The organism is Streptomyces sp. NPDC050703, assembly GCF_040654435.1.
Taxonomy (GTDB): domain Bacteria; phylum Actinomycetota; class Actinomycetes; order Streptomycetales; family Streptomycetaceae; genus Streptomyces.
This window is the reverse complement of the sequence record NZ_JBFAHX010000027.1, coordinates 1-57,217: the sequence shown is the minus strand read 5'-3', so window position 1 is coordinate 57,217 and position 57,217 is coordinate 1. Positions and strand designations below refer to the sequence as shown.

Annotated in this window: 45 protein-coding genes and 3 pseudogenes (1 of these 48 cut by a window edge); 25 read left to right on the top strand and 23 right to left on the bottom strand. The window is 73.5% G+C overall.

The window, feature by feature from the left end; translation table 11 throughout:
• A protein-coding gene (locus AB0I16_RS23730) for a DUF4232 domain-containing protein (protein WP_363251510.1) crosses the window boundary here: on the top strand, window positions 1-251 show its end. The gene continues 442 nt to the left of window position 1, outside the view; the window shows 251 of its 693 coding nt (coding positions 443-693); its start codon lies beyond the left edge, outside the window; it ends in the stop codon at window positions 249-251.
• On the opposite strand, the gene AB0I16_RS23725 is transcribed toward AB0I16_RS23730, so the two are convergent.
• Entirely contained in the window at window positions 217-1,281 is a 1,065-nt protein-coding gene (locus tag AB0I16_RS23725) for a biotin/lipoate A/B protein ligase family protein (protein WP_363251509.1), read from the bottom strand. The two genes, AB0I16_RS23730 and AB0I16_RS23725, sit on opposite strands and share 35 nt — an antisense overlap.
• A 127-nt stretch (window positions 1,282-1,408) precedes the next feature.
• Here AB0I16_RS23725 and AB0I16_RS23720 point away from each other — a divergent pair, with 127 nt between their 5' ends.
• Both AB0I16_RS23720 and AB0I16_RS23715 read left to right on the top strand, forming a co-directional pair.
• Window positions 1,409-2,974, top strand: coding sequence for an SDR family oxidoreductase (locus tag AB0I16_RS23720; protein WP_363251508.1), 1,566 nt, complete (start codon window positions 1,409-1,411; stop codon window positions 2,972-2,974).
• A complete protein-coding gene (locus AB0I16_RS23715) occupies window positions 2,971-4,347 on the top strand; it encodes a deoxyribodipyrimidine photo-lyase (RefSeq protein WP_363251507.1) in 1,377 nt (458 codons plus the stop codon). The genes AB0I16_RS23720 and AB0I16_RS23715 overlap by 4 nt, the downstream gene beginning before the upstream one ends.
• A gap of 28 nt (window positions 4,348-4,375) precedes the next feature.
• Here AB0I16_RS23715 and AB0I16_RS23710 read toward each other — a convergent pair whose 3' ends face one another.
• Both AB0I16_RS23710 and AB0I16_RS23705 read right to left on the bottom strand, forming a co-directional pair.
• Window positions 4,376-5,605: a globin domain-containing protein gene (locus AB0I16_RS23710; protein ID WP_363251505.1), complete on the bottom strand. Its 1,230-nt coding sequence runs from the start codon at window positions 5,603-5,605 to the stop codon at window positions 4,376-4,378.
• A 38-nt stretch (window positions 5,606-5,643) separates the two neighbouring features.
• On the bottom strand, window positions 5,644-6,111 hold the full coding sequence (locus AB0I16_RS23705) for a cyclic nucleotide-binding domain-containing protein (protein ID WP_363251504.1): 468 nt from the start codon (window positions 6,109-6,111) through the stop codon (window positions 5,644-5,646).
• Between the two features lie 276 nt (window positions 6,112-6,387).
• Here AB0I16_RS23705 and AB0I16_RS23700 point away from each other — a divergent pair, with 276 nt between their 5' ends.
• Window positions 6,388-7,068 carry a response regulator transcription factor gene (locus AB0I16_RS23700; protein ID WP_363251502.1) on the top strand — a complete coding sequence of 227 codons (681 nt, stop codon included), beginning with the start codon at window positions 6,388-6,390 and terminating at the stop codon, window positions 7,066-7,068.
• Here AB0I16_RS23700 and narI read toward each other — a convergent pair.
• The 4 genes from narI to AB0I16_RS23680 are packed head-to-tail and all read right to left on the bottom strand — an operon-like array spanning window position 7,034 to window position 13,815.
• Complete coding sequence (gene narI / locus AB0I16_RS23695) at window positions 7,034-7,804, bottom strand: respiratory nitrate reductase subunit gamma (protein ID WP_363251501.1); 771 nt, start codon at window positions 7,802-7,804, stop codon at window positions 7,034-7,036. The genes AB0I16_RS23700 and narI overlap by 35 nt on opposite strands.
• Window positions 7,801-8,592 (bottom strand): nitrate reductase molybdenum cofactor assembly chaperone, encoded by a 792-nt coding sequence (gene narJ / locus AB0I16_RS23690; protein ID WP_363251500.1) that lies wholly within the window; start codon window positions 8,590-8,592, stop codon window positions 7,801-7,803. Before narJ ends, narI begins: the two co-directional genes overlap by 4 nt.
• A complete protein-coding gene (gene narH / locus AB0I16_RS23685; RefSeq protein ID WP_363251499.1) occupies window positions 8,589-10,115 on the bottom strand; it encodes a nitrate reductase subunit beta in 1,527 nt (508 codons plus the stop codon). Before narH ends, narJ begins: the two co-directional genes overlap by 4 nt.
• Before the next feature lies 1 nt (window position 10,116).
• The gene (locus AB0I16_RS23680) at window positions 10,117-13,815 is read right to left on the bottom strand and encodes a nitrate reductase subunit alpha (RefSeq protein ID WP_363251498.1); all 3,699 of its coding nucleotides are present in this window, start codon (window positions 13,813-13,815) and stop codon (window positions 10,117-10,119) included.
• Window positions 13,816-14,010: 195 nt separating this feature from the next.
• On the opposite strand from AB0I16_RS23680, the gene AB0I16_RS23675 reads away from it, so the two are divergent.
• On the top strand, window positions 14,011-14,976 hold the full coding sequence (locus AB0I16_RS23675) for a nitroreductase family protein (protein ID WP_363251497.1): 966 nt from the start codon (window positions 14,011-14,013) through the stop codon (window positions 14,974-14,976).
• Here the strand turns inward: AB0I16_RS23675 and AB0I16_RS23670 are convergent.
• Window positions 14,966-15,373 (bottom strand): annotated as a pseudogene (locus AB0I16_RS23670) (pyridoxamine 5'-phosphate oxidase family protein); the annotation flags it as partial. The gene AB0I16_RS23675 and the pseudogene AB0I16_RS23670 overlap by 11 nt on opposite strands.
• A 298-nt stretch (window positions 15,374-15,671) precedes the next feature.
• Between AB0I16_RS23670 and AB0I16_RS23665 the strand changes: the two are divergent.
• Complete coding sequence (locus AB0I16_RS23665; RefSeq protein ID WP_363251566.1) at window positions 15,672-16,817, top strand: MFS transporter; 1,146 nt, start codon at window positions 15,672-15,674, stop codon at window positions 16,815-16,817.
• A 1-nt stretch (window position 16,818) separates the two neighbouring features.
• On the opposite strand, the gene AB0I16_RS23660 is transcribed toward AB0I16_RS23665, so the two are convergent.
• Complete coding sequence (locus tag AB0I16_RS23660; protein ID WP_363251565.1) at window positions 16,819-18,507, bottom strand: GAF domain-containing sensor histidine kinase; 1,689 nt, start codon at window positions 18,505-18,507, stop codon at window positions 16,819-16,821.
• A gap of 233 nt (window positions 18,508-18,740) precedes the next feature.
• Between AB0I16_RS23660 and AB0I16_RS23655 the strand changes: the two genes are divergently transcribed.
• From AB0I16_RS23655 to AB0I16_RS23630, 6 genes are all read left to right on the top strand, one after another.
• Complete coding sequence (locus tag AB0I16_RS23655) at window positions 18,741-20,567, top strand: gamma-glutamyltransferase (RefSeq protein ID WP_363251495.1); 1,827 nt, start codon at window positions 18,741-18,743, stop codon at window positions 20,565-20,567.
• Window positions 20,568-20,682: 115 nt separating this feature from the next.
• Window positions 20,683-21,510, top strand: coding sequence for an inositol monophosphatase family protein (locus AB0I16_RS23650; RefSeq protein ID WP_363251494.1), 828 nt, complete (start codon window positions 20,683-20,685; stop codon window positions 21,508-21,510).
• A gap of 65 nt (window positions 21,511-21,575) precedes the next feature.
• On the top strand, window positions 21,576-22,994 hold the full coding sequence (locus tag AB0I16_RS23645) for an NAD(P)/FAD-dependent oxidoreductase (protein ID WP_363251493.1): 1,419 nt from the start codon (window positions 21,576-21,578) through the stop codon (window positions 22,992-22,994).
• Window positions 22,991-23,554 (top strand): O-acetyl-ADP-ribose deacetylase, encoded by a 564-nt coding sequence (locus AB0I16_RS23640; RefSeq protein WP_363251492.1) that lies wholly within the window; start codon window positions 22,991-22,993, stop codon window positions 23,552-23,554. The genes AB0I16_RS23645 and AB0I16_RS23640 overlap by 4 nt, the downstream gene beginning before the upstream one ends.
• 78 nt (window positions 23,555-23,632) lie before the next feature.
• Window positions 23,633-25,126, top strand: coding sequence for an AlkA N-terminal domain-containing protein (locus tag AB0I16_RS23635; protein ID WP_363251491.1), 1,494 nt, complete (start codon window positions 23,633-23,635; stop codon window positions 25,124-25,126).
• 14 nt (window positions 25,127-25,140) lie between these two features.
• A complete protein-coding gene (locus AB0I16_RS23630) occupies window positions 25,141-25,647 on the top strand; it encodes a methylated-DNA--[protein]-cysteine S-methyltransferase (RefSeq protein WP_363251490.1) in 507 nt (168 codons plus the stop codon).
• An 18-nt stretch (window positions 25,648-25,665) separates the two neighbouring features.
• On the opposite strand, the gene AB0I16_RS23625 is transcribed toward AB0I16_RS23630, so the two are convergent.
• Window positions 25,666-26,166 carry an NUDIX hydrolase gene (locus AB0I16_RS23625; protein WP_363251489.1) on the bottom strand — a complete coding sequence of 167 codons (501 nt, stop codon included), beginning with the start codon at window positions 26,164-26,166 and terminating at the stop codon, window positions 25,666-25,668.
• 263 nt (window positions 26,167-26,429) lie between these two features.
• Between AB0I16_RS23625 and AB0I16_RS23620 the strand changes: the two genes are divergently transcribed.
• Complete coding sequence (locus AB0I16_RS23620) at window positions 26,430-27,551, top strand: glycerate kinase (RefSeq protein ID WP_363251564.1); 1,122 nt, start codon at window positions 26,430-26,432, stop codon at window positions 27,549-27,551.
• A gap of 87 nt (window positions 27,552-27,638) precedes the next feature.
• Here the strand turns inward: AB0I16_RS23620 and AB0I16_RS23615 are convergent, their stop codons facing one another.
• Entirely contained in the window at window positions 27,639-28,853 is a 1,215-nt protein-coding gene (locus AB0I16_RS23615; protein ID WP_363251488.1) for a helix-turn-helix domain-containing protein, read from the bottom strand.
• A gap of 350 nt (window positions 28,854-29,203) precedes the next feature.
• Between AB0I16_RS23615 and AB0I16_RS23610 the strand changes: the two genes are divergently transcribed.
• From AB0I16_RS23610 to AB0I16_RS23590, 5 genes are read left to right on the top strand one after another with little or no spacing between them, the layout of a single operon-like run.
• Complete coding sequence (locus AB0I16_RS23610) at window positions 29,204-29,986, top strand: ABC transporter ATP-binding protein (RefSeq protein WP_363251563.1); 783 nt, start codon at window positions 29,204-29,206, stop codon at window positions 29,984-29,986.
• Window positions 29,983-30,810: an ABC transporter ATP-binding protein gene (locus tag AB0I16_RS23605; protein WP_363251487.1), complete on the top strand. Its 828-nt coding sequence runs from the start codon at window positions 29,983-29,985 to the stop codon at window positions 30,808-30,810. Before AB0I16_RS23610 ends, AB0I16_RS23605 begins: the two co-directional genes overlap by 4 nt.
• Complete coding sequence (locus AB0I16_RS23600; RefSeq protein WP_363251486.1) at window positions 30,807-31,697, top strand: branched-chain amino acid ABC transporter permease; 891 nt, start codon at window positions 30,807-30,809, stop codon at window positions 31,695-31,697. The genes AB0I16_RS23605 and AB0I16_RS23600 overlap by 4 nt, the downstream gene beginning before the upstream one ends.
• A gap of 37 nt (window positions 31,698-31,734) precedes the next feature.
• Window positions 31,735-32,796, top strand: coding sequence for a branched-chain amino acid ABC transporter permease (locus AB0I16_RS23595; protein ID WP_363251562.1), 1,062 nt, complete (start codon window positions 31,735-31,737; stop codon window positions 32,794-32,796).
• Complete coding sequence (locus tag AB0I16_RS23590; RefSeq protein ID WP_363251485.1) at window positions 32,793-34,055, top strand: ABC transporter substrate-binding protein; 1,263 nt, start codon at window positions 32,793-32,795, stop codon at window positions 34,053-34,055. Before AB0I16_RS23595 ends, AB0I16_RS23590 begins: the two co-directional genes overlap by 4 nt.
• A gap of 110 nt (window positions 34,056-34,165) precedes the next feature.
• On the opposite strand, the gene pssA is transcribed toward AB0I16_RS23590, so the two are convergent.
• The 9 genes from pssA to AB0I16_RS23545 form a co-directional block, all read right to left on the bottom strand.
• A complete protein-coding gene (gene pssA, locus AB0I16_RS23585) occupies window positions 34,166-35,020 on the bottom strand; it encodes a CDP-diacylglycerol--serine O-phosphatidyltransferase (protein ID WP_363251484.1) in 855 nt (284 codons plus the stop codon).
• On the bottom strand, window positions 35,007-35,663 hold the full coding sequence (locus tag AB0I16_RS23580; protein ID WP_363251483.1) for a phosphatidylserine decarboxylase: 657 nt from the start codon (window positions 35,661-35,663) through the stop codon (window positions 35,007-35,009). The genes pssA and AB0I16_RS23580 overlap by 14 nt, the downstream gene beginning before the upstream one ends.
• Window positions 35,664-35,833: 170 nt before the next feature.
• Window positions 35,834-37,048, bottom strand: coding sequence for an acyl-CoA dehydrogenase family protein (locus AB0I16_RS23575; RefSeq protein WP_363251482.1), 1,215 nt, complete (start codon window positions 37,046-37,048; stop codon window positions 35,834-35,836).
• Between the two features lie 2 nt (window positions 37,049-37,050).
• A complete protein-coding gene (locus tag AB0I16_RS23570; protein WP_363251481.1) occupies window positions 37,051-37,566 on the bottom strand; it encodes a MaoC family dehydratase in 516 nt (171 codons plus the stop codon).
• A gap of 4 nt (window positions 37,567-37,570) precedes the next feature.
• Window positions 37,571-38,530, bottom strand: coding sequence for a CoA ester lyase (locus tag AB0I16_RS23565; RefSeq protein ID WP_363251480.1), 960 nt, complete (start codon window positions 38,528-38,530; stop codon window positions 37,571-37,573).
• Window positions 38,527-40,554: a protein meaA gene (locus AB0I16_RS23560; protein WP_363251479.1), complete on the bottom strand. Its 2,028-nt coding sequence runs from the start codon at window positions 40,552-40,554 to the stop codon at window positions 38,527-38,529. Before AB0I16_RS23560 ends, AB0I16_RS23565 begins: the two co-directional genes overlap by 4 nt.
• Before the next feature lie 22 nt (window positions 40,555-40,576).
• Window positions 40,577-41,914, bottom strand: a complete 1,338-nt coding sequence (gene ccrA / locus AB0I16_RS23555) for a crotonyl-CoA carboxylase/reductase (RefSeq protein WP_363251477.1) — start codon at window positions 41,912-41,914, stop codon at window positions 40,577-40,579.
• 409 nt (window positions 41,915-42,323) lie between these two features.
• Window positions 42,324-43,130, bottom strand: a complete 807-nt coding sequence (locus AB0I16_RS23550; protein ID WP_363251476.1) for a TetR family transcriptional regulator — start codon at window positions 43,128-43,130, stop codon at window positions 42,324-42,326.
• Window positions 43,131-43,242: 112 nt separating this feature from the next.
• A complete protein-coding gene (locus AB0I16_RS23545; protein WP_363251475.1) occupies window positions 43,243-45,024 on the bottom strand; it encodes a 3-hydroxybutyryl-CoA dehydrogenase in 1,782 nt (593 codons plus the stop codon).
• 355 nt (window positions 45,025-45,379) lie between these two features.
• On the opposite strand from AB0I16_RS23545, the gene AB0I16_RS23540 reads away from it, so the two are divergent.
• Window positions 45,380-45,961: an adenylosuccinate lyase gene (locus AB0I16_RS23540; RefSeq protein ID WP_363251474.1), complete on the top strand. Its 582-nt coding sequence runs from the start codon at window positions 45,380-45,382 to the stop codon at window positions 45,959-45,961.
• Window positions 45,962-45,967: 6 nt separating this feature from the next.
• On the opposite strand, the gene AB0I16_RS23535 is transcribed toward AB0I16_RS23540, so the two are convergent.
• Complete coding sequence (locus AB0I16_RS23535; protein WP_363251473.1) at window positions 45,968-47,572, bottom strand: alpha/beta hydrolase; 1,605 nt, start codon at window positions 47,570-47,572, stop codon at window positions 45,968-45,970.
• A 134-nt stretch (window positions 47,573-47,706) separates the two neighbouring features.
• Window positions 47,707-48,738, bottom strand: a complete 1,032-nt coding sequence (locus AB0I16_RS23530; RefSeq protein ID WP_363251472.1) for an Rv2578c family radical SAM protein — start codon at window positions 48,736-48,738, stop codon at window positions 47,707-47,709.
• Window positions 48,739-48,975: 237 nt separating this feature from the next.
• Here AB0I16_RS23530 and AB0I16_RS23525 point away from each other — a divergent pair, with 237 nt between their 5' ends.
• From AB0I16_RS23525 to AB0I16_RS23500, 6 genes and pseudogenes are all read left to right on the top strand, one after another.
• Entirely contained in the window at window positions 48,976-49,524 is a 549-nt protein-coding gene (locus AB0I16_RS23525; RefSeq protein ID WP_363251471.1) for a GNAT family N-acetyltransferase, read from the top strand.
• 98 nt (window positions 49,525-49,622) lie between these two features.
• Window positions 49,623-50,870, top strand: coding sequence for an SLC13 family permease (locus AB0I16_RS23520; RefSeq protein ID WP_363251470.1), 1,248 nt, complete (start codon window positions 49,623-49,625; stop codon window positions 50,868-50,870).
• Window positions 50,871-50,964: 94 nt separating this feature from the next.
• On the top strand, window positions 50,965-51,420 hold the full coding sequence (locus AB0I16_RS23515; RefSeq protein WP_363251469.1) for an SRPBCC family protein: 456 nt from the start codon (window positions 50,965-50,967) through the stop codon (window positions 51,418-51,420).
• A gap of 281 nt (window positions 51,421-51,701) precedes the next feature.
• Window positions 51,702-54,077, top strand: a complete 2,376-nt coding sequence (locus AB0I16_RS23510) for an MFS transporter (protein ID WP_363251561.1) — start codon at window positions 51,702-51,704, stop codon at window positions 54,075-54,077.
• Window positions 54,078-54,280: 203 nt separating this feature from the next.
• Window positions 54,281-56,722, top strand: coding sequence for a SpoIIE family protein phosphatase (locus AB0I16_RS23505; protein WP_363251468.1), 2,442 nt, complete (start codon window positions 54,281-54,283; stop codon window positions 56,720-56,722).
• A gap of 95 nt (window positions 56,723-56,817) precedes the next feature.
• Window positions 56,818-57,072 (top strand): annotated as a pseudogene (locus tag AB0I16_RS23500) (methyltransferase domain-containing protein); the annotation flags it as partial.
• A gap of 45 nt (window positions 57,073-57,117) precedes the next feature.
• On the opposite strand, the pseudogene AB0I16_RS23495 reads toward AB0I16_RS23500, so the two are convergent.
• Window positions 57,118-57,217, bottom strand: a pseudogene (locus AB0I16_RS23495) (IS481 family transposase); the annotation flags it as partial.

The window sequence follows — 57,217 nt, the reverse complement described above, 5'->3', positions numbered from 1 at the left end:
AGTCGGCGTACACCTCGCTCGTCTGGCGGTACTCGGCCGTCGACGCCGCCACCCGCGAGGGAAGCGGCGTCTACGTGGACATCGGCCCCACCGAGGGCGCCGCGCGCCAGACCGTCGAACCCGACGGCGGCCTCGACATCGGCGAGACGGGCATGCTCGGCACCACGGCGTGGCAGCGGAGCCCGCGGGACGACGCGCCCGCCGCCTCCCGCCCCGCTACGGAACGCGCGCCGTCCACTCCGGGTTCGTGAACTTCGTCCTGACCAGTTCCGCCGCGCGGGCGCGCTCGGCGTCCGTCACCCCGCCTGCGGTCAGACCGTAGCGGCCGCGGAAGGAACCGATCATGCGGTCGATCACCGCCTCGCGGGGCAGGCCCGTCTGGCGGCGCAGCGGGTCGACGCGCTTCTTGGCGCTCCTCGTGCCCTTGTCCGACATCTTCTCCTTGCCGATGCGGAGCACCTCCAGCATCTTGTCGGCGTCGATGTCGTAGGACATCGTCACGTGGTGCAGGACCGCGCCCGTGCCCCCCTCGGGAGCCACCACCCGCTTCTGCGCCGCCCCCGCGATCTTCCCCGCGTCCGTCGCGATGTCGTTGAGCGGCTGGTACCACGCCTTGATGCCCATGTCCGCGAGGGCGCCGAGCACCCAGTCGTCGAGGTAGGCGTAACTGTCCTGGAAGGACAGCCCCTGCACGAGCGCGTCCGGCACGGAGAGGGAGTACGTGATGGTGTTGCCGGGCTCCACGAACATCGCCCCGCCACCGGAGACGCGCCGCACGACGTCGACGCCGTGCCGGGCCGCACCGTCGGGGTCCACCTCGTTGGAGAGCGACTGGAAGCTGCCGATGATCACCGAGGGCGACGCCCACTCCCACACCCGCAGCGTCGGCGGGCGCCGGCCCGCCGCGACCTCCTGGGTCAGGACCTCGTCGAGGGCCATGTGCAGGGCGGGCGACTGCGGCCCCTCGTGGACGAGCTGCCAGTCGTAGTCCGTCCAGTTCGTGGCCTGCGCCAGGGCGCGGCGCACCGCGACGCCGAGCCCCTCCGACGTGAGGCCGTACATCACCGTGCCCTCCGGCAGGGCCGCGTCGACGCGGGCCGCGAGACCCGCGGCGTCCGTGTCGGCGGGGGCGCCGTCGAGCGCGCCGTTGATCGCCTCCAGCGCCTCGTCCGGCTCAAGGAAGAAATCGCCGGCCACGCGCACGTGCCGCAGCACGCCGTCCGCCACGTCCAGGTCCACCACGACGAGCTTGCCGCCGGGAACCTTGTACTCACCGTGCACCGTGCTGCCTCCATGCCCCGCTGTTCCGTGATCGCCCTCCACGCTAACCGAGTGCCGGAACGTCCGATCCGGCGGAAGATGGGGCGAGGCGGCAGGGACCACCACGGGCGAGCACGCGGAGCAGCCGATGGACGGGCAGGCGGAGACGGGCGGCGAGCGGGGACGGCACGTCCTCGTGACCGGGGCGACCGGCTACATCGGCGGGCGCCTCGTGCCGGAACTGCTCGACGCCGGGTACCGCGTGCGCTGCCTGGCCCGCTCCCCGGTGAAGCTGCGCGACCACCCCTGGGCCTCCCGGGTGGAGGTCGTACGGGGCGACGTCACCGACGCCCGGTCGCTCGCCGCGGCCCTGCGGGGCATCGACGTCGCGTACTACCTGGTGCACGCGCTCACCACGGGCCCCGGCTTCGAGGACACCGACCGCACGGCGGCGCGGACCTTCACCGGGCAGGCGGCCCTCGCGGGCGTCGGCCGCGTGGTCTACCTCGGCGGCCTCGTCCCCACCGGCGTACCGCCGGCCCAGCTCTCGCCGCACCTGCGCTCACGGGCCGAGGTGGGCGACATCTTCCTGGCCGCGGAGGTCCCCGCCACCGTGCTGCGCGCGGCCGTCATCATCGGCTCGGGCTCCGCCTCCTTCGAGATGCTCCGCCACCTCACCGAGCGGCTGCCGGTCATGGTCACGCCGAGCTGGATCGGCACCCGCATCCAGCCCATCGCCGTCCGCGACGTCCTGCGCTACCTCGTCGGCAGCGCGGGCATGCCGCCCGAGGTGAACCGCGCGTTCGACATCGGCGGCCCCGACGTCGTCACATACGAGGAGATGATGCGGCGCTACGCTCGCGTGGCCGGGCTCCCGCACCGGTTCATCCTGCGCGTGCCCATGCTGTCCCCCGGGCTCTCCAGCCTCTGGATCGGCCTCGTCACCCCCGTGCCCCGCGCGCTGGCCCGCCCCCTCGCCGAGTCGCTGCGCCACGAGGTGGTCTGCGACGAGCACGACATCGCGCGCCACGTCCCCGACCCGCCCGGCACACCGATCGCCCTCGACGAGGCGCTCGCCCTCGCGCTGCGCCGCGTCAAGGAGGCGCAGGTCGCCACCCGCTGGTCGTCGGCGGCGCTGCCCGGCGCGCCCAGCGACCCGCTGCCCACCGACCCCGACTGGGCGGGCGGCAGCCTCTACACCGACCGGCGCCAGATCACCGTCGACGCCTCGCCGGAAGAGCTGTGGCGCATCATCGAGGGCGTCGGCGGCGACAACGGCTGGTACTCCTTCCCGCTCGCCTGGGCGGTCCGCGGCTGGCTGGACCGCGCGGTCGGCGGCGTGGGGCTGCGCAGGGGCCGCCGCGACGCCGCCCGGCTGCGGGTCGGCGACTCGCTGGACTTCTGGCGGGTGGAGGAGATCGAGCCGGGCCGGATGCTGCGGCTGCGGGCGGAGATGCGGCTGCCCGGACTCGCCTGGCTGGAGATGCACGCCGACCGGGACCCCGCGGGCCGCGTCCGCTACCGCCAGCAGGCGTTCTTCCACCCGCGCGGACTGCTCGGCCACGCCTACTGGTGGAGCGTCTCGCCCTTCCACGCCGTCGTCTTCGGCGGCATGGCGAGGAACATCGCGCGCGCCGCATCCCAGGAGGCCAGGACGGGGGAAGCAGCGGGAGACAAGGCGGTACGGACCACGCGTGACGGAGCAGCACCATGAAGACCTCGGTCGTCCTCTTCACCTCCGACCTGCGGGTCCACGACCATCCGCCGCTGCGCGCCGCCGTGACCCGCGCGGACGCCGTGGTGCCGCTCTTCGTCCGGGACCGGGCCATCGAGGACACCGGAACCACCGGGCCGAACCGCGAGGCGTTCCTCGCCGACTGCCTGGCCGACCTGGACCGGCGGCTGCGCGACCGGGGCGGCCGGCTCGTCGTCCGCGGCGGTGACGTCGTCGACGAGGTGCGCGCGGTGATGGCGGAGACGGGCGCCACGGAACTCCACCTGTCCGGCGGCGTCAGCGGATACGCCCACGCCCGCGAGCGGCGGCTGCGGGAGGCCCTGGAACGCGACGGCGGGCAGGTGCTCGTCCACGACGGGGTGGTCACGGTGCTCCCGCCGGGCGCGGTGACCCCGGCGGGCCGCGACCACTTCGCCGTCTTCACCCCGTACCACCGCCAGTGGTGCGCCCAGCGGCCCCGGGACGTCCTCGGGCCGCCGCGGGGCGTCCGCGTCCCCGGCCACGTCGGCTCGGAGCCGGTGCCCGGCCGTGACGGCGTCGACGGCGTCTCGCCGGGGCTCGCGCGGGGCGGCGAGAGCGTGGGCCGGGCGCGGTGGAAGGCATGGCTGCGGGACGGCATCGACGCGTACGGGGAGGGCGGCCAGGACGATCTGGCGGGCGACGCCACGTCGCGGCTCTCGCCGCATCTGCACTTCGGCACGGTCTCCGCGACCGAACTCCTCCGCGACGCCCGCCGCCGGGAGGGCGCGGGCGCCGAGGACTTCGTCAGGCAGCTCTGCTGGCGCGACTTCCACCACCAGGTGCTCGCGGCCAGGCCGGGGGCCGCGTCCCACGACTACCGTCCGCGCGAGGACCGCTGGCGCACCGAGCGGTCGGCGGGCGGGGACATCCGCGCGTGGCAGGAGGGCCGCACGGGCTATCCGGTCGTCGACGCCGCCATGCGGCAACTGCTCCACGAGGGCTGGATGCACAACCGCGGCAGGCTGCTGACCGGGAGCTTCCTGACCAAGACGCTCTACGTCGACTGGCGCGTGGGGGCCCGGCACTTCCGGCGGTACCTGGTCGACGGCGACCTGGCCGACAACCAGCTCAACTGGCAGTGGATCGCGGGCACCGGCACCGACAGCAGGCCCAACAGGGTGCTCAACCCCGTGCGCCAGGGCAGGCGCTACGACCCGAGCGGCGACTACGTACGGCGCTGGGTGCCCGAGCTGCGGGGGCTCGCGGGCGGCGCGGTGCACGAGCCGTGGAGGCTGCCGGCGGCCCAGCGGGCCCGCTACGACTACCCGGAGCCGGTCGTCGGCCTCGCGGAGGGGCTCGCGCGGTTCCGGCGGGCGCGGGGGATCGGGTGACGGGGTGCGCGCGCCCGCCGGGCCGGGGTCATGACACAGGCTCTCGGTCCGCCGTGCCGGGCAGCCACAGGTCGGGGCCGAAGACCTCGTAGCGGATGCGCCGGGCCGGGATGCCGGCGCGCAGCAGCTGTCCGCGCACCTCGCGCATGAACGGCAGCGGGCCGCACAGGAAGACCGAGGCGTCCTCGGGGAGTGCGACCCCGGCGAGGTCCATCAGCCCGCTGCGGGCGCCCGGTTCCTCCGCGCCGGGCCGCTCGTACCAGAACTCGGCGCGGGCGTCGGGCAGCCGCCCGACCAGCTCACGGGTCTCGGCGCGCAGGGCGTGCGCGGCGGGGGAGCGGTCGGCGTGCAGCACCAGTACCGGGCGCGGGGAGCCGATGGCGGCGAGGTGGGCCAGGATGCCGGTCATGGGGGCGCAGCCGATGCCCGCGGACACGAGCAGGACCGGTGCGGTGGAGTCGTCCCGCTCGTCGAGGAAGACGTCGCCGAAGGGCGCGGACAGGGTCAGCTCGTCGCCTTCGCGGACCTGCCGGTGCAGCAGGGCGGAGACCTCGCCGTCCGGCGCGCCGGCCGTGCCCGCGACCCGCTTCACGGTGATGCGCCGCAGGTCGCCGCCGGGGTCGCGGGACAGGCTGTACTGCCGCAGCTGGCGCACGCCGTCGGCCATGCGCACGCGCACGCTCACGTACTGTCCCGCCCTGGCCCGCGGCGCGGGCAGGCCGTCGGCGGGGCGGAGCAGGAAGGACACCGTGTCGGGGGTCTCGGTGCGGCGCCCGACGACGGTCCACTGCCGCCACACCTCGCCGGGCTCCACGGCCGCGTCCCGGTAGAGGCGGGCCTCCCTGCTGATCAGCGCGCCGGCCATCAGCCAGTACACCTCGTCCCAGGCGGCCGCCACCTCCGGGGTCACCGCGTCGCCGAGCACCTCGGCGATCGCGCCGAACAGGTACTTGTGGACGATCGTGTACTGGTCGTCGGTGACCCCGACGGCGGCGTGCTTGTGCGCGATCCGGTCCAGGAGCGTGTCCGGGCGGGTGCCGGGGTCGTCGAGCAGCGCCGACGCGAACCCGGCGATGGAGCCGGCGAGGGCGCGGCGCTGGGCACCGCTGGCCTGGTTGCCGCGGTTGAACATCCCGTCGAGCAGCTCCGGCCTGTCGCGGAACATCGTGCCGTAGAAGCGCGTCGTGATCTCGTCGAGTGCTCCGGCGACGGCGGGCAGCGTGGCACGGACCACGGCGGCGGACTCTGCGGACAGCATGGGGCCTCCAGGCGGGGCGGCAGAAGTGGGGGCAGCGGTCACAGGAGGCTGCCGCTGCCGTAGGGGGCGTACAGGTCGAGGAGCCGGGTGCGGGACGAGCGCAGGCGGTGGACGAGGACGTCGCCCACCCACAGGGCGATGCCCAGGCCGAACGCGGGGTCGTCCCGGCACAGCGAGCGGACGGCGGTGGCGTCGAACTCGTGGGCGCGCACCGGGGTCGTCGCCTCGGCCCCCAGGTGCCAGGCGTGCGGGGAGAACAGCCAGGACCAACCGATGAGTTCGTTGTGCCGGAGGGTCTCGATGACCGCGGCGCGGCGGCCCGGCACGTGCAGGTCGAGGTGGACGGTGCCGGTGCGGATGATCCAGAAGCGGTCGGCCCGGCCGCCCTCCTCGAAGAGCCGGGCGCCCTGGGGGATCGACACCTCCCGGGCGAAGTGCATCAGCCGCTGCCGGTGCTCGGCCGGCAGTGCCTGGAGCATGCTGGGCGTCATGGTGGAAGCGGTCATGGTGTGCCTCCGGTAGGGAGCTGTCGGCCTGTCGCTCCCCAGGTTCTTGCAGCGCCCCGCCCCCGCCCATGGGCCGGTCGGCCTTCCGGCCGGGCCACTCGGTACCGGGCGTCGCACCCCCGGGTGCGGCCCGGACGGGAGACCCGAGGGCGGAGTAGGGCCGACCGGCCCTGGCCGTCCGGCCGGGGAACACGGAAAATTCGCGGTGGACAGGACCGGTCGCGCCCGCGGGGCGCCCGGTGCGGCATTCGTAGGGCGTGGAACGAGGAGTATCCGATGGCGGACGGCGAGCGGCCAGGACCCGAGGACCCGATCCGGGTCTTCCTGCTGGACGACCACGAGGTGGTGCGGCGCGGGGTGCGCGACCTGCTGGACGACGAGCCGGACATCACGGTGGTCGGTGAGGCGGGCACCGTCGGGCAGGCCCTCGTCCGCGTGCCCGCGCTGCGTCCGCGGGTGGCGGTGCTCGACGTGCGGCTGCCCGACGGCGACGGGGTGACCGTGTGCCGGGAGCTGCGCTCGCGCATGCCGGAGCTGTCCTGCCTGATGCTGACCTCGTTCGACGACGAGGAGGCACTGCTCGACTCGATCATGGCGGGCGCCTCCGGGTACGTGCTCAAGCAGATCCAGGGCTCCGACCTGGTGTCGGCCGTGCGCACGGTCGCCGCGGGCCAGTCCCTCCTCGACCCCAGCGCCACCGCCCGGCTGATGGCCCGCCTGCGGCAGGCCGAGGAGCCGGAGCCCGAACCCGACGCCCTGCCGGGCCTGACCGAGCGGGAGCGGGAGATCCTGGCCCTCATCGGCGAAGGACTGACCAACCGTCAGATCGGGCAGCGGCTCTACCTCGCCGAGAAGACGGTGAAGAACCACATCTCGCGGCTGCTGGCCAAGCTCGGCGTGGAGCGCCGCATCCAGGCCGCCGTCATCGCGACCCGGGCCCAGGACCGGCTGACGTAGGAAGACGCCGGCCGGCCGGTACGGTACGCCGCCGGTAGACCAGGTAGGGGCGGACGAGATAGCCGACAGGGGCGCTCCACACGTGGACGAGGCGGGTGAACGGCCAGGCGGCGAAGAGGAGGCAGGCGCTCACGGCGTGCAGCCGGAACAGCAGCGGGGCGCCGGAGACGGCCTCGGGCCGCGGCTGGAGGGCGAACAGGCCGCGGAACCACACGGAGACGGTGGAGCGGTAGTCGTAGCCCGGGCCGAAGACGTTGTGCGCGGCGGTGGCGGCGATGCCGAGCAGGACGGTGGCGGCGAGCAGGGGGAAGAGCAGTTTGTCGCTGCGGTCGGTGGCGAGCCGGATCGACCGGGTCAGCAGCCTGCGGGCGCACAGCATGCCGAGCCCCGCGACCATGGCGGCACCCGCCACCGAGCCCGCCCACACGGCCGTGGTGTGGTAGGCGTGCTCGCCGATGCCGGCGGCCTCCGTCCACGAGCCGGGGACGGCGAGGCCCACCACGTGCCCGGCGATCACCATGAAGGCGCCGACGTGGAACAGCGGGCCGCCGAAGCGCAGCCAGCGGTGTTCCAGGAGCTGGCTGGTGCGGGAGGTCCAGCCGAACTGGTCCTGCCGGTAGCGCCAGACGTGCCCGACCACGGACACGGCGAGGCAGACGTAGGGGACGGCGACCCACAGCAGCAGGTCCGCGCCGCTCGTGGACGCGGCGGCCAGGGGGGCGGGTACGGCGTTCATCGGGGGCCTTCCGTACGGCTGGTCGGAGCGGGTGGCACACAGGCAGGCGCGGCGGGCGCCGGGGGCACGAAGGCGCTCGGCGGCGCGAACCCGCCGCCCCCGTACGTCCCGTAGGGGTCGAGGCCGACCTCCTCGTCCGGCGGGCCCTCGGCGACGAGCCGGGCCACCTCCGCGCGGTCGGCCTCGGAGGGCGGCGGCAGCAGGGTGAGCAGCGCGGCCAGGACGTGCCGGTACGGGGACCCGTCGTCGGTCAGCGCCCGGTGGATCAGCGCGATCCCGCGCCGGTGCCGCCGCAGGGGCGCCTCGCCGCGCCCCGGGCCCGCGAGGGCGGCGAACTCCAGGACGACCGGGAGATGGTCGGGCAGCTCACCGCCGTCCGTGTCCCAGCCCGCGGCCCGGTACCGCCGGCTCAGGGTGAGCAGGGCCATGCCCCGGCGGCGGGTGTCGCCGTGCAGGTAGTAGGTGAGGTGGAGACCGCTCCTGCGGCGCAGGTCGAACATCTCGACGTAGTGCCGCTCCAGCGCCTCGGCGTCCTGTGCGGCGAACCACGCGGTGAACCGGGCCAGGCGCTCCGCCGCGGGGGTGGCCGGGAGGGCCTCCACCGCGGCCGTCAACTCCGCCCGGCCCGCGCACAGTGCCTTGTCGGGGTACTGCAGGAACAGTGAGACGAGGCGCAGCGTCAGGGCCCGGTCCGCCGTCTCCTCGGGCGTGTGCCGGGCCGGGCGGCGTACGGCCGCGCGGACACGGGCGCGGACGAGGGCGGGAATGGTGGCGGGCAGCGGGCTCATGGACGGCCTCCGGCAGGGGTGTCGCGGCGCAGGACGGGGATGCCGAGCAGGGTCGTGCGCGGTCCGGGGGCGCCGGAGGACCCGACCGGGCAGCCGCCCTCCATGGCGGTCGGCGCCGCGGCGTCCTCCTTGTGCGCGGCGGGCACGACGTACCGGTCGGCGTACTTGGCGACGGCGAGCAGCCGGTGCAGGTCCCGCGCCTCCCGGGGGGTCAGGCCGACGGCCCCGAGCACGGATTCGTCGCCCTCCCCGCCGAGGGCGCGCCCGCGCATGTACGAGCGCAGCGCGGTGAGCTTCATCAGCACACCGGCGACGGCGCTTGCGTCCCCGGCGGTGAACAGCTCCGCCAGGTACTCCAGCGGGATGCGCAGCCGGGTGACGGCGGCGAAGACGTGGTCGGGGTCGTCCTGGTCGCCGCCCGCCGCGTCGACGGCGTCCAGGACGGGGGAGAGCGGCGGCACGTACCAGACCATCGGCAGGGTGCGGTACTCCGGGTGCAGCGGCAGCGCCACCTTGTGGCGCGCGACCAGGTCGTACACGGGGGAGCGGCGGGCGGCGTCCAGCCAGTCGTCGGGGATGCCCGACGCGCGGGCCGCCGCGCGCACCGCCGGGTCGCGCGGGTCGAGGAACACCCCGCGCTGGGCGTCCAGGAGGTCCTTGTCGTCCGGGGTGGCGGCGGCCTCGCCCACCCGGTCGGCGTCGTACAGGAGCAGACCGAGGTAGCGCAGCCGGCCCACGCAGGTCTCCGAGCAGACGGTGGGCTGCCCCGCCTCGACGCGCGGGAAGCAGAACGTGCACTTCTCGGCCTTGCCGGTGGCGTGGTTGACGTACACCTTCTTGTACGGGCACGCCGTGACGCACATCCGCCAGCCCCGGCAGCGGCCCTGGTCGACCAGGACGATGCCGTCCTCGACGCGCTTGTACATCGCGCCGGACGGGCAGGCGGACACGCAGGCCGGGTTGAGGCAGTGCTCGCACAGGCGGGGCAGGTGGAAGAGGAAGGTCTGCTCGAACTCGAACCTGACCTTCTCCGCCCAGGCCCCGGAGAGGTTCGGGTCGCCGCCCGCGTTCTCGGGGGCGCCTCCCAGGCCGTCCTCCCAGTTGGCGCCCCAGGTGATGGCCGTCGGCTTCCCGGTCAGGACGGAGCGGGGGCGGGCGACGGGCATGTCGTCCCCCGCCGGGGCGCCGGCCAGGTTGTCGTAGTCGTAGGTGACCGGTTCGTAGTAGTCCTCGATGGCGGGCAGGTCGGGGTTGGAGAAGAGCGAGAGCAGCCGCCTGACCCGGCCGCCGGAGCGCAGGACGAGACGTCCGCGCTCGTCGAGCGTCCAGCCGCCCTTCCACTGCTCCTGGTCCTCGTAGCGGCGGGGGTAGCCGACGCCGGGCTTGGTCTCGACGTTGTTGAACCAGGCGTACTCGACGCCGGTGCGGTTGGTCCACGTCTGCTTGCAGGTGACCGAGCAGGTGTGGCAGCCGATGCACTTGTCGAGGTTCATCACCATCGCCACTTGGGCCATCACGCGCATGTCAGTACTCCACATCCTGCGAGCGGCGGCGGATGACGGTGGTCTCGTCACGCTGGTTGCCGGTCGGGCCGTAGTAGTTGAAGGCGTAGGTGAACTGGGCGTAGCCGCCCGCGAGGTGGGTGGGTTTGAGCAGCAGGCGGGTCAGGGAGTTGTGGATGCCGCCGCGCTTCCCGCTGATCTCGGTCCTCGGCACGTTCACGTTGCGGTCCTGCGCGTGGTGCATGTACACCGTGCCCTCGGGCATCCGGTGGCTGACCACGGCCCGCGCGGCGACGACGCCGTTGCGGTTGTACGCCTCGACCCACTCGTTGTCGGCGACGCCGATCTTCCCGGCGTCCGCGGGGGACATCCAGATGGTGGGGCCGCCGCGGGACAGGTCGAGCATGTACTTGTTGTCCTGGTAGTTGGAGTGGATGGACCACTTCGAGTGCGGAGTCAGATAGCGGACGGTGACCTCGGCGCGCCCCTCGTCGCGCAGGTGCTCGTCGCCGTGGTGCCGGAGCGCGTTCAACGGCGGCCGGTAGACGGGGAGCTGCTCGCCGAGTTCGGTCATCCAGTCGTGCTGGACGAAGAAGTGCTGGCGGCCCGTGAGGGTGTGCCAGGGCTTCTTGTGCTCGGTGTTGATGACGAAGGGCGAGTAGCGGCGCCCGCCCGTCTCCGAGCCCGACCACTCGTAGGAGGTGATGACGGGGCGGGGCTGGGTGCGCGTGTCGGCGAACGTGATGCGTTCCGCCTCGCGCTCGGCGGCGAGCGCCACCAGGCCCTCGCTGCCGGTCTGCCGCTCCAGCTCCCTGAAGCCCTCGGTGGCCAGGCGTCCGTTGGTGGTGCCGGACAGGGCGAGGATCGCCTCGCACATGTGGGACGCGGTGGCGAGCGAGGGCCGCCCGGCGGCGACGCCGTCCCTGACGGTGCCGTTGCGGTGCCGGAGGTCGTCGATCTCCCGGTCCGGGTGGACGGTGACGCCCTTGGTGGTGGTGCCCAGGGTGTCGAGGAGCGGGCCGACGGCGCGCATCTTCTGCGCCACCGCCGCGTAGTCCCGCTCGACGACCACCAGCTTCGGCATGGTCCGCCCGGGGACGGGCTCGCACTCGCCGGCCTTCCAGTCCCGTACGGCACCGCCCGGCTGGGCGAGTTCGTCGGGGGTGTCGTGCAGCAGCGGTACGGCGAGGACGTCGGTGCGGCTGCCGAGGTGGCCGGCGGCCAGCTCACTGAACTTGTCGGCGAGGGTCAGGAACGTGTCGTAGTCGGTGCGGGCCTGCCAGGGCGGCGCGATGGCCGGGGTGAAGGCGTGCACGAAGGGGTGCATGTCCGTGGAGGACAGGTCGTCCTTCTCGTACCAGGTCGCGGCCGGCAGGACGACGTCGGAGAGCAGACCGGTGGAGGTCATCCGGAAGTCCATGGTGACCAGCAGGTCGAGCTTGCCCTCGGGCGCCTCCTCCCGCCACACCACGTCCTTCGGCCGCTGCCCGGGCGGGGTCTCGGCGGAGCGGACCGCCGCGTCCGTGCCGAGCAGATGGCGCAGGAAGTACTCGTTGCCCTTGCCGGAGGAGCCGAGCAGGTTGGCCCGCCACACGGTCAGCACGCGCGGGAAGTTGGCCGGGTCGTCGGGGTCCTCGGCGGCGAACCGCAGCCGCCCGGACCGCAGCTCGTCGACGATGTGCTCGGCGACCGGCCGGCCCGCCGCCGCGGCCTCGTCCGCGAGGTCGAGGGGGTTGCGGTTGAAGCCGGGATGACCCGGCGTCCAGCCGAGCCGCACGGCCTGCGCCAGGCAGTCGGCGAACCCCTTGCCCCGGAACCGCCCCTCCCCGAGCGGCGAGGCCAGCTCGTCGGGGCCGAACGCCTCGTACCGCCACTGGTCGGTGTTCAGGTACCAGTACGAGGTGCCCGCCATGTGCCGGGTGGGCCGCTGCCAGTCGAAGGCGAACGACAGGTGCTGTTGCCCGGTGACCGGGCGGACCTTCTCCTGGCCCACGTAGTGCGCCCAGCCGCCGCCGTTGACGCCCTGGCAGCCGGTCATGGTGGTCAGCGCGAGGAAGGCGCGGTAGATGGTGTCGGAGTGGAACCAGTGGTTGGTGCCGGCCCCCATCGCGATCATGGAGCGGCCGTTGGTGCGCTCGGCGTTGCGGGCGAACTCGCGCGCGATCCTGGCCGCCTGCACGGCGGGCACCGAGGTGATCGTCTCCTGCCAGGCCGGGGTGCAGGGCTCGGCCGCGTCCTCGTACGACGAGGGCCAGGTGCCCGGCAGGCCGGGGCGCCGCACCCCGTACTGGGCGAGCAGCAGGTCGAAGACGGTGGTGACGAGACGGCCGCCCACCCGGCGGACCGGCACGCCGCGCAGCATCACCGAGCCGCCCTCGGTGGGCCCCTCGTCGAAGCGGGGCAGGGCGACGGCCGCGGTGTCCTCGGCCGACTCCAGGAGGCTCAACGCGGGCACGACGGCCCCGAGGTCGAGGTTCCAGCGGCCCTGTTCCCGCTGCGCCCAGCGGAAGCCGAGCGAACCGTTGGGCACGACGTACTCTCCGGTGGCGCCGTCGAGGACGACCGTTCTGGACGCGGCGTGCTCCTCGTCACGGCCCAGGTCGGCGGCGGTCAGGAAGCCGTCGGGGACGAGCCCGCGGCCGTGCTCGCGCAGGGCCACCAGGAACGGCGCGTCGGTGAACCGCCGCAGGTAGTCCCGGAAGTAGGGCACCTCACGGTCGACGAGGAACTCCCGCAGGATCACGTGCCCCATGGCCATCGCCAGCGCGCCGTCCGTGCCGGGATGCGGGGCCAGCCACTCGTCGGCGTGCTTGACGTTGTCTGCGTAGTCGGGGCTGACCGCGACGACCTTGGTGCCGTTGTAGCGGGCCTCGGTCAGGAAGTGCGCGTCCGGCGTGCGGGTGACGGGGATGTTGGAGCCCCACATGACCAGGTACCCGGCGTTCCACCAGTCCGCGGCCTCCGGCACGTCGGTCTGGTCGCCGAAGACCTGCGGGGAGGCGACCGGCAGGTCGGCGTACCAGTCGTAGAAGGAGAGCAGCGTGCCCCCGATCAGCGACATGAAGCGGGCACCGGCCGCGAAGGACGCCATCGACATCGCGGGGATCGGTGAGAAGCCGGCGGCGCGGTTGGGACCGTACTCCTTGATGGTGTGCACATGGGCCGCGGCGATCAGCTCGGACACCTCGTCCCAGTCGGCGCGCACCAGGCCGCCCTTGCCGCGCGCCCGCTTGTACGCGCGGGCCTTCGCCGGGTCGGAGGTGATCTCGGCCCAGGCCGCGACCGGGTCGCCGAGCCGCCCGCGGGCCTCGCGCCACAGCTTCAGCAACGCGCCCCGCACGTACGGGTGGCGGACCCGGCCGGGCGAGTAGGTGTACCAGGAGAACGACGCGCCCCGTGGGCAGCCGCGCGGCTCGTACTCGGGGCAGTCGGCGCCGATCGAGGGGTAGTCGGTGGCCTGGTGCTCCCAGGTGATGAGGCCGTCCTTGACGTACACCATCCACGAGCAGGAACCGGTGCAGTTCACGCCGTGCGTGGAGCGCACCACCTTGTCGTGCGCCCACCGCTTCCGGTAGAAGCCCTCCCACTCCGGGTCACCCTCGCCGAACACGGCGCGTCCGTCGGCCGACACCTCACGGCGCGTCAGCAGCCTGCGCGCCGCCAGCGGCCAGCCCGCGCCGGCGGGCGGTGCCTGACGCCGTGCGCTCTGATCGTTCTCCATGGTGGTGAACGCTAGGAGCCGCGGGGCGCGGGCACCCGGGGCCGGTGGTCCCTGCCGGACGGCTTTCCGGCCCCGTTCCGCGGGCCGGAGCCGGGACCCGCCCGGCCCGCCGCGAGGGGCCGGTCAACCCTCCCCGGAAGCGGGCCGGGCGCGGAGGGTTGTCCGGTACGAGGCGCAGCCCGCAAAGGAGCCGATATGCAGACCCGGGAAGTCGACGCCACAGCCGTTCAGGCCCTGCTCGCGGCGGCCGTGGCGGCACCGTCGATCCACAACACCCAGCCCTGGCGGTTCCGCCTCGACCCCGAAAGCCGCTCCATCGTGGTCCGCATCGACCGGGAGCGGTCCCTGCCGGGGGCCGACCCGGAGGGCCGCGCCCAGCACCTGTCGGTGGGCGCGGCCGTCTTCAACCTCCGTATGGCCGCCGCCCACCTGGGCTGGAACCCCGTCGTACGGCTGCTCCCCGCCACGGACGGCTCCGAGCCGCCGGCCACCGTGCGGCTGACACCCGCGCCCCCGTCCGACGGACGGCCGACCATGGACGACGGCCTGTACGAGGCCATCGGGCGGCGCCACACCAGCCGGATGCCGTTCACGGGCCGCCCGGTCGCGGAGCAGGTCGTGGCGGAGCTGATCGGCGCCGCCCGCGTCGAGGGCGCGCACCTGGACGTCCCCGACATCATGGGGACCCGCCGCCTGCTGCGCCTGACCCGCGCGGCCGAGGACCGCAACGCGCGCCACCCGGGCCGCGCGGCCGAGACCCGCGCGTGGATCACCGCCCCGGGCGCGGACAGCCCCTACGGCATCCCCCTGCCGGCCCTGGGCCCACGGGACGCGTCCGGGCGGCTGCCGGTGCGGGACTTCACCGGCGCGCCGTCCGTGCCGCGCCTGCCTCCCCTGCCCTTCGAACGCCACGCCCAGGTGGCCCTCCTGTGGACCGCGCGCGACCGGCGGCAGGACTGGCTGCGGGCGGGGCAGGCCCTGGAGCGCGTGCTGCTCACGGCCACTCGGCGCGGGGTGCGCACCTCGATGCTGCACCAGGCGATGGAGTGGCGGGACCTGCGGGCGGCGATGGCCGGGCCGAGGCGCGGACGCTGCCCGCAGATGCTGATCCGCTTCGGTTACGGCCCGGAGGGCGGCAGGACACCCCGAGCGATCCCCTGAGCTCCCGCCCGGTCACCATCTCGGACTCGATCCGTACGAACGCCGCGTCATGCAGCGGCATCCAGGAGCCGGGACCGGTCCGCGCCAGGCGTTCGTGCTCGGCGGGGTCGGTCACCACGGTGGCCCGGCCGGTCACGACCACGCTCCAGCCGGAGCGGGCCACCGTGTCGAACTCGTCCGCCTCGAAGGCCACCACGACGCCGTCGACGGCGTCCACGAGGTCCGAGTCCGGCGAGGTGCACAGCAGCACGGAGGCGTCCGTGTCCAGGGAGAAGTTGACGGGGAGCACCGCGGGCAGCGCCTGCCGCGTGTACACCACGCGGCCGACCGGCACCTCGGCCAGCAGGCGCAGGCACTCCTGCCGGTCGAGTGCGCGAAAGGCGTCGTTCTGGGACATCAGGCCATGGTCCACGCGGACGCGGCACGGGGCCAGGGGCCGACCGGCCCTCCCTCCGCGGACGAAACCCTGGAACCCGCACTACACGCAGACCCCACAGACCCCGTAGACACCACAGACCCCGTAGACCCCACAGACCCCGTAGACCCCACAGACCCCGTAGACCCCACAGACCCCGTAGACCCCACAGAACTTGCGGAACTTACAGAAGAGGACGGGCAACATGGTCCAGTCGTCGTTGCAGTCGAGGAGCGGGAGCGCGCCGTCGGGCACTCCGGTGCCGCGCCGGGCCTGGCTGATGCTGGCCCTGGCCACGGTCGGCTTCGCCGTGAACTTCTGGGCCTGGGCGCTGCTGAGCCCCTTGGGCCCGCGGTTCAAGGACGGCCTCGGCCTGTCGTCGTTCGAGCAGTCGTTGCTGGTGGCGGTGCCGGTCGTGGTCGGCTCCCTGGGACGCGTCCCGGTGGGCGCGCTGACGGACAGGTTCGGCGGCCGGATCATGTTCCCGATCGTGTCGGCGGCCACCATCGTGCCGGTGCTCCACCTCGGCCAGGCCGGGCACTCCTCCCTCGCCGCGCTGCTGGCCGGCGGGTTCTTCCTCGGCATCGGCGGCACCGCCTTCGCCATCGGCGTGCCCTTCGTCACCGCCTGGTTCCCGCCCGAGCGGCGCGGCCTCGCCATCGGCGTCTTCGGCGCCGGCATGGGCGGCACCGCCATCAGCGCCCTGACCACCGTGAAGCTGGTCGACGCGCACAGCATGGGGACGCCGTTCCTGATCACCGCCGGGGTCCTCGCCGTGTACGCGGTGACCGCCGCGACGCTGCTGCGCGACGCCCCCGGCTGCGCCGTGCCGACCGGGTCGATGGGGCGCCGCCTGGCCGCCACGCTCCGTCTCGGCATCACCTGGCAGGCTTCGGCGCTGTACGCGGTGGCCTTCGGCGGTTACGTGGCCTTCTCCGTCTACCTGCCCACCTACCTCAAGACCGGCTACGGCCTCACGCAGGCGGACGCCGCGAACCGCATGGCCGGGTTCGTGCTGCTCGCGGTCGCGATGCGCCCGGCCGGCGGCTGGCTCTCGGACCGCGTGGGCCCGGTCCGGGTCCTCGCCGGGTCGCTGGCCGTGGTGGCGGCCGGTGCGGCCGTGCAGTCGTTCACCCCGGCCCTCGCGCCGACGGGCACCGTCGCCTTCCTGGCCCTGGCCGCCGCGCTCGGCGCGGGCAGCGGGGCCGTCTTCGCCCTGGTGGCCCGGGTGTGCCCGGCGGACCAGGTCGGCTCGGTCACCGGCGTGGTCGGTGCCGCGGGCGGCCTGGGCGGCTTCCTGCCGCCGCTGGTGATGGGCTCGCTGTACGGCGCGTACGGCTCCTACGCGGCCGGTCTCGCGCTCCTCGCGCTCGTGGCCGCCGCGGCGCTCGTCCTCACCCTGACCGGGGTCCGCGCCGCGGCCTGACTCAGGCCCCGTCCCGCGCGGGGAGCGGCACCGTCCACTCCACGACGGTGCCGGCGGGCCCGTTCGGCCCGACGGTGAAGGTGCCCCCGAGGTCGGTGGCGCGGCGGCGCAGGTTCTCCAGGCCGCTGCGCCGGTCGGTGGCCGGATCGATGCCGGTGCCGTTGTCGGCGACGCGCAGCCGCAGCCTGCTGCCGTCCGTCTCCGCGGTGACCTCGACGGCGGTGGCGCGCGCGTGCCGGGCGGCGTTCGACAGCGCCTCGCGCACCACCGCGAGCAGCTGGCCGCCGTGCTCGGCGGGCACATCGGTGTCGAGCAGGCCGGTCATGCGCAGGGCGGGAGCGAAACCGAGTACGGCGGCGGCCCGGTCGGTCTCGGCCAGCAGCTTCGCGCGCAGCCCGCCGCGCCCGTCGGAGCGGTCACGCTCGCGCAGGGCGTAGATCGTGGCCCGCACGGTCTTGATGGTGTCGTCGAGGTCGTCGACGACCCGCTGGACGCGCTCGGTCACCTCGGGGCGGTCGGCCACCCTGCCCAGCACCGAGTTCAGGGTCAGCCCCGAGGCGAAGAGGCGTTGGATGGCCAGGTCGTGCAGGTCGCGGGCGATGCGGTCGCGGTCGGTGAGGACCAGCAACTGGTCGGCCTCGCGCCGGTGCTCGGCGATCTCCAGGGCCAGCGCGGCCTGGTCGGCGAAGCCGCTGATCATCGCCATGGTGGTCTCCGAGAACTCCGCGCCGCCGGGGAGGTTGGCGACCTGGAGGACCCCGCGGACGTGCTCGCCGCCGCCCAGGGGGAGCAGGAAGCCGGGCCCGAGGCCGGCCGGCGCCGCGGAGCCGCCCCCCGCCCGCGGTTCGTCGGAGAGCGAACCGCTGGTGATCCGCTGGTTGGAGCGGTAGACGTCCGCGGCCGGCGAGGTGGCAGGCAGCACGAGGCCGTGGACCCGCTCGGCGCCCGCACCGTCGGCGGCCTCGACCACCAGCTCGTCGCCGCCGTCGAACGGCACCGCCAGCGTCACCAGGTCCGCCCCCGACAGGGCCTTGACGGTCGAGGCGATCTTGCGGAGCACCTGGGCCGGGTCGGTGCCCGACAGCAGGCTCCGGGTCAGGTCGCTGCTCGCGGCCAGCCACCGCTCCCGGCGGCGGGAGTCCTCGTACAGGCGGGCGTTGTCGATCGCGACGCCGGCCGCCGCGGCGAGCGTGCGCAGCACCGCCTCGTCGTCCTCGTCGAACTCCGCGCCGCCCTGCTTGTCGGTCAGGTACAGGTTGCCGAAGACCTGGTCGCGCACGCGCACGGGCGCCCCGAGGAACGTGGTCATCGGCGGATGCCCGGCGGGGAAGCCCACCGAGTCGGGATGGCGGCCCAGGTCGGTCAGGCGCAGCGGCTCCGGTTCGCGGACCAGCAGCCCGAGGATGCCCTTGCCCTCGGGGTAGTGGCCGAGCGCGTGGATGGTGTCCTCGTCCATGCCGACCGTGATGAACTGCCGGATCTTCCCTTCGTCGCCGAGCACGCCGAGGGCCCCGTACCGGGCGTCGACCAGCGTGACGGCGGACTCGGTGATCCGGCGCAGCACCACGTCGAGATCCAGGTCCGTGCCGATGGAGAGGACCGCGTCGAGGAGCGTGTGCACCCGGTCCCGGGTCGCGCGGACCTGCTCCACCTGCGCCTGCAGCCCCTCCAGCAGCTCGTCCAGCCGCAACTGGGGTGCCGCAGGACCGCCCTTCCGCCCCCGCGCCGGACTCTCCGCCACTCCCGCTCCCTCCGACAAGGTGCCTCCGGCACCCGCACCCCCTCATCATGCCTGAACGGCCTCCGCGTACTCGAACGCGTGTGTTGTATCCGGTCGTTCGGTACGGCCCCGGCCCTCCCCGAGATCCGTTCCGAGCGCCTATCATCCGGCCGACGTCCGCAGACAGCGAGGTAAGAGGCACTGTGTTCACGACGCGACCGACCCTCCAGGGCACCTTCGGCATGGTGTCGTCCACCCACTGGCTCGCCTCGCAGTCCGCGATGGCCGTCCTGGAGGACGGGGGCAACGCCTTCGATGCCGCCGTCGCCGCGGGGTTCGTCCTGCACGTGGTCGAGCCGCACCTCAACGGGCCCGCGGGCGAGGTGCCGATCATCCTCGCGCCGGCCGGCGGCGACGTCCGCGTGCTCTGCGGCCAGGGCCCCGCGCCCGCCGGGGCCACCCCGGCCCACTACCGCTCGCTCGGCCTCGACCTCGTGCCCGGCACCGGGCCGCTCGCCGCCGCCGTGCCCGGGGCGTTCGACGCGTGGATGGTGCTGCTGCGCGACCACGGCACGAAGCCGCTCGCCGACGTCCTCACGTACGCCATCGGATACGCGGAGGACGGGCACCCGCCGGTGGAGCGGGTCACCGAGACCGTCGAGACGGTACGGGAACTCTTCGCGACCGAGTGGCCCTCCTCGGCCGAGGTGTACCTCCGGGGCGGCGAGCCGCCGCGCCCCGGTGAGCCGCTGCGCAACCCGGCGCTCGCGGCGACGTGGCGGCGGCTGCTCGCGGAGGCGGAGGCGGCGGCGCGGGCCGGGGCAGGGGCGGGGGAGCGCGTCGCGGTGATCGAGGCCGCGCGGGAGGTGTGGCGCACGGGGTTCATCGCCGAGGCCCTGGTCCGGCAGGCCGGGGTGCCGGCCATGGACACCAGCGGGTCGCGCCACGCGGGGACGCTGTCGGCGGCGGACCTGCGGGGCTGGTCCGCCTCGTACGAGGACCCGGTCACCTACGACTGGAACGGCTGGACGCTGTGCAAGGCGGGGCCCTGGAGCCAGGGGCCCGCGTTCCTGCAGCAGCTCGCGCTGCTGCCGGACGTCGCGGAGCTTCCGGCGTACGGGTCGGCGGAGTACGTCCACCTGCTGGTGGAGGGGTGCAAACTGGCCATGGCCGACCGGGAGGCCTGGTACGGGGACGCGGGGGACGGCGGAGTCCCCGTGGACGAGCTGCTGTCGGCGGAGTACAACGCGGGGCGCAGGAAGCTGATCGGGGACACGGCCTCGTACGCACTGCGGCCGGGGGCGCCCGGCGGACGCCCGCCGCGGCTGTCCGCGCACGCCCTCGCGGTGGCGGCCGGCGACGGGGCGGCCGCGGCCACCGCCGCCTTCGGGGGCGGGGAGCCGACCGTGGCCGGGGACGGCGGGACGCGGGGCGACACCTGCCACGTCGACGTCGTCGACCGCTGGGGGAACATGCTCTCCGCCACGCCGAGCGGCGGCTGGCTCCAGTCCAACCCCGTCGTGCCCGAGCTGGGGTTCCCGCTGGGCACGCGGCTCCAGATGGCCTGGCTCGACGAGGGCCTGCCGAACTCCCTGGCCCCGGGCCGGCGGCCGCGCACCACCCTGACCCCGTCGCTCGCCCTGCGGGACGGCGTCCCCGTCATGGCCTTCGGTTCGCCCGGGGGCGACCAGCAGGACCAGTGGCAGGTCCACTTCTTCCTCGGGGTGGCGCTGCGCGACCCCGTGCGGGGCGGCCCCGACCTCCAGGGCGCGATCGACGCCCCCGCCTGGCACACGGACAGCTTCCCCGGCTCCTTCCACCCCCGTGGCATGCGGCCCGGCAGCGTGACGGTGGAGTCGAGGACGCCTCCGGAGGTCGTGGCGGAGCTGCGGCGCCGCGGACACGACGTCCTGGTGGGCGGCCCGTGGTCGGAGGGCAGGCTGTGCGCGGTGGCGCGCGACCCCCGCAGCGGGGTCCTCTCGGCGGCGGCGAACGCGCGCGGGATGCAGGGGTACGCGGTGGGGCGGTGAGCGCGGCGCGCGGGGCCCCGGCCCGGCGGGGGCGGAGCCAGGGGTTCCCCCGGGATTCGCCCCGCGTTCACCCGGGGCGTCCGCGTTGTCAGTGGGGCGTGCTCTCATGGAAGGCATGATCGAAGAGTTCTTGACCCAAGGCGTCCACGATGTCGAGGAGGCCCTCAGGAAGGCCGCCGCGGCCGAGGTGACCCCCCGCTTCCGGCAGCTCGCCGAGGGCGACGTCGTGGAGAAGAGCGGCCCCCACGACATGGTGACCGTGGCCGACCGCCGCGCGGAGGAGCAGCTCACCGCCGACCTGGCCGCCCTCCTGCCGGGTTCGGTCGTCGTCGGCGAGGAGGCCGTCCACGCCGACCCGACGATCTACGAGGCGATAGGCGGCGACGCCCCGGTCTGGATCGTCGACCCCGTCGACGGCACCCGGCAGTTCGTCCACGGCGACCCCGGCTTCTGCATGCTCGTCGCCCTCTCGGTCGGCGGCGAGGTCCGGGCCTCCTGGACGTACGCCCCGGCGCTCGACGAGTTCGCCGTGGCGGTCCGCGGCAAGGGAGCCTGGCTCGACGGACAGCGGCTGACCGCGGGCTCGCCCGGCGCCGGCCGGACGCTCGAAGTCGCCACCTCGCACCCCGACTTCACCACCGAGGAGCAGAAGCACGCACTCCTCGGGCTGCGGACGGAGGGCGTGCGCCCCCGGCCGTGCGGCTCGGCGGGTCTCGAATACCTGGCCATCGCCAGGGGCGCGCTGGACGCCGTCGCCTTCTCGTGGGAGCTGGCCTGGGACCACGCCGCCGGGCTGCTGCTCGTCGCCGAGGCGGGAGGCGCCTCGCTCACGCTGAGCGGCGAGCCCTTCCGCCTGGCCGGTGGCAACGCGCTGCCGTTCACCGCGGCGCGCGACGCCGCCACCGCCCGCCGGGTCGTGGAGCTCCTCGCCGCGGGGGCCTGAGAGCCCGGGGCCCGGCCCCGGCCTATCCTGTGCGGCAGTGGCCACCGGCTGACGAAGGAGTCCAGGTGCCGTCGATGCTTGATGCCGTCGTCGTGGGGGCGGGGCCCAACGGGCTGACCGCCGCCGTCGAGCTGGCCCGGCGCGGCCTCTCCGTGGCCGTCTTCGAGGCGAAGAGCACGGTGGGGGGCGGTTCGCGCACCGAGGAGCTGACGCTGCCCGGCTTCCGGCACGACCCCTGCTCAGCGGCGCACCCGCTGGCGATCAACTCCCCGGCCTTCCGCGACATGCCCCTCGACCGGTACGGCCTGGAGTGGCTCCACGCCCCGCTGCCCATGGCGCACCCCTTCCCGGACGGCAGCGCCGCCGTGCTCTCCCGCTCGGTGGCGGAGACCGCGGCCTCCTTCGGCCCCCGGGACGCGGGGGCGTACCGCCGCCTGGTGGAGCCCTTCCTGCCGCACTGGGACGTGCTGCTCAAGGACTTCATGTCCCTGCCGATGAGCGCCCTGCCGCGCGACCCCGTCACCCTCGCCCGCTTCGGGCTCGCCGGGCTGCCCCCGTCGACGTGGCTGATGCGGCGCTTCCGCGACGACCGGGCCCGCGCCCTCTTCGCCGGTCTCGTCGCACACGTCATCGCGCCCCTCGACGGCATCGTCACCGGCGGCGTCGGCATGGTCTTCGCGCTGGCCGCGCACGCCCGCGGCTGGCCCGTCGCCCGCGGCGGCTCCCAGTCGATCGCCGACGCGCTCACCGGGTACCTGACGGACCTCGGCGGCTCCGTCCACACGGACTACGAGGTCAAGCGGCTCGACGACCTCCCGCCCGCGCGCGCCTACGTCTTCGACACCTCGCCGACCGCGCTGGCCCGGATCGCGGACCTGGGGAACGTGTACGAGAACTACCGCTACGGAGCCGGTGTCTTCAAGGTCGACTACGCCCTCGACGGCCCCGTCCCCTGGACGGCGGAAGAGGCGCGCTCCGCGGGGACCGTGCAGGTCGGCGCGGACAGCCGCGAGATCGGCGCCGCGCTGCGGGCCGTCTCGCGCGAGGGGCGCGCGCCGGACGCCCCCTTCCTGATCACCACGCAGCCGAGCCTCGTCGACCCCTCCCGCGCCCCGGCGGGCAAGCACGTCTTCTGGGCGTACGGCCATGTGCCGAACGGCTGGCGGGGCGATCTGACCGACGCCGTCGAGCGCCAGTTGGAGCGCTTCGCGCCCGGCTTCCGCGACCGCGTCCTCGCCCGCGCCACGGCGGGCCCGCCCGAACTGGCCGCGCGCAACGCCAACTACGTGGGGGGTGACATCGCCTGCGGCGCCGCGCGAGGGCTGCAACTGCTGCTGCGGCCCAAGCTCTCCCTCTTCCCCTACGGCACCCGGCACCCGGCCGTCTTCATCTGCTCGTCGGCGACACCACCGGGCCCCGGCGTCCACGGCATGTCCGGGCACAATGCCGCCAAGGCGGTCTGGAAGCGGCTGCGCGCCGCATGAAGGAGGAAAGCGAGCCCGTGCCCGTCGTGCCCGTGCCCGTCGTGCTCGTCCAGGGCGACATCACCCGGCAGCGCGTGGACGCCGTCGTCAACGCCGCCAACTCCTCGCTCCTGGGCGGCGGTGGCGTCGACGGCGCGATCCACCGCGCCGGCGGACCCGAGATCCTCGCCGACTGCCGGCGGCTGCGCGCCGCGCGGTACGGCAAGGGGCTGCCCACCGGCCGTGCCGTCGCCACCGTCGCGGGCCGCCTCCACGCGCGGCACGTCATCCACACCGTGGGGCCCGTCTGGTCCGCCACGGAGGACCGCTCGGAGCTGCTCGCCTCCTGCCACCGCGAGTCGCTGCGCGTCGCCGCCGAGCTGGGGGCGCGTACGGTCGCGTTCCCCGCGATCTCGACCGGGGTGTACCGCTGGCCGGTCGACGACGCCGCCCGCATCGCCCTCCGCACGGTCCGGGAGGCCGCCGACCCCGAGCACCTCGACGAGGTGCGGTTCGTGCTCCACGACCGCGCCGCGTACGAGGTGTTCGCGGCGGAGCCGGCCACCCAGGGCGATGGGTGACGCGCCGGTCCCGGCCGCGCGAGGTTGATGTCGGATTCTCGCCAGTCAGGGGTCGGGGAATCCGAAATGCTTGAGCACATGCACACCGACACCGAGCGCTGCGTACGTGCCGTGCGGTCGAAGGACGCCCGCTTCGACGGCTGGTTCTTCACGGCCGTCCTCACCACCCGCATCTACTGCCGCCCGAGCTGCCCGGTCGTGCCGCCCAAGGACCGGAACATGACCTTCTACCCGAGCGCCGCCGCCTGCCAGCAGGCCGGGTTCCGGGCCTGCAAGCGCTGCCGCCCCGACAGCAGCCCCGGCTCGCCCGAGTGGAACCACCGGGCCGACCTCGTGGCCCGCGCCATGCGTCTCATCGCCGACGGCGTCGTCGACCGCGAAGGCGTCCCCGGTCTCGCGGCCCGGCTCGGCTACAGCGCCCGCCAGGTGGAGCGCCAGCTCCTCGCCGAACTGGGCGCGGGCCCCCTCGCGCTCGCCCGCGCCCAGCGCGCGCAGACCGCGCGGCTGCTCATCGAGACGACCGCGCTGCCCATGGGGGACATCGCCTTCGCCGCCGGGTTCTCCTCGATCCGTACGTTCAACGACACCGTCCGCGAGGTCTTCGCGCTCGCCCCGGGGGAGCTGCGGGCCCGGGTGCCGAAGCGGGCCGCCGCCGGGACCGCCGCGTCCGGCACGTCCGGCGTGCTCAGCCTGCGGCTGCCGTTCCGCGCGCCGCTCAACCCCGACAACCTCTTCGGGCACCTCATCGCGACCGGCGTGCCGGGGGTGGAGGAGTGGCGCGACGGCGCCTACCGGCGGACCCTGAGCCTGCCCTACGGCCACGGCATCGCCGCCCTCACCCCGCACCCCGACCACATCGGCTGCCGCCTCAGCCTGACCGACCTGCGCGATCTGACCATCGCGATCAGCCGCTGCCGCCGCCTGCTCGACCTGGACGCCGACCCGGCCGCCATCGACGGCCAGTTGCGCGCCGACCCGCTGCTCGCCCCTCTCGTCGACAAGGCTCCCGGGCGACGGGTGCCCCGTACCGTCGACGAGGCCGAGTTCGCCGTGCGCGCCGTCCTCGGCCAGCAGGTCTCCACCGCCGCCGCCCGCACCCACGCGGCACGCCTGGTGACCGCGTACGGCGAGCCCGTCGACGACCCGGAGGGCGGCCTCACCCACCTCTTCCCCGGACCGGAGCGGCTCGCCTCCCTCGACCCCGGTTCGCTGGCGCTGCCCCGCAGCCGCCGCACCACCCTGACGACCCTCGTGCGCCATCTGGCCGACGGCGGCATCAGCCTCGGCTCGGGCACCGGCTGGGACGAGGCGCGCGACCGGCTCACCGCGCTGCCGGGGTTCGGGCCCTGGACGGTCGAGGTGATCGCGATGCGCGCGCTCGGCGACCCCGACGCCTTCCTCCCCTCCGACCTCGGCATCCGGCGCAGCGCGCGCGAGCTGGGCCTGCCGCACACCCCCGCCGCGCTCACCGCGCGCGCCGCCGCCTGGCGGCCCTGGCGGGCCTACGCGGTGCAGTACCTCTGGGCCGTCGACGACCACCCGATCAACTCCATCCCCGGGCGGGATGCGTGAGTGAGGACGTGACCATGGAACGTGTGCACACCGTGCTGGACAGCCCCTACGGGGAGCTGACGCTCGTCGCCACCGACGGCGTCCTCAGCGGCCTGTACATGACCGACCAGCGCCACCGGCCGGGGCAGGAGACCTTCGGCGCCCGCGACGAGCGCCCCTTCGGAGAGGCGATCAGCCAGCTGGAGGCCTATTTCGCGGAGGAGCTGACGGAGTTCGACCTGGAGCTCCGGCTCGACGGGACACCGTTCCAGCGCACGGTCTGGGACGAACTCCTCCGCATCCCGTACGGAGAGACCCGGACGTACGGCGAACTCGCCGGACTCCTCGGCAGGCCCAGCGCGTCCCGCGCCGTCGGCCTCGCCAACGGCAAGAACCCCATCAGCGTCATCGTGCCGTGCCACCGCGTCGTCGGCGCCAACGGCAGCCTGACGGGGTACGGCGGCGGGCTCGACCGCAAGCAGCGGCTCCTCGCCTTCGAGAGCGGAAGCCCGGGCGGCGGGCGTCCCGACGCCCTGTTCTGACACCACCGAGGCGCCGGGTCAGCCGACCCGGTGCCCGTCCTCCAGCTCCGCCGTGTGGTCGCCGCGCGCGAGGACGCCGAGCGCGGCCGTCACGCGGCGGCCCAGCGAGGCGGACAGCAGCTCGGTGACGTCCTCGGGGTCCACCAGGCGCCAGGAGAGCAGCTCCTCCTCCTGGAGGCGGATCGACTTGAGCTGTTCCGGGGTGAGCACGCCGCCGTCGTAGAGGTAGGCGACCAGCGGTGGCCGGATGTCCGCCGTCCTCGCGGGGACCCAGTCCACCGCGAGCAGCCGTCCGAGCGCGACGTCGAGGCCGACCTCCTCGGCGGTCTCCCTGCGGGCGCCCTGGCGCGGCGTCTCCCCGTCGTCCGACTCCACGGTGCCGCCGGGCAGCGCCCAGCCCTCGCGGTAGTTGGGCTCGACGAGCAGCACGCGGCCCTCCGCGTCCCGGAAGAGCGCGGCGGCTCCGACGATGACGCGCGGCAGTCCGGCGATGTACGTGGCGTAGTCCTGGGTGCTCATCCGGGAAGCGTACCCAGGGTCTGATCGATCATTTCTCCCGTGACGGCGCCCGAAATGTAGTGCGAAAGCATGACGATCCCACCCGCCGTGCCGTCTCGCCGCGCGGGCGGCCATGGGCAGGGAGCCCCTCCTGCGGTTATGGTCGCAGCGGCGCGACTGCCTTGACGTGAGCAAGGCCCAAGTAGCAAGGGGAATGCAAGGTGGCGGACGCTGCAGGGACGGCGGGAAGCGAGCAGCAGGCGCGGCGCGAGCGGGCGCCCCATGTGCTCATCGCCGCGGACAAGTTCAAGGGTTCGCTCACGGCCGTGCAGGTCGCGGAGCGTGTGACGGCCGGGCTCCACCGCGCCGCCCCCGGTGTGCGGGTCGAGGCCCTGCCGGTCGCCGACGGCGGTGACGGCACGGTCGCCGCGGCCGTCGCGGGCGGCTTCGAACGCCGGGAGGTGCGCGTCACGGGCCCGCTCGGCGAGCCGGTCACGGCGGCGTACGCGCTGAAGGACGGCACCGCCGTGGTGGAGATGGCCGAGGCATCGGGGCTGCAACTGCTCCCCGACGGTGTCTTCGCGCCCCTCACGGCCACGACGTACGGCTCCGGCGAACTCATCGGGGCCGCGCTGGACGCGGGCGCCCGCACCATCGTCTTCGGCGTCGGCGGCAGCGCGACGACCGATGGCGGCGCGGGCATGCTGGCCGCGCTCGGCGCCCGCTTCCTCGACGCGGACGGCGCGCCCGTCGGTCCGGGCGGCGGGCCGCTCGCGTCACTCGCCACCGCCGACCTCTCGGGCCTCGACCCGCGGCTGCGGGACGTCGAGACCGTCCTCGCCAGCGACGTCGACAACCCGCTGACCGGGCCGAAGGGCGCGCCCGCGGTCTACGGTCCGCAGAAGGGGGCCACCCCGGAGGACGTCGCCACGCTCGACGCGGCACTCGCGCACTTCGCGACGGTCCTGGAGAAGGCCGTCGGGCCCCGGGCCGCCGAGTACGCGCAGGCGCCCGGCGCGGGGGCCGCGGGCGGCATCGGCTACGGGGCGCTCGTCGGGCTCGGGGCGAGCTTCCGGGCCGGCATCGACGTCATGCTCGACGTCCTCGGCTTCGCGCCCGCGCTGGAGCGGGCCACGCTGGTGATCACGGGGGAGGGCTCGCTCGACGAGCAGACCCTCCACGGCAAGGCCCCCGCCGGGGTGGCCGCGGCGGCCCGGGCCGCCGGGATCGAGGTCGTCGCCGTCTGCGGGCGGCTCGCCCTTCCCGCGGAGGCGCTCGGCCGCGCCGGCATCCGGCGTGCGTACGCCCTCACGGACGTGGAGCCGGATGTCGAGCGGTGCATCGCCGAGGCGGGGCCGCTGCTTGAGCAGCTCGCGGAGGCCCTGGGGCGGGACTACCTGGCCTAGGGTCCCGCGGCCCGGGGCGTCCGCCCGGCCGGGGCTTCTGCGCGGGTGCGGGTTGTTCCGGGTCGCTCGCGCGGTTCCCCGCGCCCCTCACGGGGCGCCCGCCAGGCGGTGGGCCTCCAGGGCCAGGGTGACCTCCACCAGGTCCCTCGGTCTCGTCAGGGAGCGTGACGTCAGCTGTTCCAGGCGGCGCAGGCGGTTGAAGACCGTGTTGCGGTGGCAGTAGAGGCGGGCCGCCGCCCGGCCCGCCGAGCCCTCGCAGTCCAGCCAGGTGTCCAGGGTCTCCAGGAGGACCGCGCGGTCCGACGGCTCCACGGTGAGGACTTCGCCGAGCACGTCGGCCACGAGGCGCCCCGCCAGCTCCGGCTGGCTCACCACCAGAGCGGCCGGCATCCGCTGGTCGAGCCGGACGATGCCGGTCGCGTCCGGGGGACAGGTGCGCAGGGCCAGTTCCGCGAGGCGGCGCGCGTGGCCGAGGTCCGCGAGGCCGCCCACCACGGGGCTGATCCCGCCGGGGCCCGGACACCGCCCGTCCAGGAGCCGGGCGAGCCCGTCCAGGCCCTCCTCGGCACGCAGCGCGACCACGCCGACCTCGCAGTCCGTCCGCATCCGCCAGATGAAGCGAAACCCCGTCCGCTGGATCTGCCGGTGGAACGCCTCGCGCCCGTCGCGCCGCTCCACCCGCAGCACCACCACCGCGTAGGGGCCGTGCTCCGGCAGGTCGAGCCCGGCCGCCGCGCGCGCGGCGAGCCCCGGCGTGGCCTGGCCCTCCAGGAGCGCGTCGAGCAGCGCCTGCAACTGCTCGTCCGTGCGGCGCCGCAGTTCGAGCTCCGTCGCGCGGTAGGCGTCGGAGGCGACCGCCGCCTGGGCGTCCACCGCCGACCACACCATCGTCGCCGACCGCATCAGGACCGCCAGCTTCTCGGGGTCGCGGCCGGCGACGCCTTCGAGGAGCGAGTCCCACACCAGGTAGCCCGCGTTCCGGTACGAGTGGATCAGCAGGTCGAGCGGGAGCCCCTGCTGGGCCCTGCGCCGCCCCGCCTCCTCCGCGTACTCCAGGTCGCGGCGCGGCGAGGCCCGCGGCGCCGAGATCGCCTCGATGCCGATCCGCATGGCCTCCTCGGCCTCCCGCCAGTGCACGTCGTGGGGCAGGACGCGGCCGAACACCGGTGAGTGGTCGGAGAGCTGGCGCAGATGCTCGTCGACCAGTTCGGGCACGCGCGGCAGCAGCGCCGTGCACGCCTCCTTCAGCAGACGCCAGTCGTGTCCGGTCCGTGGCCTGCGCCCGTTCGTGGGTCCGGTCATGGTTCCCCCTCGTCGCCGCGCTCCCGGACGTCACCGCGGAGGTCACCGGGACGTCGTTGGTGCGGAGGATGCCATGGGGCGGGCCCCTCGGTCAGGCCCCTGACACGCGGTGTTGTGCGGCTGCACAACGGCGGGGCACCGCCGCTGGTCCCCCGCAGCGTTTCCCCGCCGGGCCGTGGACGGCCGGGTCCCGCGGTGCTGGGGTGAGCGCCACGCGACGGCGGACGGGCCGTGCGGGAACTGGGGGTCGGTACGTGGGCGGCAGGATCGTGAAGGGCTTCGGCACGGGCGCGCGCGCCCCGGGACAGGGCGGCGGCGCCGCGCCCGGCGGCGGTCTCGCCGTACGGGAGGTGTCGGTCGGCTACGGCCCCGTGCGCGCGCTGCGCCGGGTCTCGCTCGACGTGCCGGACGGCGCCGTCGTCGCGGTGCTCGGCTCCAACGGCGCGGGCAAGTCGACGCTCCTGCGCGCCGTCTCCCGCACCCTCTCCTTCCAGGGCGGGACGCTCACCTCGGGAGACGTCCGCTTCCAGGGCAGGCGGACCGACGGCCTCGCGCCGGAGCGCGTCGTGGCGGCGGGGATCTCCCAGGTCCCCGAGGGCAGACAGGTGTTCGCCCGGATGACCGTCGCCGACAACCTGCGCGCCGGAGCCCTCGGCTCCACCGGCTCGCGCACGGCCAGGGCGCGGGCCCTGCGCCGCGTCCACGAGCTGTTCCCCGTCCTCGCCGACCGCGCGGGACAGCGCGCCGGGCTGCTCTCCGGCGGTGAACAGCAGATGCTCGCCGTGGGCAGGGCCCTGATGGCCTCGCCGCGCCTGCTGCTCCTCGACGAGCCGTCCCTGGGGCTCGCCCCGCTGATGGCCGCCCGCATCGCCGACACCATCCGGGAGATCAACGCACAGGGCACCTCGGTGCTCCTCGTCGAGCAGAACGCCGCGCTCGCACTGCGGCTCGCCTCCCACGCGTACGTGCTCGACGTCGGCGAGGTCGCCCTCTCGGGCCCCGCGGACGAACTCGCCGCCTCCGACGAGGTACGCCGCCGCTACCTCGGCGTGGTCGACGAGGACGCGGCGGCCGACGCCTCCCGGGGCCTCGGCGCACTGCCGGAGCTGCCCCGCTGGGAGGCCGGCCGATGACGCCGGGGACCCCCGCACTCGTCGTGCGCGACGTGACCGTCCGCTTCGCCGGGCTCACCGCCCTGGACGCCGTCAGCTTCACGGTCCGCCCCGGCACCGTGCACGCCGTGATCGGCCCCAACGGCGCCGGCAAGTCCACCTGCTTCAACGTCCTGTCCGGCGTCTACCGCGCCACCAGCGGCAGCGTCCGCTTCGGGGAGCACGAACTCACCGGCATGCGCCCCCACCGCATCGCGGGCCTCGGCGTCGCCCGCATCTTCCAGAACCTCGCGCTGCCGCCGCGCGCCACGGTCGCCGACAGCCTGCTGCTCGGCCGCCACCGGCTGACCCGCACCGGCTTCGTCGCCGCGGGCCTGCGGCTCCCCTCGGCGGCCAAGGAGGAGCGAAGGCACCGCGAACGCGTCCGCGAGATCGCGGCCTTCGTCGGCCTGGAACGCCAGCTCCACCTGCCCGCGGGCGCCCTGCCCTACGGCCAGCAGAAGCTCGCCGAACTGGCGCGCGCCCTGTGCATGGAGCCGCGCCTGCTGCTCCTCGACGAGCCCGTGGCGGGCATGACCGCCGACGAGCGGCGCCGCACCGCCGCCGTCATCGCGGGCGTCCGCGACAGCCTCGGCATCTCGATCGTCCTGGTCGAACACGACATGGGGGTGGTGATGCGGCTCGCGGACGCGGTGACCGTACTGGACTTCGGCCGCAGGATCGCCGACGGCACCCCCGCCGACGTACAGAACGACCCCGCGGTCGTCCGCGCCTACCTCGGCGAGGGCGACCGCGCGGACCAGCGCGCGGACGACCGTACGGACGAAGGGGAGCCCCGCCCATGAGCACGTTCTTCGAGCTCCTCCTCAACGGCCTGTCGATGGGTTCCGTCTACGCCCTCATCGCCCTCGGCTTCGTCGTCATCTTCCGCGCCACCGAGGTCGTGAACTTCGCGCACGCCTCCCTGCTCCTCGCGGGCGGCTACATCACCGCGTCCCTCCACGACGACCTCGGCTTCTGGCCGGCGCTGCTCGTGGGCGTCGCGGGCGCCGCCGTGGTCGGCGCGGCCGTCGAGTACCTGGTCATGCGCCGCTACCGGGGCAGCGACCACAGCGTCCTCGCCATCGTCACCATCGGCGTCGACATCCTGCTCACCACCGAGCTGGCCCGGCGTCTCGGCACCGACGTGCTGCCGCTCGGCGACCCCTGGGGCGACGCCGTGCTGACCGTCGGGCCGATCTCCATCGCCCACACCCGCGTCGCCGCCCTCGTCACCGCGGCCCTGCTCATCACCGTCTTCCTGCTCGCCTTCCGCTACACCTCCTGGGGCGTGGCCATGCGCGCCGCCGCCGAGAGCCCCCAGACCGCCGCGCTGATGGGCGTACGGCTCGGCAGGGTGTCACTGGGCGCGTGGGCGGTCGCGGGGGCGCTGGCGGCCGTGGCCGCGCTGTTCCTCACCGTCTTCCCGACGCCGGGCCTGGAGCGCGCCACGTCCCTCGCCGCCCTGAAGGCGTTCCCCGCCGCGATCCTCGGCGGCCTCGACTCCACGACCGGCGCCCTCGTCGGCGGCCTCGTGGTCGGCGTGACGGAGGCCCTCGCCACCGGCTACCAGAGCGAGCTGACCTTCCTCGGGCGCGGCCTCGGCGACCTCGCGCCCTACCTCGTGATGACCGTCATCCTGCTGATCAGGCCCGCCGGGCTCTTCGGCACGAAGGAGCTGGCCCGTGTCTGACGTCCTCGCGCGCTCCGCCCGTTCCGCGGGCCGGAACCTGCTCACCCGCCGCCGCGCCCACGCCTGGGCCGCCGTCGCGGCCGTCCTCCTCGCCCTGCCCTTCTACCTCGACCGCTTCTGGCTCCAGGCGGGCCTGTTCGCGATGGCCGCGGCGATCGGCGCCATCGGCATCAACCTCCTCACGGGCGCGACGGGCCAGCTCTCCATGGGCCACGCCTTCTTCCTCGCCATCGGGGCGTACGGGTACTGCGTCCTCGCCGGGGACGGCGGCGACGGCCTGACCGGCCTCGGTCTGCCCACCTGGCTCGCGGCCACCCTCGCGGTGGGGCTCGCCGGGCTCGCGGGCGGGCTCTTCAGCCCCATCGCGGGACGCCTGCGGGGCGCCTACCTGGGCATCGCGACCCTCGCGCTGATCTTCATCGGGCAGCACGTGCTGTTCAACGCCCACGATCTGACGGGCGGCTCCAACGGGCGCGACGTCCCGCCCCTGCACCTCTTCGGCCTCACCTTCGACGAGAGCGAGGCCGTCGTGGCCGCCGTCCCGTTCGGGACCGCGGAGAAACTCTGGTACGCGGGCCTCGTGCTGCTCCTGGCCTGCGGGCTCTTCGCCAGGGGCGTGCTGCGCGGACGTCCGGGCCGGGCCATGAACGCCATCCGGGACCACCGGGTCGCCGCGGGCGTCATCGGCGTGCCGGTGGCCCGCTACCGCGCCGGGGTCTTCGTCCTGTCGTCGATGTACGCGGGCCTCGCCGGGGTGCTGCTCGCCCTCGTCTTCCAGCGGACCGTGCCGGACTACTTCGGCATGACGCTGTCCCTCGAATACCTCGCCATGATCGTCATCGGCGGCCTCGGCTCGGTCTCCGGGGCGGTCGCGGGCGCGGCCCTCGTCTCCCTGCTGCCGCAGCTCCTGACGCGGTACAGCGACGCGCTGCCCCTCGTCTCGGCCCCCGGCAGCGGCGGCGTCTCACCGGGCGAGGCGTCCCGGTACCTGTACGGCGCCGCCGTCGTGGCGGTCGTCCTCTTCCTGCCCGGCGGCCTGGTGAGGATCACCGCCCGGCGCAGCAAACCCACTCCAGGCACCTCAGGGGAGACAGCATGAACACACTGACCAGGGCCACGGCGGCCGCCACCGCGCTGGCGGCGCTCCTCGCGCTGACCGCGTGCAGCTCGAAGGCGGAGGACGGCGACGACGCGTCCCGGAGCGCCGGCGGCGTGAAGACCGGCGAGGGCGTCTCGGGCAAGACGATCGACCTGGGGGTGCTCACCGACATGACCGGGGTCTACGCCACCCTCGGCAAGAGCGTCACCCAGGCCCAGCAGCTCTACGTCGACCAGACCAACGCCGACGGCGGCATCTGCGGCCGCGAGCTGAAGCTGACCGTCCGCGACCACGGCTACGACCCGCAGAAGGCCGTCGCCGCCTACACCGAGCTGGAGCCGAAGGTCCTCGGCTTCGCCCAGTTCATCGGCTCGCCGTTCGTCGCCGCCGTCGAGCAGCGGATCGAGGGCAACAAGGGCCTCGTCCTGCCGCAGGCCTGGTCGTCGAACCTCCTGGGCAACGCCTACGTGCGGGTGATCGGCTCCACGTACGACCTGGAGACGATCAACGCGATCGACTTCCTGATGAAGGAGAAGGGGCTCAAGAAGGGCGACAAGATCGGCCACGTCTACTTCGAGGGCGACTACGGCGAGAGCGCCCTGAAGGGCTCCGCGCACATGGCCGACGAGGCGGGCCTCACGGTCGTCGAGCAGAAGATCAAGCCGACGGACAACGACATGACCGCCCAGGTCTCCGCGCTGAAGAAGGCCGGCGTCAAGGGCATCGTGGTCAGTGCGGGTCCGCGCCAGGCCGCGTCCCTGGTGGGCGTCGCCGCGGCGGGCCGCTTCGACGTCCCGGTCATCGGCAACAACTCCGCGTTCGCCCCGCAGCTCCTCGCCACGCAGTCGGGCCCCGCCCTGCAGAAGAACTACTACGTCGCCTCGCCCACGCTGCCCATCGGCGCGGACACGGAGGCGGCGAAGAAGCTCGTCGCCGACTACCGGAAGGCCTACCCCAAGGACACCCTGGACAACGGCGTCGTCGCCGGCTGGACGGCCGCCGCGGTCTTCGGCGAGGCCCTGAAGAAGGCATGCGCGGACAAGGACCTCACGCGGGCCGGCGTCGGCAAGGCCCTGCTGGCCATCGACGCCTTCGACTCGGGCTTCGGCGTCCCCCAGGACTTCAGCGACCCGAAGGCCCCGTCGTCCCGGCAGAGCGTCATCCTCCGGCCCGACGAGAAGGCGACGGGCGGCATGAGGGTCGTACGGGAGCCCGAGGCGGCGAAACAGGCAGCCACGTACCGCCCGTCGGACGATTGAGGACGCGTCCGAAGGACGTAGCACGATGAAAGGCGGCAGGGCGGCACGACGGCAGGACGGCACGCGAAAGGGGCCCGGATCATACGATCCGGGCCCCTTTCCGATACCGCTTACGGCAGCTGCGCGGCACGCGCCTCACGCCGGTTGTCCCGGAAGTTGTTCACCCGCCGAGCCGTGGCGAAGAGCGGGATCACCGCACCGAGGACGAGCTGGAGCGCACAGCCGGTCTGGAGGAGCAGCTGGCCGCCCGGCGCCTCGAAGGCCCACGCCGCGAGCAGCCCCATCGCCGCGACGATCCACGAGAGCATGGCCACCGCGAGGGGGCCCCGCGGCTTGGGGTACTCGACGCGGCTGACCATGAGCCAGGCCGTGCCGATGATCGCCAGGAGCGTCGCGATGAAGGGCAGCTCAAGGAGCACGATGGAGACCACCGTCAGCGCTCCGAAAGGAGACGGCATGCCCTGGAAGGTGCCGTCCTTCACGGTCACGCAACTGAACCGCGCAAGCCGCAGCACCACCGCCAGGAGCACCACGATCGCGCCCACCGCCGCCACCCGCTGGTGCGCGTCGTCGGCCACCATGCCGTAGACCAGGACGAAGTACGCGGGGGCCAGACCGAAGCTGATCAGGTCCGAGAGGTTGTCCAGCTCGGCGCCCATCGGCGAGGACCGCAGCTTGCGGGCCACGAGTCCGTCGAAGAGGTCGAAGACCGCCGCGCAGAGCATCAGGATCACGGCGGTCGCGGCGGAGTGCCGCGCCATGCCGCTCTCGGTGCTGCCCTGCACGTACGGGATGAGGATGCCGGTGGTGGTGAAGTACACCGCCATGAAGCCGCACGTGGCGTTGCCGAGCGTGAGCGTGTCCGCTATCGACAGGCGCAGCGAGAGGGGCATCTCCTCGTCGGCCTCGTCCTCCACGGCCTCGGGCACCCAGCCGGCCTGTGTCTCGGGATCAACCACGGTCAATGCGAGTCACCCCAGCCACGGTCTTCTGACCGACCTCGACGTCCACCTCGACACCCTCGGGGAGGTAGATGTCGACACGTGAGCCGAAGCGGATCAGGCCGATCCGCTCGCCCTGCTCCACCTTCGTGCCCTGCGGGACGTAGGGCACGATGCGCCGCGCGACCGCGCCCGCGATCTGGATCATCTCGATGTCGCCGAGCTCGGTGTCGAAGTGCCAGACAACGCGCTCGTTGTTCTCGCTCTCCTTGTTGAACGCCGGGACGAACCCGCCGGGGATGTGCTCCACGGACGTCACCGTGCCCGCGAGGGGCGCGCGGTTGACGTGGACATTCAACGGGCTCATGAAGATGGCGACGCGGGTACGCCCGTCCTTCCACGGCATGATGCTCTGCACCACGCCGTCGGCGGGGGAGATGACCCGGCCCGACGCGATCTCGCGCTCGGGGTCGCGGAAGAACCACAGCATGCCCGCCGCGAGAGCGGTGGCGGGCACGGCGACGGCCGCGGCACCCTTGGAGTGTCGCGCGCGGACGAGGCTGAGTGCCGCGGTGGCGACGGTCGGCAGGAGCCACGGCGATGCTCCGCGGGCAAGGCGTCCCTGGAGAATGCCGTCGCGTGGTGCAGAGGTTTGGCTGTGGGGCATGGATGACCTTCGTAGCGGATGATGCCGCGCAGGGAATGGGGGACGGCGGCTTTCTCCGGATGCTATCGGTTGCGGGCCACAACTGGGCAAGCCAGGAAGCCGAGTCGGCGGCCGAAGAGTGTTGACAGGGTGTGATCTTCTTCGCGGAGATATCCCCCCGAATCGGACAATCAGCCCTGGAATCGATACTCTTCGAGCAGTCGACGACCAATGATCATTTTCTGGATCTCGGCGGTACCTTCACCGATCAACAGCATCGGTGCCTCCCTGTAGAGGCGCTCGATCTCGTACTCCTTCGAGAAGCCGTAACCGCCGTGAATCCTGAACGCGTCCTCGACGACTTCCTTGCAGTACTCGGAGGCGAGGTACTTCGCCATCCCAGCTTCGAGGTCGTTTCGCTCCCCGGAGTCCTTTTTGCGTGCTGCGTTGACCATCATCGCATGGGCGGCCTCGACCTTGGTAGCCATCTCGGCCAGTTTGAACTGGATCGCCTGGTGCTGGGCGATGGCCTTCCCGAAAGTGTGGCGTTGCTGGGCATACGAGACACCGAGCTCGAACGCACGCTGAGCGACGCCGCAGCCACGGGCCGCGACATTGACCCGCCCGACCTCCACGCCGTCCATCATTTGGTAAAACCCTCGGCCGGTGGTCCCGCCGAGTACACGATTGGCCGGAATTCGCAGTCCGTCCATGATGAGTTCCGTCGTGTCGACACCCTTATAGCCCATTTTGTCGATCTTGCCCGGGATGGTGAGACCGGGCCGGACCTCGCCGAAGCCGGGCTCCTTCTCCACCAGGAACGTGGTCATCGACTTGTGGGGGGCGGTGGCCGCCTCCGGACGGGGGTGTCCTTCGTCACTCCGGCACAGGACGGCCACCAGAGTGGACGTTCCGCCGTTCGTCAACCACATCTTCTGGCCGTTGAGGACGTAGTCGTCACCGTCCCTGACGCCCTTGGACGTGATCGCCGACACGTCGGACCCGAGCCCCGGCTCCGACATGGAGAACGCGCCCCGCACCTCGCCGGCCGCCATGCGCGGCAGGAAGGTCTCCTTCTGCTCCTGGGTGCCGTGCTGCTTGAGCATGTAGGCGACGATGAAGTGGGTGTTGATGATGCCGGAGACCGACATCCAGCCCCGCGCGATCTCCTCGACGCAGAGGGCGTACGTGAGCAGCGACTCGCCCAGGCCGCCGTACTCCTCCGGGATCATCAGGCCGAAGAGGCCCAACTCCTTGAGGCCGTCGACGATCGCCTGCGGGTACTCGTCACGGTGTTCGAGTTCCGTCGCGACCGGGATGATCTCCTTGTCGACGAAGTCCCTGACCGTGGCGAGGATCTCCTGCTGGATGTCGGTGAGACCTGCGGTCTGCGCGAGTCGGCTCATGGTTACCGCTTCTCCTGCGTCTTCGGCTCCGGGCGGCCGGGCTGCTCCCCGCCGCGCTCCTTGATGTACGTCTCGGTGGGCACCATCACCTTGCGGCGGAAGACGCAGACGAGCGTGCCGTCCTGCTTGTAGCCCTTGGTCTCCACGTACACGATGCCGCGGTCGCTCTTGGACCGGGACGGCGTCTTGTCTAGGACCGTGGTCTCGCCGTAGACCGTGTCTCCGTGGAAGGTCGGCGCCACGTGCTTCAGCGACTCGATCTCCAGGTTGGCGATGGCCTTGCCGGAGACGTCCGGCACGGACATGCCGAGCAGCAGCGAGTAGATGTAGTTGCCCACGACGACGTTCTTGCCGAAGTCCGTCGTCCTCTCCGCGTAGTTCGTGTCCATGTGGAGGGGGTGGTGGTTCATGGTCAGCAGGCAGAAGAGGTGGTCGTCGTACTCGGTGACCGTCTTGCCCGGCCAGTGCTTGTATACGGCACCGACCTCGAACTCCTCGTAGGTGCGGCCGAACTGCATGGGATCAGGCCTCCGGGGCTTCGAACTTCGAGGTGCGGGTCATGCCGGCGGCGCGCCCCTTGCCCGAGACGACCAGGGCCATCTTCCGGCTGGCCTCGTCGATCATCTCGTCGCCGAGCATCGCCGAGCCCTTCTTGCCGCCCGCCTCCGACGTGTGGAACGCGTACGCGTCCAGGATCAGCTCGGCGTGGTCGAAGTCCTCCTGGGAGGGCGAGAAGACCTCGTTGGCCGCCTCGACCTGGCCCGGGTGCAGGACCCACTTGCCGTCGAAGCCGAGGGCGGCGGCGCGGTTCGCGACCTCGCGGTAGCCGTCGACGTTCTTGATCTGGAGGTAGGGGCCGTCGATGGCCTGGAGGCCGTTGGCGCGGGCGGCCATGAGGATCTTCATCAGGATGAAGTGGTAGGCGTCGGCCGGGTAGCCGGGCGGCTGCTCGCCGACGACCAGGGACTTCATGTTGATGGACGCCATGAAGTCGGCCGGGCCGAAGATGATCGTCTCCACGCGCGGCGACGCCTCGGCGATGGCGTTGACGTTGTTCAGGCCGCGTGCGTTCTCGATCTGCGCCTCGATGCCGATCTTGCCGGCCTCGAAGCCCATGGTCTTCTCGATCTGGGTGAGCAGCAGGTCGAGCGCGACGACCTGTTCGGCCGTCTGGACCTTCGGCAGCATGATGCAGTCGAGGTTCTGGCCCGCGCCCTCGACGACGGTGACGACGTCGCGGTACGTCCACTCGGTCGTCCAGTCGTTGACGCGCACCACCCGCGTCTTGCCCGTCCAGTCGCCCTCGTTGAGGAACTTCACGATGGTGTGCCTGGCCTCCGGCTTGGCCAACGGCGCGCAGGCGTCCTCCAGGTCCAGGAAGACCTGGTCGGCGGGCAGGCCCTGGGCCTTCTCCAGGAAGCGCGGGTTCGAGCCCGGTACGGCCAGGCAGGAGCGCCGGGGGCGGAGACGGTTCACGGTCATGCGGGGACCTCCGATGGGTCGAGCTTGTTCGCTTTCCGGATCTCGTCGACGATACGGCCGATGATCTCCGTGATGCCGAAGTCCTTGGGGGTGAAGACGGCCGCCACACCCGCCGCGAGAAGGTCCTCGGCGTCGCTGCTGGGGATGATGCCTCCCGCGATCACGGGAATGTCCGGGGCGCCCGCCTCGCGCAGGCGCACCAGGACGTCCGGCACGAGTTCGGCGTGCGAGCCGGAGAGGACCGACAGGCCCACCGCGTGCACGTCCTCGGCCAGCGCGGCGTCGACGATCTGCTCGGGCGTGAGCCTGATGCCCTGGTAGACCACCTCGAAGCCGGCGTCGCGCGCGCGCACCGCGATCTGCTCGGCGCCGTTGGAGTGGCCGTCGAGGCCGGGCTTGCCGACCAGGAAGCGGAGCTTGCCGACGCCGAGGTCGGCGGCCGTCCTCGCGACCTCGTCGCGGACGACGGCGAGCGGGGTGCCCGGCTCGGCGGTGACGGCCACGGGAGCGCTGGAGACGCCCGTGGGCGCCCGGTACTCGCCGAACACCTCCCGCAGGGCGCCCGCCCACTCGCCGGTCGTCACACCGGCCCGCGCGCACTCCAGGGTGGCCTCCATCAGGTTGCCCGTCCCCGCGGCCACCTCCTTCAGGCGCTGGAGGGCCTTGCAGGGGCGCGGGTGGTTGAACGGCGGCTGGTAGCGGGTGTCGCGCCACCGCTTCAGGGCGCCGGTGACACGGGCCTCGACCGCCGGGTCGACGGTCATGATCGCCGCGTCCAGGTCGGCGGTGAGCGGGCTCGGCTCGGTGGACTCGTAGGAGTTCACGCCGACGATCTTCTCCTCGCCCGACTCGATGCGGGCCCTGCGCTCGGCGTGCGAGGAGACGAGCTGCGACTTCAGGTAGCCGGACTCGACGGCGGCCATCGCGCCGCCCATCTCCTCGATGCGGGCCATCTCCGCGAGGGACTCCTCCACCAGCGAGGCGACCTTGGCCTCGATGACGTGGGAGCCCGCGAAGATGTCCTCGTACTCCAGGAGGTCGCTCTCGTGGGCGAGGACCTGCTGGATGCGGAGCGACCACTGCTGGTCCCAGGGGCGGGGGAGCCCGAGGGCCTCGTTCCAGGCGGGGAGCTGGACGGCACGCGCGCGTGCGTCCTTGGAGAGCGTGACGGCCAGCATCTCCAGGACGATCCGCTGGACGTTGTTCTCCGGCTGGGCCTCGGTGAGGCCCAGGGAGTTGACCTGCACGCCGTAGCGGAACCGGCGCTGCTTGGCGTTCCCGACGCCGTACCGCTCGCGCGTGACCTGGTCCCAGATCCGCCCGAACGCCCGCATCTTGCACATCTCCTCGATGAAGCGGACGCCCGCGTTCACGAAGAAGGAGATGCGGGCCACGACGTCCCCGAACTTCTCCTCGGGGACCTGCCCCGAGTCGCGTACGGCGTCGAGGACCGCGATGGCGGTGGACATCGCGTACGCGATCTCCTGGACCGGTGTGGCCCCCGCCTCCTGGAGGTGGTAGCTGCAGATGTTGATCGGGTTCCACTTGGGGATGTGCGCCACCGTGTACGTGATCATGTCGGTGGTCAGGCGCAGGGAGGGCGCCGGCGGGAAGACGTGCGTCCCGCGCGAGAGGTACTCCTTGACGATGTCGTTCTGCGTCGTCCCCTGGAGTTCGCTGACGTCGACGCCCTGCTCCTCCGCGACCACCTGGTAGAGCGCCAGGAGCCACATGGCGGTGGCGTTGATCGTCATCGAGGTGTTCATCTGGTCCAGGGGGATGTCCTGGAACAGCCGCCGCATGTCGCCGAGGTGCGAGACCGGCACGCCGACCCGGCCGACCTCGCCGCGGGCGAGGACGTGGTCGGGGTCGTAGCCGGTCTGCGTGGGCAGGTCGAACGCGACCGAGAGGCCCGTCTGCCCCTTGGCGAGGTTGCGCCGGTACAGCTCGTTGGACGCCTCCGCCGTGGAGTGGCCGGCGTAGGTCCGCATCAGCCACGGCCGGTCCTTCTGACGCTCTGTCATGTGCCGCTGCTCCTTCTCGCGCTCAGACGTTCCGGAAGCGGTTGATGGCGTCGATGTGCCGGGCCCGCTTCTCGGGATCGCGCACGCCCAGGCCCTCGCGGGGCGCCAGCGCGAGGACGCCGACCTTGCCCTGGTGGAGGTTGCGGTGCACGTCGTAGGCCGCCTGGCCGGTGTCCTGGAGGGCGTACACCTTGGAGAGCGTCGGGTGGATCTTGCCCTTGGCGATCAGGCGGTTGGCCTCCCACGCCTCGCGGTAGTTGGCGAAGTGCGAGCCGATGATGCGCTTCAGGGACATCCACAGGTAGCGGTTGTCGTACTCGTGCATGTAGCCGGAGGTCGAGGCGCAGGTCGTGATGGTGCCGCCCTTGCGGGTGACGTAGACGCTGGCGCCGAAGGTCTCGCGGCCGGGGTGCTCGAAGACGATGTCGATGTCCTCCCCGCCGGTGAGCTCGCGGATGCGCTTGCCGAACCGCTTCCACTCCTTCGGGTCCTGGGTCCGCTCGTCCTTCCAGAACTTGTAGCCCTCGGCATTGCGGTCGATGATCGCGTCGGCGCCCATGGCGCGGCAGATCTCCGCCTTCTGGGGGCTGGAGACGACGCAGATGGGGTTGGCGCCGCCCGCGAGCGCGAACTGCGTGGCGTACGACCCGAGTCCGCCGCTCGCGCCCCAGATCAGCACGTTGTCGCCCTGCTTCATGCCGGCGCCGTTGCGGGAGACGAGCTGGCGGTACGCGGTGGAGTTCACCAGGCCGGGCGAAGCAGCCTCCTCCCAGCTCAGGTGGTCGGGCTTCGGCATGAGCTGGTTGGACTTCACGAGCGCGATCTCGGCGAGGCCGCCGAAGTTGGTCTCGAAGCCCCAGATGCGCTGCTCGGGGTCGAGCATCGTGTCGTTGTGGCCGTCGGAGGACTCCAGCTCGACGCTGAGGCAGTGCGCGACGACCTCGTCGCCGGGGTTCCAGGCGTTCACGCCGGGCCCGGTGCGCAGCACGACGCCCGCCAGGTCGGAGCCGATGATGTGGTACGGCAGGTCGTGGCGCTTGGTGAGGTCGCTCAGCCGGCCGTAGCGCTCCAGGAAGCTGAAGGTGGACACCGGCTCGAAGATCGAGGTCCACACGGAGTTGTAGTTGACCGAGGAGGCCATGACGGCCACCAGGGCCTCGCCGGGGCCGAGTTCGGGGACCGGCACGTCGTCCAGGTGGATCGACTTGCGGGGGTCCTTGTCGCGGGTGTCGAGGCCCGCGAACATCTCCGTCTCGTCCTTGTGCACGGTGATCGCGCGGTACGAGTCGGGCAGGGGGAGAGCGGCGAAGTCGGCGGACGTGGCGTCCGGCGACTGGATCGCGTCCAGGATTTCCTTCACGGTTTCGCCTCCGGCGAAGAAGCACATCGGGGGATGCGCTGCTTGAGGGTTACGTCGGGGTGCTTGCGGTGCTGTGGAGGTGTGCCGTCGGTTCGGCGAAGGGTGGTGCTCGGCGACGCCCTGGTGGGGCGCGGGAGGTGCCTGTGACGCAGGCGTCCGGGCGCACAAGCCGTGGCTTGAGGGGACAGCCGGCGTACGGATGATCGCTGTACGCCGGCCGCCCGGACTTCCCTCAACGTATGGCACCGCGTGCCAGTCGGCAAGACACTGGGTGCCAGAACTTTTTGACCGATGATCGATCAGTGCAGGTCAGAGAGGTGCGCGGCATGGCAGAGGGGGCGCTACCAGTCGGTAGCGCCCCCTCGAATCCCCAGGGCAAAACGGGTCGAACGGTGTCATCGCACGGGAGCTACGAACGCTCGCGCAGGGCCTTCTCGATGGTCCGCATGACCTCGTCGAGCGGGGCGTCCGTGCGGGCCACCGTGACCAGCACCTCACCCTGCGCGGACGCCGTCGCGGCCGGTGGGGCGGGCACGGCGTCGCGGCCCGCGCCGATCCCCGAGCCGAAGGTCCTGCGGACGATCGCGAAGGCGCGGTCGAGCTGCGTCTCCACGTCGCCCTGGCCGCCGGCCCGCAGCCAGCGGCGCAGGACGTGGTTGTGGGCGGTGACCACGGCGGAGGCGGCGACCTCGGCGAGCAGCGGGTCGTCGTTGCCGTCGTGGTGCGCCTGCTCGTCGAAGTGGCCGAGCAGATAGCGCGTGAAGAGCCGTTCGTAGCGGGCCACCGAGGCGATCTCGCGCTCGCGCAGCGTGGGCACCTCGCGGGTGAGGCGGTAGCGCTCCACGGAGACCGCGGGCGAGGCCGCGTACATCTTCATGACCTCCTTGATGCCGCGGCACACCGTGTCCAGCGGGTGCTCGTGCGGGGGAGCGGCGTTGAGCACCGCCTCCGCGCGGATCAGGGTGTCGTCGTGATCGGGGAAGATCGCCTCTTCCTTGGAGCGGAAGTGCCGGAAGAAGGTCCGGCGCGCCACGCCCGCGGCGGCGGCGATCTCGTCGACCGTCGTCGCCTCGTACCCCTTGGACGCGAAGAGCTCCATGGCCGCGGCCGCCAGCTCCCTGCGCATCTTGAGCCGCTGGGCGGCGGCGCGGTTGCCCGCCGCGCTCTCCGGAGCGTCGGGGGTTGCGTTGCGTGAGGACTTGGCGGCCTTGGACATGCCACGAACGTACTGCATGTGCGCACAGCGGTGCTCCTGAGGGACGGGGCTGCCCGAGGGGCCGAGCAGCCCGCCCCAGTCCGTCCTCTCGCCCGCGCGGTCCTCGGCCGGCTCAGCGCCGGGCATATTCGCGGAAGCCGCGGCCCGTCTTGCGGCCGAGGCAGCCCGCGGCCACCAGGTGTTCGAGCAGCGGCGCGGGGGCCAGTCCCGGGTCGCGGAACTCGCGGTGCAGCACCTTCTCGATGGCCAGCGAGACGTCCAGGCCGACGACGTCGAGGAGCTCGAAGGGGCCCATGGGGTAGCCGCCGCCGAGCTTCATCGCGGCGTCGATGTCGTCGAGCGAGGCGTAGTGCTCCTCGACCATCTTGATCGCGTTGTTGAGGTAGGGGAACAGCAGCGCGTTCACGATGAAGCCCGCGCGGTCGCCGCAGTCCACCGGGTGCTTGCGGATGCCGGCGCAGACCTCGCGGACGGTCGCGTGCACGTCGTCGGCGGTCAGCACCGTGCGGACCACCTCGACGAGCTTCATCGCGGGCGCCGGGTTGAAGAAGTGCATGCCGATCACGTCGCGCGGGCGCGTGGTGGCGCGGGCGCAGGCCACCACCGGCAGCGAGGAGGTCGTCGTCGCGAGGATCGCGCCGGGCTTGCAGACCTTGTCGAGCGCCGCGAAGAGCTGCCGCTTGGCCTCCAGGTCCTCGGCGATGGCCTCAAGGGCCAGGTCGACGTCGGCGAACGCCTCGTACGAGGCGGCCGGCGTGATGCGCTCCAGGGCTTCGGCGGCGGCCCCGGCCGTCAGCCTGCCCTTCTCGACCGAGCGCGCGAGGGACGTGCCGATACGGGCCTTGGCGGCGGCGGCCTTCTCGTCGGTGCGGGCGGCGAGCACCACGTCGTAGCCCGCCTTGGCGAAGACCTCCGCGATGCCGGACGCCATCGTCCCCGAGCCCGCGACGCCGACCGAGCGCACCGCCCGGCCCCGGACGCGCCGCTCGCCCTCCCGCGGGGTCAGCGCGTCGTCCACCACGTCCGCGCTGCCGGGCGCGGCGTAGGTGTAGAAGCCGCGGCCCGCCTTGCGCCCCGTCAGGCCCGCCTCGCTGAGCTGCTTGAGGATCGGGGCGGGCGCGTGCAGCCGGTCGCGGGACTCGGCGTACATGGCGTCGAGGACCGTACGGGCGGTGTCCACGCCGATCAGGTCGAGCAGGGCGAGCGGCCCCATCGGCAGGCCGCAGCCCAGCTTCATGGCGGCGTCGATGTCCTCGCGGGAGGCGTACTTCGCCTCGTACATCGCGGCGGCCTGGTTGAGGTAGCCGAAGAGCAGCCCGTCGGCGACGAAGCCGGGGCGGTCGCCGACGGCGACGGGCTTCTTGCCGAGCGCCTGCGCGAGGTCGGTGACCGTGGCGACGGCGGCGGGCGCGGTGAGCACGGACGAGACGACCTCGACGAGCTTCATGGCGGGCGCAGGGTTGAAGAAGTGCAGTCCCAACACGCGCTCGGGGCGGGCCGATTCGGCGGCCAGGCGCGTCACGGAGAGCGCGTTGGTGCCCGTGGCGATGATCGTCCCGGGGCGCACGACGGCGTCGAGGCCCCGGATGATCTGCTGCTTGACCTCGTACGACTCGGGCACGACCTCGATGACGAGGTCGGCGTCGGCGGCGGCCCGGAGGTCGGTGGAGGCGCTGAAGCGGGCCAGGATGTCCTGCCGCTCCTCCTCGGTGAGGCGTTCGCGGCGCACCGCGCGGGCGGTCGACGCCTCCAGGGAGGTGACCGCGCGGTCGGCGGCGGCCCTGCTGATGTCGATGCCGATGACCTCGCGGCCGCCGCGGGCCAGGACCTCGGCGATGCCGGTGCCCATCGTGCCGAGCCCGATGACGGCGACGGTGTTCAGGGGAGCGTCCATGGGTGGACTCCAGGAGGAGAGTGACGACTGAGGGGCGCACGCGCGGCGTCAGGCGCTCGGGGCGTGCGGAGGGTTTCTGCTTGCCGTGTCCGGGCGGGCGTCGCCGCGCACACCGGTGAGGAGCCGACGGGCCCTGTCCCGGGGCCGACGTCGTACGGGGAACTACCTGGTACCTGAGGCACCGAACCGACCAGCACCGCGGCGGCTGCGTCACCAGGCCACCGCGGGAAGGGGAACTGCTACGGGGAGTATGCCCCGCTCACCTGAGATTAACCGGCGAGTAACGAGCGCGCCAGCCCCGGGTGTCTGTGATCTACGTCGCCGCCCGCCGCGACGGCCCATTAGGCTCACGGCCATGGATGCGGAGTTGCGGACGGTGACGGCGCGTTTACGCCGCGAGGCGGAGGCCTCGCCCGAGCACGCGGAGCAGTACGAGAAGCTGGTCGCCACGGGGGACCTCGACGAGCTGGCCGAGGTGCTCGTCTCCCCCGGGCAGCCCCTGTGGGCCCGGGAGCTGGCCGCCGTCCGGCTCGGCGTCGCGGGCGACCGCAGGGCCTTCGAATCCCTGGTCCTCCTCCTCAACCACCGCGATCCGCCCCGCTGCGCCGCCGCGGCCCACGCCCTGGCGCGCCTCGGCGACCCGCGGACGGCACGGGCGGCGGCGGCCCTGGCGACGAACGAACTCCGCGTCGCCTACGCCCTCCATCCCGTACGCCTCCTCACCGAACTCCGCGCCCCGGAATCGGCCCCCGCCCTGATCACCACGCTCGAACGCAGGCTGGTCCCGCACGACCCCTTCGGCAAGATCGCCCTGGCCTGCGTGGAGGGCCTCGGCGCCCTGGGCGACGCACGCGCGCGCCCCGTCCTGACGGCGGCCAGGAACCACCCGCGCCTCGCGGCAGCGGCGGCGGCGGCGCTGGCACGGCTGCCGGACTGAGGCGGCTCAGCGCGGCGGCGGGGCGGCGCGCCCGGCCGCCGAGACGGGCCGCGCTCCGGTCCGGGTGCCGTGCGGCTCCGGCTCGGGGAGCGCCGCGCAGGTCGCGTCGGCGGTACGGCCGTCGGCGCGCGGCAGCCTCCCCGACGCCAGGTAGGCCGCCAAGTGGGCGTCCAGGCAGGCGTTCCCGTTCAGGGTGACGCCGTGGTTGCCGCCGCCGGACTCCACCACGAGGCGGGAGCCGGGGAGCCTGCGGTGCATGGCCAGGGCGCCCTCGTAGGGCGTCGCCGCGTCGTCCGTCGCCTGGAGGAGGAGGACCGGCGGCAGCTTCGCGCCGGAGACGTCGGGGGCGCTCAGGTGGTGGGTGCGCCAGAAGGCGCAGGGAGCGTTGAACCAGGCGTTGTTCCAGGTGGCGAACGGCGCCGTCCGGTGGATGGCGGCGTGGTCGGCGCGCCACGTCCCGAGGTCGCGCGGCCACAGCGCGTCCCTGCACTGCACGGCGGTGTAGACGCTGTAGCCGTTCTCCTTCTCGGTGTCGCTCGCCGCGAGGTCCTCGTACGCGGCGACGAGCGGGCGGGCGTCGCCCCGGCCGGCGTGGGCGGCGAACGCCCGCGCGAGGAGCGGCCAGTGGCGGTTGTCGTAGCCGCCGGGGAGGAAGGTGTCCTCCAGTTCCGCCGGGCCCACCTTCCCGCCCGCTGGGCGCGCGGCGAGATCCTTGCGCATGGCGTACCACCGGGCCTCGACCGCGGCCGGGTCGCGGCCCAGCCCGTACACGCCGTCGTGCCGGGCGATCCAGGCCATCAGCGCCTTGTGGCGGAGGTCGAAGGCGCGGTTCTGGCGGAGGTTGACGTCGTACCAGACGCCCGTCGGGTCGACGAGGGAGTCGAGCGCCATGCGGTGCACGCGGTGTGGGTAGAGCCTGCCGTACATGGCCCCCAGGTAGGTGCCGTACGAGTAGCCGAGGAAGCTGACGCGCCGGGCACCGAGGGCCACGCGGACGGCGTCCATGTCCCGCACCGTGCTCACCGTGTCGATGAACGGCAGCACGTCCGCGTACTTCGCGTGGCAGGCGTCGGCGAAGGCGCGGGCCCGGTCGGTGTTGGCCTTCTCCAGCGCGGGCGTGGCGGGCAGGCTGTCGGGCCGTACGGGGGTGAAGTGGCCGGGGCGGCAGTTCAGCGCGGGCCGGCTCCGGCCGACGCCGCGCGGGTCGAAGCCGATGACGTCGTACCGCGCCGCCACCTCCGCGGGCAGCGACTCGGCGACGAACCCGGCCATGGAGAGGCCGCTGCCGCCGGGGCCGCCGGGGTTCACCAGGAGCGGCCCCTGCGAGGTCCGCGCGGTGTGCCGGACGCGGGACAGGGCGATGGTGATCTTCCTGCCGCCGGGGTCCCGGTGGTCGAGGGGCACCTCCAGGGACGCGCACTGGAGCTTCGGGTAGGCCTTGGTGGCGCACTTCTCCCATGTCAGGGGGGCGGCGCGGGTGGTGTCCCGGACGCCGGGGGCGGCGGGCGTGACGGGCGCGGCGGGCGCGACCGCGGCGGCCGTCCCGGTGAGCGCGGTGGCCGTCCCGGCGAGTGCGGCGAGGGAGCGGAGGGCGGCGGCGCGTTTCTTCATCGGCTTCCCAGCTGTCCGGTGCGGTCCGGGCCGTGCACGGCCCGGCCTCGGGTGCATCGTCCCCGACGAGCGCGTCCGCATCCGGTTGCGCTGCGGGTGAATGCCCTGAAAGGAGCAGCGCGGGGGCCGCGCCCCTACAGCAGGGTGAGCTGCGCGGGGCCCGCGGACTCCGGCTGCTCCGGCACCCGGATGCGCCGGGCGGCACCCGCGCGCGTGGGGCCGATGCCGAACTCCTCCGCCAGTTCGTGCACATGGCGGGTGACGCGCCGCTGGTACCACTTCGGGGCGTAGGCCCCCTCCGCGTACAGCCGCTCGTAACGCCGTACGAGATGCGGGTGGTGCCGCCCGACCCAGGCCATGAACCACTCGCGCGCCCCCGGCCGCAGATGCAGCACCAGGGGCGTCACCGAGGTCGCCCCCGAGGCGGCGATGGCCCGCACCGTGGCGCGCAGCTGGTCGGGGTGGTCGCCGAGGAAGGGGATGACGGGGGCCATCAGGACGCCGCAGCCGATGCCGTGCTCGCTCAGGGTGCGTACGACGTCCAGGCGCCGCTCGGGGGCGGGCGTGCCCGGCTCGACGGTGCGCCACAGCTCGCGGTCGGTGAACCCCACGGAGACCGAGATGCCGACGTCCGTGACCGCGGCCGCCTCCCGCAGCAGGTCGAGGTCGCGCAGGATCAGCGTGCCCTTGGTCAGGATCGAGAAGGGGTTGCCGTGGTCGCGCAGGGCGCCGATGATCCCCGGCATGAGGCGGTAGCGTCCCTCGGCCCGCTGGTAGCAGTCGACGTTCGTGCCCATGGCGATGTGGTCGCCGTGCCAGCGGGGCGAGGCCAGCTTGCGCCGCAGCAGCTCGGCGGCGTTGACCTTGACGACGATCTGGCTGTCGAAGCCGAGGCCGGTGTCGAGGTCGAGATAGCTGTGGGTCTTGCGGGCGAAGCAGTAGACGCACGCGTGCGTGCACCCCCGGTAGGGGTTGACCGTCCATTCGAACGGCATCCGTGACGCGCCGGGCACGCGGTTCACGATCGACCTGGCCCGGATCTCGTGGAAGGTCATCCCCGCGAACTCCGGGGTGTCGAACGTGCGGGTCGTGATCGCGTCCGCGCCGAACAGCGCGGCGTCGGCGGGGCCCTGACGCGGTCCGTCGGAGAGATTCTCCCAGCGCATGACGCCTCCTAGGTAGCACTGACCACAGAATAGAACACATGTTCCCTTGATCGTGCGAGCCCATGTCCGCGACGCCGCTCTTGGTAAGATCCCGTCCCGCGCGACACGCGCGACACCGCCACGACCGGGGAGGTCGATGAATATGGCCCGCCAGGCCCTTCGTCGCCATGCCCCTGTCCGGGCCGCACGCGCCTGAGAGCGGCCCGGTCGTTCGAACACAACGACCCGGAGTGTCACGTGTCCCGTTCTTCTCACCTCCCTCCCTCCGTTCCTTCCCTCCTCTCCTCTCCCGGCTCCCTGGCCACCGGGCGCCTCGTGCTGCGGCCCTGGACCGCCGGCGAGGTCGCCGACGTGCTCGCCGGCCGCCGCCGTGCCCAGTGGGCGGACGACTTCCCCGCCGAGGGCGACGGGGTCATCGCCGGAGTCGTCGCCGCGCAGCTCGCCGAGGACCCCGCCGGCCCCGGCGCGCACGGCCACCGGCTGATGGTCGAACGCGGCAGCGGTGCCGTCGTCGGCTCCATCAGCCTGTTCTGGCCGCCGCGCGGAGGGTCCGTGGAATTCGGCTACGGCGTCGTCGCCTCCCGGCGGGGCCGCGGCTACGCCCCGGAGGCGGCCAGGGCCCTCGTGGCCCACGCCCTGGCCCTGCCCGGCGTGACCGAGGTCCGCGCCGAGGCCGAACTCGCCAACCCGGCGTCCGTCCGCGTCCTGGAGAAGGCCGGGCTGCACCGCGTCGGCAGCGACGGCGGGACGGTCCGGTACCGCGCCACGGCGCCCGAGGGGCGCTAGCCCCGACGGCGGGCCCGGCGGCCGAGCGATACCGGCCGCCGGGCCCGCCACACCTCCCCACCTGCGGCGGAGCCCGGCGCGCCAGGGATGATGCAGAGATGCTCGTCGAGTCCCTGTCGGTCGCCGCCCTGGCCGTCGTCCTGATCTGCGCCGTCGTACGGCCCTTCGGCCGCTCCGAGGCCGTCTTCGCCGTACCGGCCGCCGCGCTCCTGATCGCGGCGGGAGCGGTCCCCTGGGAGGACGTGCGGGACGAGGCGGCGCGGCTCGGTCCCGTGATCGGCTTCCTCGCGGGCGTCCTGGTCCTCGCCAAGCTCTGCGCCGACGAGGGCCTCTTCCACGCCTGCGGGATCTGGATGGCACGCCGTGCCGCGGGCCGCCCGCGCACCCTGCTCGCCACCGTCTTCGGGCTCGCCTCGGTGATCACCGCCGTGCTCAGCCTGGACGCCACCGTGGTCCTGCTCACCCCGGTGGTCTTCGCCACCGCGGCCCGGATGGGCGCCCGCCCCGCACCGCACGTCTACGCGAGCGCCCATCTCTCCAACACGGCCTCGCTGCTGCTGCCCGTCTCCAACCTCACCAACCTCCTCGCGTTCACCGCGACCGGGCTCAGCTTCACGCGCTTCGCGCTGCTCATGACGCTGCCGTGGCTGGTCGCCATCGCCGTCGAGTACGCCGTGTTCCGCCGGTTCTTCGCCGCCGACCTCGACGCGCCCGTCAGCGGCGAGGACGCCGGCGACCCGCCGGAGATGCCGCTCTTCGCCCTGGTCACCGTCGCCGCCACGCTGGCCGGGTTCGCGCTGGCCCCCACCGCCGGTGTCGACCCCGCCTGGTCGGCGGCGGCCGGGGCCGCCGTGCTCGCCGTCCGGGCGCTCGTCCGGAGGCACACCACGCCGGCCGCGATCCTGCGCTCCGCCTCGCTGCCCTTCCTCGCCTTCGTCCTCGCCCTCGGCATCGTCGTCAGGGCCGTCGTCGACCACGGCCTCGGCGACGCCCTCGACGGGTTCCTCCCCGACGGCTCGTCCCTGCCCGCGCTGCTCGGCACCGCGGCCGTCGCCGCGCTCCTGGCCAACCTGATCAACAACCTGCCCGCCGTCCTCGCCCTGGTCCCGCTCGCCGCCCCGTCGGGCCCCGGCGCGGTCCTCGCCGTCCTGCTCGGCGTGAACATCGGGCCCAACCTCACCTACGCCGGGTCCCTCGCCACCCTCCTCTGGCGCCGCATCGCCCACCAGCACGAACACCCCGTCCACCTCGGGGAGTTCACCCGGCTCGGGCTGCTCACCACCCCGGCCGCGCTCGTCCTGTCGACCGTCGCGCTGTGGGCGGGACTCCAGCTGCTGCCCGGCTGAGAGGGTCCGCGGCGCGACCCCGATTTGGGGGCCCGGTGTGCCGGGTGGTTGGCTTTCCGTGAACTCCCCGAGAAACCAAGCTGGAGGATGTCCCATGGCGCAGGTCGAAGCGGTCACGGAGCGGGTCGTCGCGGCGAAGCCGGACGAGGTCTTCGACGCGCTGGCCGACTACGAGGGCACGCGTCCGAAGCTCCTCTCGGAGCACTTCAGCGAGTACGAGGTGCGCGAGGGCGGCGACGGCGAGGGCACCCTCGTCCACTGGAAGCTGCAGGCCACCAGCAAGCGCATCCGCGACTGCCTCCTGGAGGTCAGCGAGCCGACCGACGGCGAGCTCGTCGAGAAGGACCGCAACTCCTCCATGGTCACCACGTGGACCGTGACCCCGGCGGGCGAGGGCAGGTCGCGCGTGGTCGTCTCCACCGTGTGGAACGGCGCAGGCGGCATCGGCGGCTTCTTCGAGAAGACCTTCGCGCCCAAGGGGCTCGGACGGATCTACGGCGCGGTGCTCGACAACCTCGCCCGCGAGGTGGAGAAGCCGGCCACCGCCTGACCCGGCGACCGCCTGGCCCGGCGACCCCGGCCGGACCGGACCGCTTTCACGCTCACCGTTTCGAGTGGTTTTCCGTTCGGTCCCGTTGTACGCCGTAGGGCTCCCACCGGCACTGATGTCCGCGCGGCCCCCGCAGGGCCAACTCGTCGCGCTTGCTCGTAGTTGTCGCGTAATGCGAGAAATGGGCGGCGCAGGCGCGACGAGGGGAGCAGTACGTGGGCGGGACGACGCCGGTGAAGGCCGCCGGGCGAAGCGGCGCGGCGGCCGTGGAGACGGTGCCGCTGCGGCCCGGTGGACCGCGGTCCGGCCAGGCACCGCCCCCACCGCCTGATCCGGCGGCGCTCGGGCTCAGCCCCCGCCGCGTACGGATGGTCTTCTTCGGGCTGATGCTGGCCCTGCTGCTCGCCGCCCTGGAGCAGATGATCGTCGCCACGGCGCTCCCCAAGATCGTCGGGGAGCTGCACGGCCTGGACAAGATGTCCTGGGCCATCACCGCCTATCTGCTCACCTCCACCGTCGGCCTGCCCATCTACGGCAAGCTCGGCGACCTGTTCGGCCGCAAGGGCGTCTTCCAGTTCGCGATCGTCGTCTTCGTCGTGGGCTCGGCGCTCGCCGGCTGGTCGCGGACGATGGACCAGCTCATCGCCTTCCGCGCGGTCCAGGGCGTCGGCGCGGGCGGCCTCATGATCGGCGTGCAGGCGATCATCGCGGACATCGTGCCGCCCCGGCAGCGCGGCCGTTACATGGGCCTGATCGGCGCCGTGTTCGGCCTCGCGTCGGTCGCGGGACCGCTGCTCGGCGGCTTCTTCACCGACCACGCGTCCTGGCGCTGGTGCTTCTACTTCAACGTGCCCTTCGGCCTGGTCACGCTGCTCGTCGTCACCCTCGTCCTCAAGCTGCCCAAGCCCACGGGGCGGGCCCGCCTCGACGTGCTGGGCGCGCTGCTGCTCGCCGCCGCTTCGACCTGCCTGGTGCTGCTCACGAGCTGGGGCGGGACCGAGTACGCCTGGGGCGACCGGGTCATCGTCGGACTCGCCGCCGGGGCCGTGGTGAGCGGCGTGCTCTTCCTCGTCGCCGAGCGGTTCGCCGCAGAACCGATCATCCCGCCGCACCTCTTCCGCGACCCGGTCTTCAACATCACCGGCCTCGTCGGCGTGATCGTGGGCGTCGCCCTCTTCGGGGCCGCCAGCTACCTGCCGACCTTCCTGCAGATGGTCGACGGGGCGAGCGCCACCGAGTCGGGCCTGCTGATGCTCCCGATGATGGGCGGCCTCGTCGGCGCCTCCGTCGTCTCCGGGCAGCTCATCAGCCACACGGGCCGCTACAAGGTCTACCCGGTCCTCGGCGGCGCCCTCTCCGCCGTCGGCATGTGGCTGCTCTCGCGCCTTGAGGCGGACACCTCTCGGGTGCAGTACAGCCTCTGGATGGCGGTCCTCGGCGCGGGCATCGGCCTGGTCATGCCCGTCCTCGTCCTCGCCGTGCAGAACGCCGTGCGCCCCGCCGACCTGGGCACCGCGACCAGTGCCAACAACTACTTCCGGCAGATCGGCGGCAGCGTGGGCGCCGCGGTCTTCGGCACCCTCTTCGCCGACCGGCTCGCCGACGCCCTCGCCGACCGCGTCCCCGCCGACGCCGGCGGGGCACCGCCCGACGCCGCGTCGCTCACCCCGCAGCTCGTCCACGCGCTGCCCGCGCCGCTGCGCGAGGGGTACGTCCAGGCCTATGCCGACGCGATGCCGCGGATCTTCCTCTACCTCGTGCCGGTGCTCGTCCTCGGCACCCTGATCGCCCTCTTCCTCAAGGAGACCCCTCTCTTGTCCGCGTCCGTGCCCACGCCCGCATCCACGTCCGCCGCCGGGCCCGCGCCCGTCCCGCACGCCCGCTCCACGGGGCACACCGCGGGCGTCCCCGTCTGCGGCACCGTGCAGCACGCCGACGGCACCGCGGTGCCCCGTGCGGCCCTGACCCTCATCGACGTCGCCGGGCAGCAGATCGGGCGCGGCGCGAGCGGCGATGACGGGCGGTACGCCCTGGTGACGCCGGGGGCGGGGTCCTTCGTGCTGATCGCGGCGGCGGGCGGGCACCAGCCGCAGGCCGTGACCGTCACCGTCGGCGAGCGGCCCGTCGAGCTCGACGTGGTGCTCGGCGGCGCGGGCCGCCTCGCGGGCGCGGTGGTGACGGCCGACGGAACGCCGGTCAGGGACGCCGCCGTCACCCTCACCGACGTCCGCGGTGAGGTCGTCGCCACCACCCGCAGCGGCCGCGAGGGCGGTTACGTCATCACCGAGCTGGTGGCCGGCGAGTACACCCTGGCGGCCAGCGCCCCCGCGTTCCGGCCCGCCGCGCTGCCCGTCAGCGTGCAGGCCTCGCGCGAGACCCGCCAGGACGTGGAGCTGGCGGGCGGTGCGACGCTGCGCGGCACCGTGCGCGCGGGCGGCGGCCGTCCCGTCGAGGACGCGCGTGTGACGCTGCTCGACGCCGCGGGCAACGTCGTGGACACCCTCACCACGGAGGCGGACGGCACGTTCCGCTTCGTCGACCTGTCGTCCGGCGAGTACACCGTCATCGCGGCGGGCTACCCGCCGGTGGCCACGGTCCTCCAGGTCGCGGGCGGCGGCCGTACGGAGCGGGACCTCCTGCTCGGCCACGAGGACTGAGGCCGCGGGCCCGGCGCCGACGGCGCGGGGGCGGGCGCCCGGGGCGTGGGGACGGGCGCCCGGGAGCGCGGGGCGAGGGGGCGTGCGCCGGAGGACTCCGCCCTCCGGCAAATTCCCCATTGCCCCGCACCGCCACATGCCCCGGCCGTACCGTGGTTGATGGCGCCTCAGGTTTCTCGCGCCGCCGCGGAAGGAGCACGGCCATGGGACAGGGCACTCCGGACGGACCGGTGGGGCGGAGTGCCGTGGCGGGACGCATACCGCTGGCCGTGGTCGTCGTCGACGCCGCCGGACTCGTCTCGCACTGGAGCGTCGGCGCGCGCCGCCTCTTCGGACGCGCCAAGGGCGAGGCCGTCGGCCGCCCCGTGGGCGATCTGCTGCCCGTGCACGGCGCGATCCCCGAGGACCACGCGCCCTACGGAGCCCACGACGGACTCGGCCCCGACCTGGAGACCTCCCTCGACCGCCGCATCGCCTACCCGGCGGCCGGCCGCGCGCGGCTGCGGGCACCCGGTGCGCGCGACGACCGCGCCGATGTGCTCTGGTGGGCGTATCCGCTGGTCGGACCGGGTTCCGGGCGGCTCCTCGTGCTGGCGGCCGACGCCGCGCGGCTGGCCGGGGCCGAGGGCGGGCCGCGGGACGCGAGGGCCGGACGCGGAGAGCGGGCCGAGCGCGTCGCACCCGGCTTCGCCCCGCACACCGACTTCCCCGGCGCCGACGAGCTCGCGGGCCGGCTGCCCGAGATCCTGCCCGGCATGAGCGTGGGGGAGAGCTCCCGCATCGTCTCCCAGGTCCTCGAACTGGGCTATCCGGTGCTTGAGTTCAGCCGGCACGACCGGGTGCCCGTCACCCCCGACTGGGGTGTCGCGAGGCGGGCCGAGCGCAAGGCCCGCAAGGAGCGCGCCGCGCGGGACGCCGCACGCGGTCTCCCGACGGCCGGGCCGGACGACGAGGGCGAGGACCTGGAGTACGCGGCGGTGCGCGAGCGCCTGGAGTTCCTGAACGAGGTCAGCGGGCGCATCGGTTCCTCGCTCGACCTGTCGCGCACGATCCGGGAGGTCAGCAGGGCGGTCGTGCCGCGCTTCACGGATGTCGCGGGCACCTATCTGCGCGAGCAGGTCGTGGCGGGTGAGGGCTTCCCGGAGGGGCCGCCGGACGAGACCACCCTGTGGCACCGGGTCGCCGTGGAGCACACCGACGAGCCGGGCCGCTGGGACGACGTCGTGCCGGTCGGCGAGTCCATGCCCTTCCCCGCGCACACGCCGTTCTTCCAGTGCATGACCTCCGGCGACCCGGTGCTCGTACCGCGCATCACCGAGGAGATGGGCAACGCCATCGCCTCGCAGTTCGAGAAGCGCGACATCCGCCCGCTGATCAACCACCGCTCGATGCTCGTCGTCCCGCTCAAGGCGCGCAACGTGGTGCTCGGCTTCATGATCCTGCTCCGCCACAGGGAGCGGCCCGTCTTCAACGACATGGACCGCGTCACCGGCGCCGAACTGGCTGCCCGCGCGGGCCTCGTGCTCGACAACGCCCGCATGTACACCTACCAGGAGAGCGTCGCCGACACCCTCCAGGACAGCATGCTGCCGCACATCGAACCGCGCATGTCCGGCTGCGACATCGCCACCCGCTACCTGCCGGGCACGCTCCTCGGCCGGGTCGGCGGCGACTGGTTCGACTCCGTGAAGCTGCCGGGGTCGAGGACCGCCCTCGTCGTCGGCGACGTGATGGGGCACGGCCTCAACTCCGCCGCGATGATGGGCCAGTTGCGCACCGCCGTGCAGACCATGGCCGCCCTCGACCTGCCGCCCGAGCAGCTCCTGCGCAACCTCGACGACCTCGCGCAGCGCCTCGGCGAGCACTATCTCGCGACGTGTCTGTACGCGGTCTACGACCCGATCGCCGGCGAGCTGTGCCTCGCCAACGCGGGCCACATCCCGCCCGTCCTGGTCCGCGCGGCCGACGGCCGCAGCGAGCTCCTCGCCCTGCCGACCGGGGCGCCCATCGGTGTCGGCGGCGTCCCCTTCGAGTCGGTCCGCGTCCGCGTGGCGCCGGGGGACCGGCTGCTGATGTGCACCGACGGCCTGGTGGAGGTGCGCGGCGAGGACATCGGCGTCGGCCTGGCCACGCTCACCGAGTCCGCCGCGCATCCCGCCGCGTCCATGGACGACGCCTGCGACGCGATCATCCGGGCGCTCAACGCCGGCGGCGCCCGCAAGGACGACGTGGCGCTCCTGATGGCCCGGCTCAACGGCGTCCCGGGCGAGCACGTCGCGCGGTGGCGGTTCGCCCCCGACCCCAGCGAGGTCGGCAGGGCCCGTGAGCTGGTCCGACGGCAGCTGCGGGACTGGTCGCTCCAGGCGCTCGCCGACACCGCGGAACTGCTGGTCAGTGAGCTGGTCACCAATGTCGTACGGCACTCGCGCAGCAGCCGCGTCGATCTGCGTCTGGTCCGTTCGGGGTCGCTGGCCTGCGAGGTCGAGGACGACGACCACACGCTGCCCACACTGCTCAGCGCGGGCCCCGACGACGAGTCCGGGCGCGGCCTGCGCGTCATCAGCGCGCTCGCCGCGGAGTGGGGCACGAGCCGGACGAACCGTGGCAAGACGGTCTGGTTCGAACTGGCCCTTCCCTCCCGGTGACGGCGCGCGCCTTGTGGGTGAGCCCCCGGCGCGGTAGACCGATCTGACGGCACCGCCACGCCGGACCGCCGTCACGGGACCCCGGGGAGCCGCGCATGAGCGTCACGAGTCGGTACAGGGAGGCCTGGGAGGCGTTCTGGCGCGCGGCGCCCGCCGGGCGCGGCGCCGTCTTCTGGGACGCCGAGCCCGCCCTCACCGCGGCCCGGCATCTGGCCCTCTTCGCACCGCACCTCGGCTCCGGCGGGCTGCCGCTGATCGATCTGGGCTGCGGCAACGGCACCCAGGCCCGCTACCTCGCCGGCCGGTTCCCGCGCGTCGTCGGGGTCGATCTGTCGGCCGCCGCGATCGAGCGCGCCCGGCGCGCCGACGCCGCGGGGACGGTGGAGTTCCGGCGGCTAGATGTATTGACCCGCAGGGTTGTTGACGCGGTTGATGGGCGGCTGGCCGCCGAGTGCGGTGTGGCAGCGGTGGTGGTTGTAGGTGTGGAGGAAGTCT

Excerpts from the sequence above, each read along its gene's own strand:
- AB0I16_RS23720 (WP_363251508.1), top strand. The coding sequence starts at position 1,409 with ATGGACGGGCAGGCGGAGACGGGCGGCGAGCGGGGACGGCACGTCCTC.
- AB0I16_RS23715 (WP_363251507.1), top strand. The coding sequence starts at position 2,971 with ATGAAGACCTCGGTCGTCCTCTTCACCTCCGACCTGCGGGTCCACGAC.
- AB0I16_RS23710 (WP_363251505.1), bottom strand. The coding sequence starts at position 5,605 with ATGCTGTCCGCAGAGTCCGCCGCCGTGGTCCGTGCCACGCTGCCCGCC.
- AB0I16_RS23705 (WP_363251504.1), bottom strand. The coding sequence starts at position 6,111 with ATGACCGCTTCCACCATGACGCCCAGCATGCTCCAGGCACTGCCGGCC.
- AB0I16_RS23700 (WP_363251502.1), top strand. The coding sequence starts at position 6,388 with ATGGCGGACGGCGAGCGGCCAGGACCCGAGGACCCGATCCGGGTCTTC.
- narI (WP_363251501.1), bottom strand. The coding sequence starts at position 7,804 with ATGAACGCCGTACCCGCCCCCCTGGCCGCCGCGTCCACGAGCGGCGCG.
- narJ (WP_363251500.1), bottom strand. The coding sequence starts at position 8,592 with ATGAGCCCGCTGCCCGCCACCATTCCCGCCCTCGTCCGCGCCCGTGTC.
- narH (WP_363251499.1), bottom strand. The coding sequence starts at position 10,115 with ATGCGCGTGATGGCCCAAGTGGCGATGGTGATGAACCTCGACAAGTGC.
- AB0I16_RS23680 (WP_363251498.1), bottom strand. The coding sequence starts at position 13,815 with ATGGAGAACGATCAGAGCGCACGGCGTCAGGCACCGCCCGCCGGCGCG.
- AB0I16_RS23675 (WP_363251497.1), top strand. The coding sequence starts at position 14,011 with ATGCAGACCCGGGAAGTCGACGCCACAGCCGTTCAGGCCCTGCTCGCG.
- AB0I16_RS23665 (WP_363251566.1), top strand. The coding sequence starts at position 15,672 with ATGCTGGCCCTGGCCACGGTCGGCTTCGCCGTGAACTTCTGGGCCTGG.
- AB0I16_RS23650 (WP_363251494.1), top strand. The coding sequence starts at position 20,683 with ATGATCGAAGAGTTCTTGACCCAAGGCGTCCACGATGTCGAGGAGGCC.
- AB0I16_RS23640 (WP_363251492.1), top strand. The coding sequence starts at position 22,991 with ATGAAGGAGGAAAGCGAGCCCGTGCCCGTCGTGCCCGTGCCCGTCGTG.
- AB0I16_RS23635 (WP_363251491.1), top strand. The coding sequence starts at position 23,633 with ATGCACACCGACACCGAGCGCTGCGTACGTGCCGTGCGGTCGAAGGAC.
- AB0I16_RS23630 (WP_363251490.1), top strand. The coding sequence starts at position 25,141 with ATGGAACGTGTGCACACCGTGCTGGACAGCCCCTACGGGGAGCTGACG.
- AB0I16_RS23625 (WP_363251489.1), bottom strand. The coding sequence starts at position 26,166 with ATGAGCACCCAGGACTACGCCACGTACATCGCCGGACTGCCGCGCGTC.
- AB0I16_RS23615 (WP_363251488.1), bottom strand. The coding sequence starts at position 28,853 with ATGACCGGACCCACGAACGGGCGCAGGCCACGGACCGGACACGACTGG.
- AB0I16_RS23605 (WP_363251487.1), top strand. The coding sequence starts at position 29,983 with ATGACGCCGGGGACCCCCGCACTCGTCGTGCGCGACGTGACCGTCCGC.
- AB0I16_RS23600 (WP_363251486.1), top strand. The coding sequence starts at position 30,807 with ATGAGCACGTTCTTCGAGCTCCTCCTCAACGGCCTGTCGATGGGTTCC.
- AB0I16_RS23590 (WP_363251485.1), top strand. The coding sequence starts at position 32,793 with ATGAACACACTGACCAGGGCCACGGCGGCCGCCACCGCGCTGGCGGCG.
- AB0I16_RS23580 (WP_363251483.1), bottom strand. The coding sequence starts at position 35,663 with ATGCCCCACAGCCAAACCTCTGCACCACGCGACGGCATTCTCCAGGGA.
- AB0I16_RS23575 (WP_363251482.1), bottom strand. The coding sequence starts at position 37,048 with ATGAGCCGACTCGCGCAGACCGCAGGTCTCACCGACATCCAGCAGGAG.
- AB0I16_RS23570 (WP_363251481.1), bottom strand. The coding sequence starts at position 37,566 with ATGCAGTTCGGCCGCACCTACGAGGAGTTCGAGGTCGGTGCCGTATAC.
- AB0I16_RS23565 (WP_363251480.1), bottom strand. The coding sequence starts at position 38,530 with ATGACCGTGAACCGTCTCCGCCCCCGGCGCTCCTGCCTGGCCGTACCG.
- AB0I16_RS23560 (WP_363251479.1), bottom strand. The coding sequence starts at position 40,554 with ATGACAGAGCGTCAGAAGGACCGGCCGTGGCTGATGCGGACCTACGCC.
- AB0I16_RS23550 (WP_363251476.1), bottom strand. The coding sequence starts at position 43,130 with ATGTCCAAGGCCGCCAAGTCCTCACGCAACGCAACCCCCGACGCTCCG.
- AB0I16_RS23545 (WP_363251475.1), bottom strand. The coding sequence starts at position 45,024 with ATGGACGCTCCCCTGAACACCGTCGCCGTCATCGGGCTCGGCACGATG.
- AB0I16_RS23540 (WP_363251474.1), top strand. The coding sequence starts at position 45,380 with ATGGATGCGGAGTTGCGGACGGTGACGGCGCGTTTACGCCGCGAGGCG.
- AB0I16_RS23535 (WP_363251473.1), bottom strand. The coding sequence starts at position 47,572 with ATGAAGAAACGCGCCGCCGCCCTCCGCTCCCTCGCCGCACTCGCCGGG.
- AB0I16_RS23530 (WP_363251472.1), bottom strand. The coding sequence starts at position 48,738 with ATGCGCTGGGAGAATCTCTCCGACGGACCGCGTCAGGGCCCCGCCGAC.
- AB0I16_RS23520 (WP_363251470.1), top strand. The coding sequence starts at position 49,623 with ATGCTCGTCGAGTCCCTGTCGGTCGCCGCCCTGGCCGTCGTCCTGATC.
- AB0I16_RS23515 (WP_363251469.1), top strand. The coding sequence starts at position 50,965 with ATGGCGCAGGTCGAAGCGGTCACGGAGCGGGTCGTCGCGGCGAAGCCG.
- AB0I16_RS23505 (WP_363251468.1), top strand. The coding sequence starts at position 54,281 with ATGGGACAGGGCACTCCGGACGGACCGGTGGGGCGGAGTGCCGTGGCG.